The sequence below is a fragment of the Pseudomonas sp. URMO17WK12:I7 genome, from assembly GCF_003269045.1.
Lineage (GTDB): Bacteria > Pseudomonadota > Gammaproteobacteria > Pseudomonadales > Pseudomonadaceae > Aquipseudomonas > Aquipseudomonas putida_J.
The window spans coordinates 114212-165468 of the sequence record NZ_QLTL01000001.1; the positions used below are offsets into that span (position 1 = coordinate 114212).

General features: G+C 60.1%; 77 protein-coding genes and 1 pseudogene (2 of these 78 running past the window's edge). 25 read left to right on the forward strand and 53 right to left on the reverse strand.

Translation table 11 applies throughout. The features are described 5' to 3' along the window. Together H040_RS00550 and H040_RS27595 are read right to left on the reverse strand one after the other, a co-directional pair. Nucleotides 1–326 carry the 5' portion of a hypothetical protein gene (locus tag H040_RS00550; RefSeq protein ID WP_081784317.1) on the reverse strand. 4 nt of this gene lie to the left of the window's left edge, so only the first 326 of its 330 coding nucleotides appear in the window; its start codon is at nucleotides 324–326; its stop codon lies beyond the left edge, outside the window. A 107-nt stretch (nucleotides 327–433) separates the two neighbouring features. Next, nucleotides 434–733 (reverse strand): hypothetical protein, encoded by a 300-nt coding sequence (locus H040_RS27595; protein ID WP_027919825.1) that lies wholly within the window; start codon nucleotides 731–733, stop codon nucleotides 434–436. A 174-nt stretch (nucleotides 734–907) separates the two neighbouring features. Here H040_RS27595 and H040_RS00560 point away from each other — a divergent pair. Next, nucleotides 908–1628 (forward strand): annotated as a pseudogene (locus H040_RS00560) (integrase); the annotation flags it as partial. Nucleotides 1629–1997: 369 nt separating this feature from the next. Continuing rightward, nucleotides 1998–2444: a hypothetical protein gene (locus tag H040_RS00565; RefSeq protein ID WP_050437244.1), complete on the forward strand. Its 447-nt coding sequence runs from the start codon at nucleotides 1998–2000 to the stop codon at nucleotides 2442–2444. Nucleotides 2445–2596: 152 nt separating this feature from the next. Here H040_RS00565 and H040_RS00570 read toward each other — a convergent pair whose 3' ends face one another. The 5 genes from H040_RS00570 to H040_RS00590 all read right to left on the reverse strand — a co-directional run bounded on the left by H040_RS00570 (nucleotide 2597) and on the right by H040_RS00590 (nucleotide 4442). Next, nucleotides 2597–2902, reverse strand: a complete 306-nt coding sequence (locus tag H040_RS00570; RefSeq protein WP_027919823.1) for a hypothetical protein — start codon at nucleotides 2900–2902, stop codon at nucleotides 2597–2599. Then, the gene (locus H040_RS00575) at nucleotides 2899–3192 is read right to left on the reverse strand and encodes a hypothetical protein (protein WP_027919822.1); all 294 of its coding nucleotides are present in this window, start codon (nucleotides 3190–3192) and stop codon (nucleotides 2899–2901) included. Before H040_RS00575 ends, H040_RS00570 begins: the two co-directional genes overlap by 4 nt. A gap of 75 nt (nucleotides 3193–3267) precedes the next feature. Then, entirely contained in the window at nucleotides 3268–3492 is a 225-nt protein-coding gene (locus H040_RS00580) for a hypothetical protein (protein WP_027919821.1), read from the reverse strand. A gap of 12 nt (nucleotides 3493–3504) precedes the next feature. After that, on the reverse strand, nucleotides 3505–4002 hold the full coding sequence (locus H040_RS00585; RefSeq protein WP_027919820.1) for a DUF2514 domain-containing protein: 498 nt from the start codon (nucleotides 4000–4002) through the stop codon (nucleotides 3505–3507). Further along, nucleotides 3999–4442, reverse strand: coding sequence for a structural protein P5 (locus H040_RS00590; protein WP_027919819.1), 444 nt, complete (start codon nucleotides 4440–4442; stop codon nucleotides 3999–4001). The genes H040_RS00585 and H040_RS00590 overlap by 4 nt, the downstream gene beginning before the upstream one ends. Before the next feature lie 233 nt (nucleotides 4443–4675). Here H040_RS00590 and H040_RS27190 point away from each other — a divergent pair, with 233 nt between their 5' ends. After that, on the forward strand, nucleotides 4676–5326 hold the full coding sequence (locus tag H040_RS27190) for a hypothetical protein (protein WP_143512498.1): 651 nt from the start codon (nucleotides 4676–4678) through the stop codon (nucleotides 5324–5326). A 144-nt stretch (nucleotides 5327–5470) separates the two neighbouring features. On the opposite strand, the gene H040_RS00595 is transcribed toward H040_RS27190, so the two are convergent. From H040_RS00595 to H040_RS00720, 26 genes are all read right to left on the reverse strand, one after another. Then, entirely contained in the window at nucleotides 5471–6013 is a 543-nt protein-coding gene (locus tag H040_RS00595) for a tail fiber assembly protein (protein WP_027919818.1), read from the reverse strand. A 2-nt stretch (nucleotides 6014–6015) separates the two neighbouring features. Continuing rightward, entirely contained in the window at nucleotides 6016–6498 is a 483-nt protein-coding gene (locus H040_RS00600) for a hypothetical protein (RefSeq protein WP_027919817.1), read from the reverse strand. Between the two features lie 8 nt (nucleotides 6499–6506). After that, on the reverse strand, nucleotides 6507–7565 hold the full coding sequence (locus H040_RS00605) for a hypothetical protein (RefSeq protein WP_027919816.1): 1059 nt from the start codon (nucleotides 7563–7565) through the stop codon (nucleotides 6507–6509). Beyond that, nucleotides 7562–10663 carry a phage tail protein gene (locus H040_RS00610; protein WP_027919815.1) on the reverse strand — a complete coding sequence of 1034 codons (3102 nt, stop codon included), beginning with the start codon at nucleotides 10661–10663 and terminating at the stop codon, nucleotides 7562–7564. Before H040_RS00610 ends, H040_RS00605 begins: the two co-directional genes overlap by 4 nt. Continuing rightward, on the reverse strand, nucleotides 10663–11061 hold the full coding sequence (locus H040_RS00615; RefSeq protein WP_027919814.1) for a DUF6950 family protein: 399 nt from the start codon (nucleotides 11059–11061) through the stop codon (nucleotides 10663–10665). The genes H040_RS00610 and H040_RS00615 overlap by 1 nt, the downstream gene beginning before the upstream one ends. 2 nt (nucleotides 11062–11063) lie before the next feature. After that, entirely contained in the window at nucleotides 11064–11666 is a 603-nt protein-coding gene (locus H040_RS00620; protein WP_027919813.1) for a hypothetical protein, read from the reverse strand. Further along, the gene (locus tag H040_RS00625; protein WP_027919812.1) at nucleotides 11666–12250 is read right to left on the reverse strand and encodes a hypothetical protein; all 585 of its coding nucleotides are present in this window, start codon (nucleotides 12248–12250) and stop codon (nucleotides 11666–11668) included. The genes H040_RS00620 and H040_RS00625 overlap by 1 nt, the downstream gene beginning before the upstream one ends. Nucleotides 12251–12266: 16 nt before the next feature. Next, nucleotides 12267–15053 carry a phage tail tape measure protein gene (locus tag H040_RS00630; protein ID WP_050437243.1) on the reverse strand — a complete coding sequence of 929 codons (2787 nt, stop codon included), beginning with the start codon at nucleotides 15051–15053 and terminating at the stop codon, nucleotides 12267–12269. A 57-nt stretch (nucleotides 15054–15110) separates the two neighbouring features. Further along, nucleotides 15111–15410, reverse strand: coding sequence for a hypothetical protein (locus H040_RS00635; RefSeq protein WP_027919811.1), 300 nt, complete (start codon nucleotides 15408–15410; stop codon nucleotides 15111–15113). Between the two features lie 61 nt (nucleotides 15411–15471). Further along, entirely contained in the window at nucleotides 15472–15657 is a 186-nt protein-coding gene (locus H040_RS00640; protein WP_256208101.1) for a hypothetical protein, read from the reverse strand. Nucleotides 15658–15827: 170 nt separating this feature from the next. Further along, entirely contained in the window at nucleotides 15828–16268 is a 441-nt protein-coding gene (locus H040_RS00645) for a hypothetical protein (protein WP_027919810.1), read from the reverse strand. A 57-nt stretch (nucleotides 16269–16325) separates the two neighbouring features. Further along, complete coding sequence (locus tag H040_RS00650; protein ID WP_027919809.1) at nucleotides 16326–17495, reverse strand: phage tail tube protein; 1170 nt, start codon at nucleotides 17493–17495, stop codon at nucleotides 16326–16328. Between the two features lie 74 nt (nucleotides 17496–17569). Next, nucleotides 17570–18037, reverse strand: coding sequence for a hypothetical protein (locus tag H040_RS00655; protein ID WP_027919808.1), 468 nt, complete (start codon nucleotides 18035–18037; stop codon nucleotides 17570–17572). Between the two features lie 17 nt (nucleotides 18038–18054). Then, nucleotides 18055–18462, reverse strand: coding sequence for a phage tail terminator-like protein (locus H040_RS00660; protein WP_027919807.1), 408 nt, complete (start codon nucleotides 18460–18462; stop codon nucleotides 18055–18057). Next, nucleotides 18459–18848, reverse strand: a complete 390-nt coding sequence (locus H040_RS00665; RefSeq protein ID WP_027919806.1) for an HK97 gp10 family phage protein — start codon at nucleotides 18846–18848, stop codon at nucleotides 18459–18461. The genes H040_RS00660 and H040_RS00665 overlap by 4 nt, the downstream gene beginning before the upstream one ends. A 2-nt stretch (nucleotides 18849–18850) precedes the next feature. Then, nucleotides 18851–19231: a hypothetical protein gene (locus tag H040_RS00670; protein ID WP_027919805.1), complete on the reverse strand. Its 381-nt coding sequence runs from the start codon at nucleotides 19229–19231 to the stop codon at nucleotides 18851–18853. A gap of 2 nt (nucleotides 19232–19233) precedes the next feature. Next, nucleotides 19234–19626 (reverse strand): hypothetical protein, encoded by a 393-nt coding sequence (locus H040_RS00675; protein WP_027919804.1) that lies wholly within the window; start codon nucleotides 19624–19626, stop codon nucleotides 19234–19236. Nucleotides 19627–19665: 39 nt separating this feature from the next. Further along, a complete protein-coding gene (locus tag H040_RS00680) occupies nucleotides 19666–20244 on the reverse strand; it encodes a hypothetical protein (protein ID WP_027919803.1) in 579 nt (192 codons plus the stop codon). Between the two features lie 49 nt (nucleotides 20245–20293). Then, nucleotides 20294–21262, reverse strand: coding sequence for a major capsid protein (locus tag H040_RS00685; RefSeq protein ID WP_016487763.1), 969 nt, complete (start codon nucleotides 21260–21262; stop codon nucleotides 20294–20296). Nucleotides 21263–21274: 12 nt separating this feature from the next. Beyond that, on the reverse strand, nucleotides 21275–21985 hold the full coding sequence (locus H040_RS00690) for a hypothetical protein (RefSeq protein WP_027919802.1): 711 nt from the start codon (nucleotides 21983–21985) through the stop codon (nucleotides 21275–21277). Between the two features lie 85 nt (nucleotides 21986–22070). Continuing rightward, the gene (locus tag H040_RS00695; RefSeq protein ID WP_027919801.1) at nucleotides 22071–22478 is read right to left on the reverse strand and encodes a hypothetical protein; all 408 of its coding nucleotides are present in this window, start codon (nucleotides 22476–22478) and stop codon (nucleotides 22071–22073) included. Nucleotides 22479–22535: 57 nt separating this feature from the next. Further along, nucleotides 22536–23582, reverse strand: a complete 1047-nt coding sequence (locus H040_RS00700; RefSeq protein WP_027919800.1) for a head morphogenesis protein — start codon at nucleotides 23580–23582, stop codon at nucleotides 22536–22538. Next, the gene (locus H040_RS00705) at nucleotides 23572–24996 is read right to left on the reverse strand and encodes a DUF4055 domain-containing protein (protein ID WP_027919799.1); all 1425 of its coding nucleotides are present in this window, start codon (nucleotides 24994–24996) and stop codon (nucleotides 23572–23574) included. Before H040_RS00705 ends, H040_RS00700 begins: the two co-directional genes overlap by 11 nt. A gap of 8 nt (nucleotides 24997–25004) precedes the next feature. Further along, a complete protein-coding gene (locus tag H040_RS00710) occupies nucleotides 25005–26306 on the reverse strand; it encodes a terminase large subunit domain-containing protein (RefSeq protein ID WP_027919798.1) in 1302 nt (433 codons plus the stop codon). Further along, a complete protein-coding gene (locus tag H040_RS00715; RefSeq protein ID WP_027919797.1) occupies nucleotides 26293–26754 on the reverse strand; it encodes a DUF2280 domain-containing protein in 462 nt (153 codons plus the stop codon). Before H040_RS00715 ends, H040_RS00710 begins: the two co-directional genes overlap by 14 nt. 31 nt (nucleotides 26755–26785) lie before the next feature. Then, a complete protein-coding gene (locus H040_RS00720) occupies nucleotides 26786–27394 on the reverse strand; it encodes a putative metallopeptidase (RefSeq protein WP_027919796.1) in 609 nt (202 codons plus the stop codon). Between the two features lie 71 nt (nucleotides 27395–27465). Between H040_RS00720 and H040_RS00725 the strand changes: the two genes are divergently transcribed. Further along, nucleotides 27466–27726, forward strand: a complete 261-nt coding sequence (locus H040_RS00725; RefSeq protein ID WP_027919795.1) for a hypothetical protein — start codon at nucleotides 27466–27468, stop codon at nucleotides 27724–27726. A gap of 79 nt (nucleotides 27727–27805) precedes the next feature. Next, on the forward strand, nucleotides 27806–28294 hold the full coding sequence (locus H040_RS00730; protein WP_050437241.1) for a DUF6530 family protein: 489 nt from the start codon (nucleotides 27806–27808) through the stop codon (nucleotides 28292–28294). A gap of 15 nt (nucleotides 28295–28309) precedes the next feature. On the opposite strand, the gene H040_RS00735 is transcribed toward H040_RS00730, so the two are convergent. The 17 genes from H040_RS00735 to H040_RS00815 all read right to left on the reverse strand — a co-directional run bounded on the left by H040_RS00735 (nucleotide 28310) and on the right by H040_RS00815 (nucleotide 36461). After that, a complete protein-coding gene (locus H040_RS00735) occupies nucleotides 28310–28501 on the reverse strand; it encodes a hypothetical protein (protein WP_027919794.1) in 192 nt (63 codons plus the stop codon). A gap of 25 nt (nucleotides 28502–28526) precedes the next feature. Further along, a complete protein-coding gene (locus H040_RS00740; RefSeq protein WP_015269843.1) occupies nucleotides 28527–28757 on the reverse strand; it encodes an Acb2/Tad1 domain-containing protein in 231 nt (76 codons plus the stop codon). A 56-nt stretch (nucleotides 28758–28813) separates the two neighbouring features. Continuing rightward, complete coding sequence (locus tag H040_RS00745) at nucleotides 28814–29131, reverse strand: hypothetical protein (RefSeq protein ID WP_027919793.1); 318 nt, start codon at nucleotides 29129–29131, stop codon at nucleotides 28814–28816. Beyond that, on the reverse strand, nucleotides 29131–29502 hold the full coding sequence (locus H040_RS00750; protein ID WP_027919792.1) for a hypothetical protein: 372 nt from the start codon (nucleotides 29500–29502) through the stop codon (nucleotides 29131–29133). The genes H040_RS00745 and H040_RS00750 overlap by 1 nt, the downstream gene beginning before the upstream one ends. A gap of 62 nt (nucleotides 29503–29564) precedes the next feature. Continuing rightward, the gene (locus H040_RS00755) at nucleotides 29565–30074 is read right to left on the reverse strand and encodes an acyloxyacyl hydrolase (protein ID WP_027919791.1); all 510 of its coding nucleotides are present in this window, start codon (nucleotides 30072–30074) and stop codon (nucleotides 29565–29567) included. A gap of 231 nt (nucleotides 30075–30305) precedes the next feature. After that, complete coding sequence (locus H040_RS00760) at nucleotides 30306–30896, reverse strand: hypothetical protein (RefSeq protein WP_027919790.1); 591 nt, start codon at nucleotides 30894–30896, stop codon at nucleotides 30306–30308. After that, nucleotides 30887–31018 carry a hypothetical protein gene (locus H040_RS27600; RefSeq protein ID WP_256208100.1) on the reverse strand — a complete coding sequence of 44 codons (132 nt, stop codon included), beginning with the start codon at nucleotides 31016–31018 and terminating at the stop codon, nucleotides 30887–30889. Before H040_RS27600 ends, H040_RS00760 begins: the two co-directional genes overlap by 10 nt. Further along, entirely contained in the window at nucleotides 31015–31617 is a 603-nt protein-coding gene (locus H040_RS00765; RefSeq protein WP_027919789.1) for a recombination protein NinG, read from the reverse strand. Before H040_RS00765 ends, H040_RS27600 begins: the two co-directional genes overlap by 4 nt. Beyond that, complete coding sequence (locus tag H040_RS00770) at nucleotides 31617–32015, reverse strand: recombination protein NinB (protein WP_027919788.1); 399 nt, start codon at nucleotides 32013–32015, stop codon at nucleotides 31617–31619. Before H040_RS00770 ends, H040_RS00765 begins: the two co-directional genes overlap by 1 nt. Then, complete coding sequence (locus tag H040_RS00775) at nucleotides 32008–32607, reverse strand: hypothetical protein (RefSeq protein WP_027919787.1); 600 nt, start codon at nucleotides 32605–32607, stop codon at nucleotides 32008–32010. The genes H040_RS00770 and H040_RS00775 overlap by 8 nt, the downstream gene beginning before the upstream one ends. Nucleotides 32608–32836: 229 nt before the next feature. After that, the gene (locus tag H040_RS00780) at nucleotides 32837–33598 is read right to left on the reverse strand and encodes a replication protein P (protein ID WP_027919786.1); all 762 of its coding nucleotides are present in this window, start codon (nucleotides 33596–33598) and stop codon (nucleotides 32837–32839) included. Next, nucleotides 33595–34374: a hypothetical protein gene (locus tag H040_RS00785; protein ID WP_027919785.1), complete on the reverse strand. Its 780-nt coding sequence runs from the start codon at nucleotides 34372–34374 to the stop codon at nucleotides 33595–33597. Before H040_RS00785 ends, H040_RS00780 begins: the two co-directional genes overlap by 4 nt. Then, complete coding sequence (locus H040_RS00790) at nucleotides 34374–35183, reverse strand: Rha family transcriptional regulator (RefSeq protein WP_027919784.1); 810 nt, start codon at nucleotides 35181–35183, stop codon at nucleotides 34374–34376. Before H040_RS00790 ends, H040_RS00785 begins: the two co-directional genes overlap by 1 nt. Before the next feature lie 121 nt (nucleotides 35184–35304). Further along, on the reverse strand, nucleotides 35305–35517 hold the full coding sequence (locus tag H040_RS00795; protein WP_027919783.1) for a hypothetical protein: 213 nt from the start codon (nucleotides 35515–35517) through the stop codon (nucleotides 35305–35307). A 20-nt stretch (nucleotides 35518–35537) separates the two neighbouring features. After that, a complete protein-coding gene (locus tag H040_RS00800) occupies nucleotides 35538–35744 on the reverse strand; it encodes a hypothetical protein (protein ID WP_027919782.1) in 207 nt (68 codons plus the stop codon). Nucleotides 35745–36004: 260 nt separating this feature from the next. Beyond that, nucleotides 36005–36193 carry a hypothetical protein gene (locus tag H040_RS00810; protein ID WP_027919780.1) on the reverse strand — a complete coding sequence of 63 codons (189 nt, stop codon included), beginning with the start codon at nucleotides 36191–36193 and terminating at the stop codon, nucleotides 36005–36007. Nucleotides 36194–36224: 31 nt separating this feature from the next. After that, a complete protein-coding gene (locus H040_RS00815) occupies nucleotides 36225–36461 on the reverse strand; it encodes a hypothetical protein (protein ID WP_027919779.1) in 237 nt (78 codons plus the stop codon). 113 nt (nucleotides 36462–36574) lie between these two features. Between H040_RS00815 and H040_RS00820 the strand changes: the two genes are divergently transcribed. From H040_RS00820 to H040_RS00830, 3 genes are all read left to right on the forward strand, one after another. Then, nucleotides 36575–37417, forward strand: a complete 843-nt coding sequence (locus H040_RS00820; RefSeq protein WP_027919778.1) for a S24 family peptidase — start codon at nucleotides 36575–36577, stop codon at nucleotides 37415–37417. A gap of 163 nt (nucleotides 37418–37580) precedes the next feature. Then, complete coding sequence (locus H040_RS00825) at nucleotides 37581–38714, forward strand: XRE family transcriptional regulator (protein WP_027919777.1); 1134 nt, start codon at nucleotides 37581–37583, stop codon at nucleotides 38712–38714. Then, nucleotides 38711–39208: a DUF4411 family protein gene (locus H040_RS00830; RefSeq protein ID WP_027919776.1), complete on the forward strand. Its 498-nt coding sequence runs from the start codon at nucleotides 38711–38713 to the stop codon at nucleotides 39206–39208. The genes H040_RS00825 and H040_RS00830 overlap by 4 nt, the downstream gene beginning before the upstream one ends. Before the next feature lie 60 nt (nucleotides 39209–39268). Here the strand turns inward: H040_RS00830 and H040_RS00835 are convergent, their stop codons facing one another. Both H040_RS00835 and H040_RS00840 read right to left on the reverse strand, forming a co-directional pair. Further along, a complete protein-coding gene (locus H040_RS00835) occupies nucleotides 39269–39592 on the reverse strand; it encodes a DUF1654 domain-containing protein (RefSeq protein WP_027919775.1) in 324 nt (107 codons plus the stop codon). A 442-nt stretch (nucleotides 39593–40034) separates the two neighbouring features. After that, nucleotides 40035–40298, reverse strand: a complete 264-nt coding sequence (locus tag H040_RS00840) for a hypothetical protein (RefSeq protein ID WP_027919774.1) — start codon at nucleotides 40296–40298, stop codon at nucleotides 40035–40037. A gap of 182 nt (nucleotides 40299–40480) precedes the next feature. On the opposite strand from H040_RS00840, the gene H040_RS00845 reads away from it, so the two are divergent. The 10 genes from H040_RS00845 (at nucleotide 40481) to H040_RS00890 (ending at nucleotide 45534) form a co-directional block, all read left to right on the forward strand. Beyond that, nucleotides 40481–40666 carry a hypothetical protein gene (locus H040_RS00845; RefSeq protein WP_027919773.1) on the forward strand — a complete coding sequence of 62 codons (186 nt, stop codon included), beginning with the start codon at nucleotides 40481–40483 and terminating at the stop codon, nucleotides 40664–40666. A gap of 79 nt (nucleotides 40667–40745) precedes the next feature. After that, entirely contained in the window at nucleotides 40746–41000 is a 255-nt protein-coding gene (locus H040_RS00850) for a hypothetical protein (RefSeq protein ID WP_177326713.1), read from the forward strand. A 593-nt stretch (nucleotides 41001–41593) separates the two neighbouring features. After that, nucleotides 41594–42013: a hypothetical protein gene (locus tag H040_RS00855; protein WP_027919772.1), complete on the forward strand. Its 420-nt coding sequence runs from the start codon at nucleotides 41594–41596 to the stop codon at nucleotides 42011–42013. Then, nucleotides 42010–42201 (forward strand): hypothetical protein, encoded by a 192-nt coding sequence (locus tag H040_RS00860; RefSeq protein WP_027919771.1) that lies wholly within the window; start codon nucleotides 42010–42012, stop codon nucleotides 42199–42201. The genes H040_RS00855 and H040_RS00860 overlap by 4 nt, the downstream gene beginning before the upstream one ends. Beyond that, on the forward strand, nucleotides 42198–42413 hold the full coding sequence (locus H040_RS00865) for a hypothetical protein (protein WP_027919770.1): 216 nt from the start codon (nucleotides 42198–42200) through the stop codon (nucleotides 42411–42413). The genes H040_RS00860 and H040_RS00865 overlap by 4 nt, the downstream gene beginning before the upstream one ends. A gap of 288 nt (nucleotides 42414–42701) precedes the next feature. Continuing rightward, nucleotides 42702–43433: a hypothetical protein gene (locus H040_RS00870; protein WP_027919769.1), complete on the forward strand. Its 732-nt coding sequence runs from the start codon at nucleotides 42702–42704 to the stop codon at nucleotides 43431–43433. After that, nucleotides 43430–43993, forward strand: a complete 564-nt coding sequence (locus H040_RS00875) for a siphovirus Gp157 family protein (protein ID WP_027919768.1) — start codon at nucleotides 43430–43432, stop codon at nucleotides 43991–43993. Before H040_RS00870 ends, H040_RS00875 begins: the two co-directional genes overlap by 4 nt. A 7-nt stretch (nucleotides 43994–44000) precedes the next feature. Beyond that, nucleotides 44001–44543 carry a hypothetical protein gene (locus H040_RS00880; protein WP_027919767.1) on the forward strand — a complete coding sequence of 181 codons (543 nt, stop codon included), beginning with the start codon at nucleotides 44001–44003 and terminating at the stop codon, nucleotides 44541–44543. Between the two features lie 81 nt (nucleotides 44544–44624). After that, a complete protein-coding gene (locus H040_RS00885) occupies nucleotides 44625–44990 on the forward strand; it encodes a DUF7740 domain-containing protein (RefSeq protein ID WP_027919766.1) in 366 nt (121 codons plus the stop codon). Further along, a complete protein-coding gene (locus H040_RS00890; RefSeq protein WP_050437239.1) occupies nucleotides 44965–45534 on the forward strand; it encodes a hypothetical protein in 570 nt (189 codons plus the stop codon). The genes H040_RS00885 and H040_RS00890 overlap by 26 nt, the downstream gene beginning before the upstream one ends. On the opposite strand, the gene H040_RS27200 is transcribed toward H040_RS00890, so the two are convergent. Further along, the gene (locus tag H040_RS27200; RefSeq protein WP_027919765.1) at nucleotides 45483–45923 is read right to left on the reverse strand and encodes a hypothetical protein; all 441 of its coding nucleotides are present in this window, start codon (nucleotides 45921–45923) and stop codon (nucleotides 45483–45485) included. The genes H040_RS00890 and H040_RS27200 overlap by 52 nt on opposite strands. 111 nt (nucleotides 45924–46034) lie before the next feature. Between H040_RS27200 and H040_RS00895 the strand changes: the two genes are divergently transcribed. The 7 genes from H040_RS00895 to H040_RS27425 form a co-directional block, all read left to right on the forward strand. Then, nucleotides 46035–46673 carry a polysaccharide lyase family 7 protein gene (locus H040_RS00895; RefSeq protein WP_027919764.1) on the forward strand — a complete coding sequence of 213 codons (639 nt, stop codon included), beginning with the start codon at nucleotides 46035–46037 and terminating at the stop codon, nucleotides 46671–46673. A gap of 327 nt (nucleotides 46674–47000) precedes the next feature. Continuing rightward, a complete protein-coding gene (locus H040_RS00900) occupies nucleotides 47001–48164 on the forward strand; it encodes a DNA-methyltransferase (RefSeq protein ID WP_027919763.1) in 1164 nt (387 codons plus the stop codon). A 481-nt stretch (nucleotides 48165–48645) separates the two neighbouring features. Further along, nucleotides 48646–49569, forward strand: a complete 924-nt coding sequence (locus H040_RS00910; RefSeq protein WP_027919762.1) for a DNA cytosine methyltransferase — start codon at nucleotides 48646–48648, stop codon at nucleotides 49567–49569. Between the two features lie 360 nt (nucleotides 49570–49929). Next, nucleotides 49930–50487 carry a hypothetical protein gene (locus tag H040_RS00920; protein ID WP_050437237.1) on the forward strand — a complete coding sequence of 186 codons (558 nt, stop codon included), beginning with the start codon at nucleotides 49930–49932 and terminating at the stop codon, nucleotides 50485–50487. Then, the gene (locus H040_RS00925; RefSeq protein WP_027919760.1) at nucleotides 50484–50708 is read left to right on the forward strand and encodes a hypothetical protein; all 225 of its coding nucleotides are present in this window, start codon (nucleotides 50484–50486) and stop codon (nucleotides 50706–50708) included. Before H040_RS00920 ends, H040_RS00925 begins: the two co-directional genes overlap by 4 nt. 87 nt (nucleotides 50709–50795) lie before the next feature. Further along, a complete protein-coding gene (locus tag H040_RS00930) occupies nucleotides 50796–51206 on the forward strand; it encodes a hypothetical protein (RefSeq protein ID WP_027919759.1) in 411 nt (136 codons plus the stop codon). Then, nucleotides 51203–51257, forward strand: the 5' end (the start) of a protein-coding gene (locus H040_RS27425) for a hypothetical protein (protein ID WP_177326712.1). 119 nt of this gene lie beyond the right edge of the window; only the first 55 of its 174 coding nucleotides appear in the window; its start codon is at nucleotides 51203–51205; its stop codon lies off the right edge, out of view. Before H040_RS00930 ends, H040_RS27425 begins: the two co-directional genes overlap by 4 nt.

Genomic DNA, 51257 nt, shown 5'->3' on the forward strand with positions numbered 1-51257 from the left:
TTATGAAGGCGTGAGCCTTTGCGTGGAAGCGGTTCTGGCCCTGGGATAGTTGGGGCTGGAAACCTCACGGCGACCCAATCGACTGCACGCTCGAGCGCCCAAGCCATGGCCACAGACAATTTCTGTCCACGGCAATCTGGATGATGCTCTTCAAGCAACGGCACACCCTTATCCCCGTAGATGCCTATGAAAAGTTGCGTGACGTTCTCTAAAGAAAGACGCGCTTGGATGTTGATCAGAGTGCCGCAGGGCAAGCGCTCATCGTAGTTGCGAAAATGCAACTCCGGGTTGGCCCACTCCCAATAAACGGTGCCGCGATTACGCATGGAACGAACCCTTCACTTTCAAATCTTGACCAGAGAGGCAGCATACACAGCTGCCCCGCTGAATCTACTGCAGAACGTGAGCGTTACATTTTTTTACATCTAAAGGGTCACTTCGCAGCTGCGCTTGTTCCACGAGTACCAATACTCTCTACTGCGATCCACCGTGCGCGCCCCACGCCCCACGCCAGAGCCTTGGTCATCGACTCACCAGGCCGAGAATCAAAGGCCTCCTCGTGGACGGGCATGCCACCGGGTGCATATACCCCGATGAACAGCTGCGTGTTGCCTGTCCGCGACAGTCGCACCTGAACATCGATGTAGGTTCCATCGGCGAGCGTCTCGTCGTGAGTGCGATGGTGCAACGTGGGGTCTGCCCAATCCCAAAACACATCACCGCGAATTCTCATGCCGCTCTCCTACGACTTTAGTTGTAGTTAGGTGGTTAATTGCCACCATAGCGAACGCCCGATTTTCCGCAAATCCGCCGAGCAGATCTGTGAGCTGAATCGGACAATCGGCAATTCCCTCTCCCCTCTATTCACTGCCGCGATATGGCGGCCAAGCAATCCCTGTGCCTGCAGGAGCTGATTACACCTCAAGTACTTGGCCAGTATCGAGATAGACGGACAGGCAAGGTCAGGGCGAATCGAGAGATCGCCCTTCTCTCTCACATATTCAACATGGCAAGGGAGTGGGGCATTACTGACCGCCCAAACCCCGCGACCGGTATCCGCAAAAACAAGGAGACACCTAGGGACTTCTATGCAGGGCCGGCGATCTGGGCTGCTGTCCACGAGCAAGCCGCTTCCGAGCTGCGCGATGCCATGGATTTGGGCTATCTGACCCGTCAACGTCCAGCGGATGCACGGGCCACCCGGGCGACAGACGTGGTTGATGACTTTCTGCACTTCGCTCAGGGAAAAACGACAAAAAAGGAGGATAAGTCTTGAGTCGGAAATAGAGACCTGCCAGCTGGGGATACTGGTGCAGCGCCTTCTGAACCAACGCAAGCCGAGGGGTTCGCAACCCGTACCTCATAGTGACAGAGGACGGCCGCAACGTGATGCCAGCGATGCTACGCCTTCGCGTTGATGATGCTAGATCCAAGGCCGCCGCCAAAGCGATGGAGGACCTTGATAGCGTCCTGGCCGACAGCATTCGTCAATTCCAGTTTCGCGATATCCGCCCTAAAGCAGCGAGCGACATTGAAGACCTGGCGCACGCGAGTAGGCTACTAGGGCACACGGATAAGCGGATCACGCAGACCGTTTACCGCCGCGTCGGGAGATCGTGAAACCAACCGATGAAACCTTTTTTACGGAAGAGTTGCGGAACACCATCGAAAAGTTGCGGAACACTTGGCCTTTTAAGCGTCAAGTTTCCGCCCTCCAGAAACGCAAAAAGCCCTGAATAATCAGGGCTTTGAATATGGCGGAAGCGTAGAGATTCGAACTCTAGGATAGTTGCCCATCGACGGTTTTCAAGACCGTGGTACAAACCCCCAATACATGTGGTGTCAGGGTCGAAATCGATTCCAAAACAAAGACGAAACGGCACGGCTACAGGCCGCATACCGCAAGGGTCGCCGCTTCAGTTTTGGAATCGATTTTCCTATCAGGTCAACCTCAAAACGGTAAGATCCGTTATCGATCCACTGACGGAGTGAAGGGCGTGGCATGGGATACAGAAGAGGTAGCGCGACATGACAAGCACCAGAAGGCGACTATTGGTTATGCCCTTGAAGTCATCAAGCTTCTATTTGTAATTAGCGGCGGCGCGCTGGCCACCTGCTCGGCATTTTTCTCTGAGAAAATTGGTCTCCCGGCTACCATTCTGTCTTCTGCTAGGTGGGCATGGGTGAGCCTAACGATCGCGATCCTTCTTTTTTCAGCTGCGTTGCTGTTGGTTCTAGCTCGGGACTATGTAACGGGCGAGCGTTGGCGAGAGATGATCGAGAAGGACAAAGATTGGGAAATTTCGGCTTGGTGGGACAGGTGCGCATGGGCTTCTGGCCTAATAGGACTGGTCGCTTTCTGGGTAGGAATGATTTCCTTCGCTGTTGCAGCTTGGGATTACCTAGGTCAGGCGTCAATTCTACTGGCGCCCTCCTTGCCGTAGGCTACCTTCCAGTACTGCAGCAGTAGTGTGGCAAATCGACCTCAGGCCGCGCCAAAAGCGGCCTATGCGTCCATCCTGTCTAATATGCATTGGCGAGTTTGGGCGAGTTTCGCCCAGTAAAACCGAGAAGCTTTCGAGCGGTTTTAGACAGCCTATGCGCCCCACCCCGGCGTTCTGCCGATCACGATCCATCCTGGCTCGTCACCTTCCCAGCTTTTCAAATTCTCGTAACTGAACAGACCGATGTGGTACGCCTCCTCGATCTCCAGCAATCCCCAGGCTCTGGCAGCTTCGGACAGCTCCAGCATGTCGACCAGGTCCTCGGCGCTCACCTCTCGTCGACGATGGGCCGCATAGGCCATCTCATCTAGCACGGCAGCACGCCCGTCTGGATCGGTGACCAGGGCGAATTGGTCGTTCAGTTCATCCAGCCATGCTTGCGGTATCCCGGCCATCATTCCGCCCTGCACCACCACGACTGCGCATACAGCACGCCGTCGATGTCCTCGACCCCGTTGATGTTCATGCCGAGCTGGGCCATGCCGTTGACCTTCGCGTCGTGCAGCCGAGGGATGACGTCTGGTCCTGGCGTCGGGTTGAACACCCAGGCTTGGGTGGCGACCCTGCCCAGCGGTTCGCTGTGGTGGTCGCCGATGTGGATGTCGGCGCGTAGAGGCTGGATCTTCCTGAGCTGATCAGAGGGGATGGCCAGGCCATTCACACGGCGGCGGACGAGAAGGAAGTACATAGGGCACCAATACTGTATATCGATACAGTATCGTATAGCCCGGATCGCACCGACAGCAATAGCCGGTCGGCGGCCTCAGTGGAGAGGCGGCAGTTCCTTGCCGCGCGCTTTGGCCACAACCCGCAGTTGGTAATCGCAGACCACTTGGAATAGGGACTCGGCCAGCAGGTGCAGCCGCTCGATTTCCTCAGCGGGCTTCCCTTCATCCTGCGCCTGGTGATACGCCCGCATGGCATCCAGAGCCTCCTTCAACAAGGGTTCTCCCGCCTCAATCATCCCGATGAAGGTGCGCTTCTCCATTACCTGCTCCGATCAGTTGATCAACCCATTATAGGACCTCTCGCAGAGCTGGCCCGCTATTCGGGCTTGGTCATAAGCTTTCGCCAGCTCTCCCGCTCGAGCATCAGCCCGTGCGAGCAGTTCGGAGAGCACCATGGCGGCGCGGGTGGCTGCCTGGCCTCTGGCGATAGCGGCGGTATCCGTGCCGGGGCAACTGACGGAGGCGGCGAGCTTGGCGCCTTCGTCGCGCAGCCGCTGACCAGCAGCATCGGCGTCAGCAGCACCAGCATCAGCAATCGTACGTTCTTCCTGAGCATGGACTCTCGCCTCCTCCTGCGCCGTGGCGCGTCGTTGTTCTTCGTTGCGGGCGCTGCGCTCGCCGATCACTTCGGCCAGTCGATCCCCGCTATCGCGTTTTGCAGCTTCGGTAGCGGCCTCGGCCCGCTCCACCGATCGTCCGTGCTGGTAGGCGCCCCAGTACGAAGCCAGCAGCGCCAGCAGAACTGCCACTCTGATGGCCAAAGACTTCATGCCAGCGCCCTCCGCACACCTTCGTCGATAATCGCCGGCGCATAAGGGTTGCCGCCGTTCTCGTGCACGATGATGCCGAGCACCATCCCCTTAAGCGTGGGCGGGTGTCGGATGTCGATCGGGTCGGTGGTGCGCACGCCAATGCGCTTGGCCACAGCAGTTGCATAGGCCTGGGTGTCGTTCTCGTTGCTCGGCGCCCAGCGGTTGATGGTCTCCAGCACTGTGTCGATGCCCTTCCCGCCCACGCCGGGCATGCCGTCCTTACCCCGGTAGTTGATGAGCAGCTTGCCCAGGGCGCGGATGCCGTTCTCGGGCGTGTCGAAGATGGCGAAGCGGCCACCAGGCTCCTTGCCGATCTGACCCTGCCAGTCGTTGCGCGAGTTGTAGTCGATGTTGCCGGGATTCCGATTACGGATCCCCCGGGGCTGAGATTGCGTCATAGGTTTTCTCCAGACAAAAAAATACCGCCAGGCGGCGGTAAGTGGCGTGAGGGTCAGGCCGGGGGCATGGGCTCTCGATTTCGGTGATATAGCTTTCCAGATCGTGTTCAGATATGCCCCAAAAGGGGCTGTAAAGAAGCGAGAAACTACAGCACTTGCCACGCGAGAGTAGTCCCTGTGCCTCTGGCAGATGCTAATATCCACCCACCTCAACCTTCGCCGGTGCTTATACTATGTGGCCATTTTCGGCAGAAACGACGCAAAGCATTTATACATACGCTTCCATTGTTACAATAATTGCCGCTTTGGCAACCGCCGTTTGCGGCGCTTTAGTTTACATATCTTCTACATTCATCGGCAAAGAGACCGAGATGAAGATTGAGAATGCGCGAGCAGTTGGCGCCCTGGCAAATGAATCCGCACAAAGCGCCAACCTAAAAGCCGAAATACTTCGATCAGAGAATCTGCAATTATCTATCGCTCTAGAAAAAGAAACTCAAAGCAGAATGAAATTAGAAGCCAGGCTAGGGCAAAGAACACTGTCACCCGTTCAGATTATGGAAATAAAAGAACTGAACACTAAGAAATCGATAACAGGAAAAGTCCTGATTAAAGCCATGCTTCCTCAACCTGAAATAATTCAATACGCAAATATTCTTTCCGAAACACTTTCAAGCTCAGGAATACAAACTGAGGTCGTTCAGCCGGGAAATATGAACTGGGGCATGCACGGAGTCAGCGTAGCTATAAAGCCGTCCCAAGAAAAAGCTATTCTTACCACCATTTTCGAGAAAATCGGCGCAGCAATTGACAGCGAGGAACTCCCTGACAACTATGAATATAGCGCCGTAGTATACGTTCACCTTAAACAACCACACTTATAGCTTCCAAGGATAGCAATCTCTTTCGCTGAACCTTAGTAAAACATTCACTTGCTGTAAACTGTATCCGCTAGTCCAGCTGGTAAATTGGCATATGCTCCACCATGTAAGTCCTACCGCCATGCAGTGGATGATGGGTTGCGGAAGTCACAAAGGTGGGTTTGGCCATTCAATATTGGCTGGATAGCCCGATTGCTCAGGCAGGCGGTTCAGCGCTACCCGGAAGCGCTTCCACTCCTTCAGCAGCGCGATTTCTGCCTCGGTCGCCTCCTCCAGATCGACAGCATCCTGTAGCGGCGCAATGGCGGCGTCGGCAATCGACCGCAGCCTGGCCAATTCCTCCTGCGCCTGCTGCAGCGGATCGGCCGGTAACGGCTCGGGCGGCAACGGCACCGGCAGCTCCTCCACCGACACGTGCAGCGTGATGCTGTGCAGCAGGTCCGCCGGCTCGCCGTCCTTGGCCACGCTCACCAGGAGCACGTCATCGGCAAAGCTGGTGGCCACCGATGCGCCTGCGTCCATCTGATTAATCACGTAGCCCCAGCCTTCCGGCGGAGGGCACATGCCCAGCGTGCCGGACACCAGGTACTGGCCGGGGCCGGGGTGTTCGACGATGATATCGGCCTTGCCGAGCGACGTGATGTCGAGGATGGAGCCGTCGCCCTTGATGTTGATTGCTGCTCTTGCCATGGTCAGATCGCCTTCAGCGTGCCGTCAGCGGCGCGGGTTGTGTTGTTGGAGTGGTAGATCGTCGACCAAGCAGTGGCCGCCGACTGATCAATAGCCACGGTCTTGAACGCCAGCCGATAGCCGTTGATCTCTTGGGCCAGGACCGTGGTCCACCGGGAGTCCACGCCCGCCCGAATATGCATTAGGTTGTAGTAACCATCCCCTCCAGGCGGCGAGTTCGATGCAACTGCAGAACTGCGGAACTCGGTATTGAATACGTTGTGCAGGTTCGTGATTGAAGGAGCGGCGCCGAGCAAGCCGCCGGCGCCAACCCCCATGACCTGCCCGGCGCTGGTTCCCACGTTCTTAGTGGATGCATCGCCGAGATTGCCGAGTAACTGATACACCTCGTCAAAGTTCTGGTTGACCTTGGTGTTTGCGCTTCGCGGTGTATCACCGCCCACGCCCGTCGGAGCAGTACCGAGGTTGATCGTCTGTTTAGCCATTTGAGGTCCTATAGGGGTTTCATTGGGCGAGAGGCGAAAAGAGTTCGGCCATTGACGCTCACAGCGTTTATCCCATCGAAATTTTCGCAGTACATCTGCAGCACGCTTCTGTTTCCCGAGAGAAACCCACCGAAGTTTGCACGGACAGGTTGTGTCGTTTGCCCAACGTTGGTGCTGGAGAAAAGTGCGTTGCCCAGCACGTAATCATCGAAGCTTCCCGTCCAGGCCATCTGGGCAGGGGATGCGTAGTAGCCGGTCCCAGTGATCGGCGTACCGGCAGTAGCGAAAGAGTTTGTCGCTGGCTGGCTGTTGAGCAGAGACAGATTTGCCGATGTCATGAACAGGCGATTGCCGGAGGCATCTTTCACCGAAGCTCCATATTCACCGACAGGCGTATTTGGCGTCATGTAACTCGCGCAGAACCATTTAATAGCCATCGGGTACAGGGCTATGTCGCCATGTGCGGGCCTCGACGGAAACGCCTTGATACGAAAACCCGTCCAGTTCCCTGGCGATCCTCTGACGTAGAAGTTCCCGATCATCATGTAGTCAGCAGCGTTAAAGAACACCAAGGGTCGCTCATAGGTAGTTATCGGTGCGGGGAATGTCACCTCACCCCACTGGATGAACGAACCCGAACCAGGCCCCTGCTGGCCTAAGTTCAACCCGCCGTTATAGCGAACCGTCAAAATTCTATTAACTGCGTCAATCTGGGTCTTTACGTTATTGTTGTTAGCCCGAATTCCGTAGCTGCCCGGCGCTGCGAAAGGCTCTCCGCCCTGAGACAGAATCATCACCTGCCACTGCCTAGTCATGGGGCGACGAAGTTGCAGCTGACCCATTGAGTACCAGGCCTGAGGGCTGTAAGAGCCGCTATCTCCCCCATCAAACAGCGAGTCAACTACCACGAACGAGGCGGCCTGTATCTCAGGTATCGCGATGTACTGGTCCAGCGCGTTGTTACCGGTGACCTGCATCATCTTCAGCGAACGGATCGGGGTAATGGTGGTGTCCAGGGTGATGGCCCCGGACGCATCTCGCGTCCGCAGGCCGTACACGTCCGTCATGTCGTCATCCTCCCCACCGCCGTACGCTCGATGTTGTTGGCGTCGTAGACGTAGACCCCGCCGTTATTGATCAGCAGGCTGCCGCTTGCATCCTGGCCGCGAAGGGTAAACGTGCCGTTGACCATATTCAGCTCGATCAGCGGTCGCCCCTGTGAATCCACGGCTTGCGATCGCAAGGTCATCCCAAGAATGATCTGCTGGATAAACGCCTGGTTGATCAGCGCGGTGTTGATGAACACCTGGCCGTTCTGCACCACCAGCGGTGCCACGACCTGCCCGCCAACCTCATCCACCACTGCAAAGCGCTGGGCGAAGGCAAGGAACTCAGAAGTTTCTCCGTTGCTCCCAAGCGCGAGGCCGGAAGTCACCTTCCGACCACCGGCAATGGTTTGAGCCTTGATGGTCACCTGGGCGCTCACCTTCCCATCCAGGCCGACGACGGCTTGACTCACTTGCTGTACCGCAGCGTTTGTTTGGCCCTGCTGTACCTGCACGGTGTCGATGCGCTTGGCCGTGGCGATGCCGTCCTCGATCCTGGCCGATTGCTCCGACCACACGCCGACGTAGGTCTGTTCGGAGCCCGCAAAGCCTTCGGTGCTGCCGGCCATGTCCGGGTTCACCTGGGCATAGACGCCATCCAGCTTCTCGGATGCTGCCGTGACCTTGCCGTCGATGGTCTCGACGGTGCTCTTCATGGTGCTGAGGCCGTTGGCCGTAGCGTTCAACCCCGTTACTGGATCATCCACCTCCGCGCGCACAGCGGATATCTGCTCTGCGTTGGCCGCGATGCGCCCATCCTGCTCCTCGATGCTCGCGGTGTTCCGCTCGACTTGCGCGGCGAGGCCGTTGGCAGATTCCACCACCTGGCCAATATCAATCCAGTAGGTCGGATTCGGCGGCGCATTCTCGCCACCAGGCGCTGCCGGAACGGCCTGAATGGCCTGATACAGGCGCTGACCACCGCGAACAGCATCGCCTTCGAGATAGGACCTTTTTGGGTCATAAGCCAGCGCATCTACCAGATTGTCGATCTCGTCGCGTAGCTCACCAATGCGCTCGTTGACCGATCCCGGGCCATTTCCATCGATCAGATCGATGCGCTCTTGTAGCGCTGGCCAAAGCTGGCCCTCTTGGATTTTGCCTTCCAGAGACGCAATCATCGTGCTGACATCCGTGGAGGTGGAAGCAGCAATCTTCAGGAAAGCGCTGACGCCGTAGGCATTTCGCGACCGGATGAAATAGTAGTAGTTGGTGAAGAAGGCCAGGTCAGTGTGCGTCAGGCTCAGTCCCTGGCCGAGGTACGTCGCCTGGTCTGCGGTGACCTGCGGGTCCAGGCTGAAGAAATACTCGTAGGTGCCGCCGTTCAATCCGTGCTGCACGTTGCTCGGGAACAGTGTGATGGTGTCAATGGTGGACCTCACAGTGCACGCCTCCGGGATCGGAGGTCCGTCGATGTTCACTGTGATGCTGGCCTCGCCGGAGCGGGTCAGCGGGCCGAGGGCAGCCACGCTCATCGTGTAGTTGCCCGATGGCAGCCCGGCGATCGGCAGCTGCAGCGTTGTGGCGGGAACCTGCTGTGCCTGCACCGCGTTGGCGCCTTGGCGTACGGTGACAGCGTATGCGGTCACAATGCCGGCCGGCTGCACCCAGCTTAAAACGCCTTGGGTAACCTCTGCCGACTCGTCAACCGTCCAGGTGAGCCCGGTCGGACTACCCAGACCGCCTGCCGGGAGACTGATGAAGCCGATGGGGTTGTACGGCTGGCCCACGGCATCGTCGAACTGTGCGGCATCGTACTGCTGCAGCTGGGCCGTGCACCCTTGGTCAGCGCCCATGCTCCAGTTGGTGACGATGAACTCGCCGAGCATGTTCAGCGACGGCAGGTTCACGCGAACGGCGCGGCCCGGCCGGCAGTTGTAGCCCAGGAAGTTCATCGGAATGCTGATGGTGCCGCCAGCGCGCCGGCGGCGCAGCTCGATGTTCGCCAGGCGCTGGGCTTGGTAGGCGTCACTGACATAGGAAAAAGACAGCGTTTCCGCAGCCTCGCCGCCGTCTTCGACCACCCATGCAGCGACGGAGACCTCGGGATAGTCAGTCTCTGTCCAAGATTGCGAGGTGTCGATGAAAGTGCCGCGCACCGTGTTGATCGCCGCGTCATTGGTCGGCTCTGTGCTGCCGGTGATAGTGCCGATCACCATGTCCTCGGTGATCTCGAAGTCGTACGGGCCGTAGTAGGCCCCGGCCTGAAACATCCAGCGGCCACCGACACGGATGGTCCGGCCGCCGCAGGCAGCCTCGAGTTTCTGCAGCACGTTTGTGCGCTGCTCGTCGGCTCCGATAACGCAGCTGCTGCGATAGCGCGGACTGGTGGTGTTGTCAGGGTTAGCGACCGATTCGTCGCAGACGTTGGCACCGCTGGCGAACGTTTCGAACACGATCTCATCGTCCGGCACGCAGCAGCGGTTACGCAGGAACCAGAGTATTTGGAGCGCAGTGTTCTCGGTGTAGATGGACATCCCAGTGCGCGGGTCGTAGATGTCGTTGCGGCCACGGACGATGAATCGGGCGTCAGGGACGCCAGAGAACTTCTCGGCACTGTATTTGAGCGACAGGCGCACAAACGACAACCCGCGGCCGATCTGCTCGTCCTTCCAGTCGGGGCAGTTGGCCTTGAGGAAGGCATTCACCTGAGTCGGATTGACGACCAGCTCATAGGACGCCAATTCTCCATAGGTGGAGATCTCCTCCTCGTTCAAATAGATGTTTTCCAAGGCGTCGACCGGTCCTTCACAGAGGACGTACACCAGGTGCAGCCACTCGCCATCGGTTTGGTCACCGACCTGCTCCTGCGCCCACACCAGCACTCCACCGGTGCTTACACGGCCAAGGATGAAGCGCGCAGGCGCCTTGGAGGAGCGGACGGTCTGGGCCGACGGCTCGTTGTCACGGATCGGCGACTTGGTGTTCAGCTTCTCCTGCTGCTCGGCCATGTAGAAGGCCATGCCAGCACCAATGACGGCGCCCACCGGGCCGCCTTGAACGAAGCCAATGGCCGCGCCGACGGCGACCTGAGCAATCTTCCTGACGCCACCGGACATTATTCGACTCTCCAGACTGCAAGCGGGTCGCACACCACGCGGGCCACCCCGTCGTCAGTGGTCGCCCAGAATTCGTTTGCCCAGTACACGGCCATGGACCTGCCGCCGGGCGCTTCGTACATTGCAATGTCGCCGCGCTGGATGAATGCTGGCGCCACCCTGGCGAAGCAGGCATCCCAAGCCGCCTCGAGGCTGCCGTGCCGCTTCTTCAGCGCCCGCTTCGCCCCTGCCTCGGTCTTGTAGGTGCCGCGGTACGCCTCGGCCGGGTCGGTACCGCACACCGCTACCGCGCAGTCCGCAGCGAACAGGCAGCAGTCGAATTCGCCCCATGAAAAAGGCCGCTCTAAGGCGGCCTTGATCACTTCGCTGAGGCGTGTGGTCCAGTCTCGGTAGCGCATGGCTATTTCTCGTAGGTGAACGTCGGGGCGTCCTTCTTGGATCCCCAGTAGATGGGCCATTCGGACATCTGGGCGATGGCGTAGAAGAACCGGTCGCCCTGGTGGCGGGCCCGGTGGTTTTCGTCGGTGAACCGCTCGGTGCCAGTGCGGCTCCACTCGGCCATGCGGTCAACGATCGGGACGGTGATCCTGTTGCCGTCCTCACCGTTGCCGGCGTAGGAAAAGGTGGCGGCGTCCATGCGACCGGAAAACAGGATGTCGGCGGCGTAATTGCCCTGCTCGTCGAACACCACAAACATGAGCTTGCCTGAACGCCCGCGGCAGCCCCGGATGTTCGTCTCGGTGATGATGTAGCTGTCCAGGCCGGTCAGGGCCAGGTCGACGGACATGGGCGAGTTCGAGTTGTCGCTCTCCTGCGACTGCCCGACCTCGCCGAACTGACCTACCCCCAGATACGTGATGCCACCGATCACCAGGTCACCGGTACCCGTGTGGGCGTATACCGGGCCGTCCTCGAAGTCGAGCTGGCAGGCGTACACGCTGAGGAATTTGCCGGTGGCGATGATATCGACCACGCTCTGGCTGAATGGGAACGTCGAGGGCATCAGAAAGCCTCCCTGAACTGGTAGCTGCCGCTGGCCACCACCGGCCGCACCGTCATGTTCCACGTGTCCTGGGTCATGCGGCATTCGGCGTAGGGGTTGAGGTATTCGACCGGCGTCCCGGCGACCAGCGATTTGCGGATGCGCTTGTTGACCGACACGATGGCCTGGCCTTGGGCGTTGGAGGCAGCAGGCTCCACCACTTCGAACATCTCCCCGGCCACCGTGAGGTAATCCCCCACGGCGAAAACCGGAGTGTTAGCGGCGGCACCGGCTACGGTGATGGCCCTGGCCTGGGCCACGCCTGACACGACGGCGAGGCTTCCCACGCTCACCTTCCGGGTTCGGGTGAACGCCGGGAGGTTGAACGTGCCGAAAAGCCCGTCCAGGCGCCCGAGGAACGCCGACAGCTCGCGCTCCTGCTGCCGGGTAAGCAGACCGAACGTCAGGGTGCACTGCCAGTACGCCCCCGGCTGCCCTACGATCTGCTGGGCGTTCGAGAGCGTCGACGTAAAGGCGCGGCTGTTGTTGACTAAGCCCCACGTCATTTCAGACGGGCGCAGCGATGCCGGCCATTGGATAGCCATGCAGTACTCCTTCTTGCTATCGGTTGCGGGCGATCAGCTGCCGCGCCGGCCCGTTCATCTTGAAATCGCGCAGGACCAGGTTGTAGCCATCCTGCGCGCCCTTCTGAGCCGCCTGCTGAATGCGGGCCAGGGTCGCTTCGTCTGCGGTGCCTTGCACGCTGATGTGCTGAATGATGGATGGCATGGCGCCAGCAGAAGGTACTGCCGGAACCGATGCAGCCGCAACCGCAGGGCTCATCCCGACGAAACCGCCACTGGCGTAGCCTTTGGCGTTCAAGCGATCCAGATAATCGCGAGCCCCGGGCTGACTAACCACCTCTTTGCGGATGACGTATTCGCCACCGTGTACCACACCCTTCGGCTCGAACTTGCCACCGTCACCGGTGTAGCCGCCAGTCGAGAAGCCAGGCCGCGAGATCGTCTCACTGAACCCGGTCATGGTGCCGCTGCCAGCTGCCGCAGCGCCCCCTCCTCCGCCTAGAAACCCAAGAGCGGTACCGAGGAAGCCAGCGGCCGCTTGGCGCACTTGAATGCGGATGAGATCGGCCACCACCTGGTCAGCGAAGTCCTTGAACGACAGCTTGCCGGTCTTCACGAAGTTGACCACGGCGTCTTCCATGTTGCCGAAGGCGTTGCTGAACAAGTCGCGAGTCTGCCCTGCCACATCACTGGCGCTGTCCATGTAGTCTTGGAGAGCGCCGCGGGCACCGTTGCTCCAGTCTGCCTGGGCCTGATCGATCTGGGCCCAGCCATCGCGCTGTGCAGCAACCCGTTTCTGCAGGAACTCGCGCTCGATATCGATCTGGGCTTGCAGGTCCTGGCGCTGTTTCTCACCTTGGGCGTTGGCCAGCTCAGTCTGCAGCTGCAGGATGCGGTTGTTCGTCTCCTGCTCGATCCGCAGGCGCTCCTGCATGCGATAGGCGTCCTTCTGGCCCATGCCTACAGCGTCCGCCTGGGCGGCGTACTCCATGCGCTGGGTGGCCAGCTGCCGCTCCATCTGCGCGCGGTACTGCTCGGCCTGGGTCAGGCCCTGGGCGCCTTTGATAGCGGCGGCATAGTTCGTGGAAGCCTGGGCCAGCGCTTTGCCGTACTCCTCCTGGCTGATCTTGCCCTTCTGGAAGACCAGGTCAAGCTGCTGCTGTTCCTTGGTCAGGGCGCGGGCTGCCTGGGCTGCAGGATCGTACTGGTTGTACAGGCGGGCGAACGTCGTTTCCGCCTCGGATACGTCCTTGTTGGCCCCCTTCGGCGTGTTCTTCTTCGCCTCGCGCTCTTTGATGTCGGCGATTTCTTTCTCGATGTTCTTGCGGGACTGGGCGTACTTCGCCTCCTCCGATGCGGTGAACACTCCAGCAGCTACTGCCTTGGCCCGGGCCTTGTCGAGATCGGTCAGCTCCCTGTTCAGGCGCTGGGTCTGCGTCAGCGAGCTTTTGTAGGTGGTGTCCAGTGCATCCAGGCCCTTTCGCCCCTCCTCCTGAATGCGTCGACGCTTCTCTTCCTCTTCCAAGGTTTTTGCATTGGTTTGCTGGATCTCCTGGCGCTGCTTGAGTTCAGCCTGCAGGCTTGCGATCCGGTCGCGGGCGTCGTTGTCCTCGTAGGCCGTGTTCAACGTGCTCTGCAGGTAGGCGATTTTCTGCTGTAGCTGGGTGATCACCTTGCCTTCGCTTTCGACGCTCTTGCGGCCGATGCTGGCAAAAGCATCAAGGACCTCATTGGTGGCATCCTTAATGTTGAGCCAGCCGCGCTCGATCAGCCCTAGGTTCTCGCGGATCTTGCTGGTTCGCTGACCCATCGCTTCGGCGTATGTGCGCTCAGCCAGGTCAGCGGCAGCCACAGCATTTCCCTGATCCGACAGAGCCTTGATCTGGGCATACACCGATGCGGTCAGGAACTTGTATTTCTCGTCTAGCTCAACGATTCCGGCGACCGGATCCTTGCCGAGCTTGATGAACTCGGCGACCGTCTCCTCTACAGCCTTTCCGGTTACGCGCTGCATCTCGACAGCGGTAGTGGTGATCAGCTTCAGGTTGCCGGTGGTGTTCTCTCCGGCGGCAGTCAATTGCGCCAGAGCTCCAGCTGCCTGGCCGAACGTACCGGTCACCTGGTCTGCCGAATCGGCCAGGGCGATCAGCTGTGCTTCGGATGCCTTCGAGTAGTTTCCGGTCAGGATCAGGCTATTACGCAGAGCGTCCGATTGCTCGGACCCCTTGTAATAAGCCACTGCCAGCGCGCCAGCAGCTGCAGCGGCGACAGTGAACGGGTTGACCAGGCCGAGGATGTAGCCGCCAAGGGCCTTTGCCGCAGGCGCAATCCCGCCGAACATGTCCTTGAGCTGGCCGCCCTGCTGCAGGAAGACGGTCAGCGGAGCCTGGCCACCCTGTAGGCTGACCGCAATGTCGGTGAACTGGGCCGGCACGCCCCGCAGCGCAGCCTGGTAGGCCTTGGCCGACATCCCCGCCTTGTTCATGCCTTCAGCTGATTCGCCGATACCTTCGCGCAGCGCGTTGATGCGCTGGTTGTACTCTGCGAAGGTGTCAGAGTCGAGGAACTTGGTGCCCTTGAACTTGGCCAGCTTCTCCTGCATGTCATCCAGGCGGCCGAGCGCGGCAACCGTCGGGTTGATCTGGCCAAGTAGCTGCGAAAGCTCCTTGCGCTGATCGTCAAGGCTGGACGACAGGCCGTCCGTGCTCGATGTTGCCCCTTCACCGGCGCGCTCCATACGCTCCAGGGATCCTGTCAGATCATCCGCATTGCGCTTGGCGCCCCGCGAGTCGATCGTTACCGCCAGGCGGGATTCCTGCGCCATGTCATTCTCCGGGTATAAAAAAACCCGCTCTAGGCGGGTTCTTTGTTGGTTCTTTGTTCAGTTGTGAGCGTCGTAGCACTCTCGGTACGCGGCGTTCTGGAATTCGGAGATAGCAGTCGCCCGCTCCTTCGAATCTTCGAACACACGAACCTGGTAGGCTTTCATGACTATCTCTTCAGAGAACCTGCTGCCGTCGCCAACGGATTTAGTGGCGTCCTTTAGCAGTTCGCCGTCCTGTCGCGCCTTCATGGCTTCGGCGGCAAGGTCGGAGATCTTCTCGCACTGGTCCGGCGCCTTGGCGAGCGCGGCGCCGGCTGGAAGCAGTGCAAGAGCGGCAATCAGCAGCAGTCGATTCATGGGTTCCTCCACAAAGATGGACAGAATCTAACACAACCGTGCTGCACGCATATCACCGCTTCTAGGGCCGGTTCTTCGAGTCGGCTTTACCCTGCGCCTTTTCGTACTGCTCGTCCCAGTTCTTCCGGTATTGGTCGTCCAGGGCGAAGATGGCGGCATCAAGCTCTTCGCGGCATATCGCCGAGGGGTAGCGGTCGAGGTATTCGGCGATCGATGCCGGTGGTAGAGGCGCTGGAGCGCCAACCATGCCGACATACTGCCGGGACCTGCTGACATAGGCGTAAGCCTCCAAGATCTCGGCCGTCACCCCGTCGATTTCTGGAGGCGCCGGCATGTCCAGGCCAAAGCGCTCATGCTTCCAGCGCTTTTTCTCGTTCTCGTCGCCGGCCCACTCGCGCCCCCACAGGTATGCCGCTACTACTTTTCCACGGTGGCCTGGGTCTTCTCCTCGATCCGGCGGGCGATGTCGTTGCCGGTGCGCAGGGCAAGGAAATAGACGCTGTTCATCTGCTTGATCAGCTGGACGCACAGTTCTGGGCTGTATGGGGCTGGCTCGCCCGGATTTTCCTCGATGTCGACCCCCTTCCAACCCTTGATCAGGTGCTTGGCTGCCAGTTCGATGAACAGGTCATCATCGGTCTCAAGCTCGACATCAGGGATATCGGAAAGGCTGAACTCTGGGGTTCCTACGCGTGCCTGCTGGTTGATCAGGGCCAGGTGGCGGTTGATCAGCGCCTGATGCGATTTGTAGAGCGGGTTGGCGATCGAGCCTACGAGGATCTCGGCGCCCGGGGCGAACTCGACCCAGCGCTCGCCGTTGATATCCAGTTCAGGCTTCTTTGCAATGGTGATGCCCATGGTATTCCTCTGCGGAAAAAGGCCCGACGTACACCGCAGGGCGCGCCGGGCAAAGGTTTAGGCGGAGACGGTGACAGCGCAGGTGTCGGTCTTGGTGCCGTCTGCGGCGCTGGTCGCGGTGATGGTGGCGCTGCCGGAAGCCAGGCCAGTGACAAGACCGGTGGCACTCACGCTGGCGATGGCCGGGGCGGAGGAGGTCCAGGTTACCAGCTGACTTGCGCCAACCGGAGTTACGACAGCTTCGAGATCGCCGGTTTCGTCAACTTCCAGGTCCAGAGTGGCCGGGGTTACGGCTACCGCAGCGATAGCAATTGGCGCCGGCAGGCGGGTGATGGTCGGCGGCACGCGGCGGGCGGTGTATTCCAATTCGACCTGGATGATGTCGGTGGCACCACCGTCCGGCCAGTCGCCGCTCACTTCCATCTCAGGGATGAAGAAGGTGTAGCCGCCGTCGGCATTGTTCAGGGTGAACTCGAAGCTCAGCGAGTCGCCGGTCTGTTGGGCCTTCCAGTACTGGTAGGCGGTCTTCGACCAGCTCATGGTGATCGAGCCAGACGGCGTGAAGGTGGTCGGGATGATGTTGCCCGGGAACGGGTTGCCGTTGCCGATGCAGCGCTGGGTCTGGACGGCGTTGTCGAACTGCAGGTTGAAGCTGTCAACGCAGGCGTTGTCTTCGCCCAGCTGGACGCCGTTGATCTTCAGGCCGGTGACGTCCTTGAACCCGTAGCGGCGCTGGTGCGCCTCGGCAATCGGGTTGAGGATGAACGAGGTGTTGTCGGCCTTGTCGGACCAGTCGATGGCCGCGAAGGTGGTGGTTACCGTGATTTCGTTGTCGTTAGGGACTTCGAAGTTCATGGTCGCGACCTGGGCGCCGCGGGCAACGGCCGCGATACCGACGTCGCTTGCGTACGATCCGATGGAGAACGAAATGCGGTCGTTACCCATGGTCAGCACGTTGCCGGCCCAGTCCTTGCCGAAGCAAGAGGCCATGAACTCGTCCAATGCCCCGTAGCGCAGCTTGGTTTCGATATCGCCACCAACATCCACGGTGGTCTGGGCTGTGCCCTGGGCCATGCGGTCGGCGCCGATCTCGTTGTTCTCTTCCGTATTGTAGGTCGGCACCAGGCCGAAGCTGACGCGGGTCAGCACGTTCCAATCGCCTGGCGGGGTGATGCCCGGCGTGACCTCGCGTTTCCAGGCGGTTGATACCTTGGCACCACTGGACATGGGGTGTTTCTCCTATCTATAGGCGTAAAAAAACCGCCATGTGGCGGGCTTTGAATTGGTGAACTCGGCATGGATCAGGAGGAGCGCTTACCGAATTCCTTGAGAACCGCTTGATAGCCGGCGCGAGCGCCATTTACTACCGCCTCCTTGACAGCCTCCATAAGCTCGATCTTTTCCTTCAGAGGGCCAGCCAGCCTGGAATCAGCGATGATGATGTTCAGCTCCTGAAGAACCTGATCAACTCCCAATCCCACACCAGCAGCAAAGTACCGCCCGCTTTCATCGCGACTTCGACGTATTGCCCAGCGCTCCGAACCGAAGATCACTTGACCGGCCATGCCCTGGTGGCATTGGTCATCGCCTTCTACCCTGCTCCGCAAGGTGATCGAACCGCTGGACAAATCCAGCTCTACCACAGGGCGCCCGGCCTCATCCGTAGCCCTGGATCTGAGTTTCACGCTCAAAGCTGAGTCACTAATCATGGCCTCGTTGATGTAGGTGACGCCGTCGACCACGATGAATGGCTTGCTGTTGCTCTGCATGGACTCTCCCGCTGACCTCAGTAGGCCCGGTATGTAATGGACAGGTTGACCTGGTACCAGCCGTGGCCGTCATCGCCGATGGTGCTAGCCGAGGCCGTATAGCACTCAAACGGCCCGGTCTGGTCGCTGTAGAACTCGAAGTGCTGTACCAGCGCGTCGGCGGCTTTGGTGATGGCCAGGGTGCCCTTGTAGCTGGGCACGAACAGCTGAATCATGATGATGCCGGTACGGCGCACGCACGGGCCGATGCCGACCTCTGGCGCGCTGGACAGTCCTGGCACATCCGCCAGCCTGGCCCAGATCGGCTTGCCGGCCGGGTCGAAGGGTCCCCTGGGGTTGTTCGGGTAGTCCACAGCGTCAGCGGGAATCCCCGCCCACTGCGTCATGCGGCCCGTGACGATGGCCCGGATCTGTTCGAAGGTCATGTCCTGTAGGCCTCGGCGACGCCGTTGAACGACACCGCGTAAATGCCGGCCGGAGCCTGCTGGGAATGGCCATCCTCAAGCGGACCCGCATACGGCAAGTTGTTCTGGATGAAGACCTGCGTATATGGCTCCAGGCCGGTAACCGCCCTGGCGCCGCTCTGGATGGTTTCAGCGCCAGTTGGGTCAACGTTCGCGGTGCTGGTGTACACCGGCGCGCCCACACTGACGATGTTGTTGCCACGGAAGCGCCCGGTATCTACCGGAGACCGCAGGACGATCTCGTTGAGCAGCGACATGGCAATGACACGCACGCGCTGGCTGAGTTGCTCCTCAACCACTCCAGCGAACAGACTTGGCGGCGTGCTCCAGCCTCTGTTCTTGGCCATGGTCACTTCCTCAGCTGGATTTCGTAGTGCGCCTTGGCCGGATCGATGCCCGGGCTGACGATGCGGTACGTGGCTTGCTGCCCGGTGAGCAGGTCGTCGACCGTGATCTGGTGCCCAACCGCCGGCCTATCCGTGACCTCATTGGCCAGGCAGATCAGCAGAACGTCGCCCACCAGGATGTTCAGGCCGTCGATGCGGCGGCTGTCGTAGCTGTCGAACACGCCGCGCCCGGTGTAGGTCACCGGCTGGGCCGTGCTGGTCTCGCTCACAGGATCCCAATCGCCTGGCCCCATGTAGGAGCCAGTGAAGGTGAGCACGGCATCGGCAAGGTCATCATCAAACGCCGCAGCCAGATCTGACTGCACTTCGTCTCGCAAGCCCATGGCTACCCCCTGTCCACAGCAAAGGTGAACGGGTTGCAGCGCCATGGCGAAATCAGGGCAAGGGCGAACTGCACTCCTTCAGGTTGCGCGCCTGCGCTGCTGCGATCTAGCGCGGCATAGCTGCGGCTGGTCGATACCGATCCGGCCTTCACGCTCTTGGCCTCAAGCGATCCCTCGGTCTGCTGCTGGTACAGCTGGCCGGTGGATGCGACCAGAGCCAGCTGGGCCCCGGCCTGCTTCACCTCCTCAGGCACGGCATTCATGTCGATGCCGCACAGACGGAGCGAGGTGAGGTATGCGTTGGCCTGCGCTACCGCCATGGCCTTCTTTTCGTCAGGCGCCCAGGTCGAACCCAGAATGGCGTCGACGTCCGCGACGGTGATGTAGGTAGCCATCAGGCCTCCGCTGAAATGAATGGGGCCGAAGCCCCGGTGTTACTTGGGTAGGTCGTCTACCAGCTTCTGCAGCGACTCTTTCGAGGCGTTGGCGCGGTAAGTGACGCCAGCCTTCTCCAGCGCAGACTTGAGCGCCTCTACCTCAGGATCGGCAGCCGCAGCCTTCAAGGATTCGATCTGCTTGAGCAGTTCAGCCTTATCCTGCCCCAGGTCGATTACCTTTTTCGCTTCGCCGTCGCGCTCGCGCTGCAGGCTGGCAATTCCGGCATTGACGGCTTCCAGCACCTGGAATAGGCGGCCTGCGGTTTCGCCCAGTTCGCCTTGCGGACGCTTCAGGGCCTGCTCAGCGAACGACTCAACGATCACGTCGATGGACGCCAGCTCAGCCGTCAGCTGATCAACTACGTCCTGGCTCAGCCCGTCAGCCTCGACCACCACGGCCAAGGCCTTCAGTTCAGGCCGAATGCTGACCTCTGGCACTTCCTTAGCCTCGTTCTTGCGATTCGGAGCTACGTTTGCGTCGACGATGACCAGGCCGGCTTCCTTGGCCAGCGCTTTCACGTCTTCCTGGTACTGGTGAAACGGGCCTGGTAAGTACCAGATGTTGTTCTTGCTCATGAGCTCGTCCTCAGTAGGCCGGGCCATATGCCCAGCCCACCGTCAGGGGTTACTTGGAAGCGTCACCGATCAGAGCAACACCAGCGGTGTGCTTGATGCTGGTGGCGGTCTTGTCCCAGTTGGTACCGGTGGCCAGTTCGGCATCGGTCGGAGACTTGCCGCCGGCGGTCACATCCCAGGTGTAGCCCTTAAGGCCAAGGCCGAAGGTGTAGTCGGTCTGCAGCGTGGTCTCGATCCGCTCTTTGCCGTTGGTGGTCTGGACGTTGCTGATGATGTCGCGACCGTCGTGCACCAGTGCAGCACCCTGGACCAGAGACAGGATGATCTCCTTGTCCGGGGTGCCGTCCTGCATCAGAGCCGGGGCATCGGTCACAACCGAGACCTTGCCCAGGATGTCAATTACACGGACGTTACCGGCCTGGAACAGTTGCTGCTGGTTGGCTAGGTTCTGACCCACCAGCTTGTGGTAGGTGGTGCCCTGCATCACCTGGGTTACCAGGTTCTGGCTCGCATCACCGAACTTCGCGTGGGCGTTGTTCAGGCCGGCATAGGTGATGCCGGCGGTGGCCGACACGTCATTGACGGCAGCGGCCTGGGCAGTGATCGCGGCGACCAGGGCGGCGATGGCGGTGTTCAGCTGGTCCTTCAGCAGGATCTCGGCGAACGCGCGGGACGCGACCTCGATGCCTTGGGCGGTCGGGCGCTCCAGCCAGGTCATCTGCGAAGGTTCGTAGCGGATCGGACCGAAGCCACCAGCGACTTTGACCGAGGTATTTTTCAGTTCGGTCAGGTCGGTGATCGGCGCAGCGCCGTTAGCGGCGTAGCGGTCCACCCGGCGCTGGGCAGCGGCCAGGGTCTGGAAGAATGACTCTTGCAGGAAGTCGCCGGTGAAACCGTCCGGGGACAGCACGATGGCGCCGCGGCTGGCGGCGTTGAACGCAACGAGCATCTGATCCAGCGTCTCGATGGTCGCCGGCATGATGTATTCGTTGAAAACCTGCATTTGCGACAGGGACATGGGTGTATTTCCTTATTTCAATGGAAGGTCTGGGAACCGGCTGGCCAGTGCCGCCGTGCGTTCCTCTTTGGTGCCGCCGATGTTGCCTCTTGCGGCCCCGCCGCCTTTTCCAGCACCCCCGGCCCCGCCGCCGGATGCCTTGCTACCAGCGATCAGCGGGCCGAAGGCCGGATCGTTGGTGAATTCTGCTTTCAGCTCGTCCAGCGTTGCCGCCGAGAGCTTGCCAGCCGCGTCCAGCACGACAACGGTGGGTTTACCGTCGCGCTGCTCGACGCTCAGTCTGCGCTCGATGTGGGGAAGCAATGCCTTGGCGCTGCCAGGGACAGCCAGGGTGGTCGCGATCTCGGTGGCGGTGCGGCCCACAGTCAGATCCCGGATCTGGCCCTGCAGGGTGCTGTTGGTGCTTTCGAGCTGGGAGGTCAGTTCGGCTTCCCGGCGGGCGTACTTCTCGGACCAGGACTTCTCCAGGCCTTCAACGTCGCCAGCCTTGCGGGCGGCCTCCTCTGCCTCGGTGCGTGCCTTCTCTTCGGCCTCGCGACGGGCTTTCTCGGCTGCCTTCTTCTCGCCGAGCAGTTCTTCCACCTTGGCCTTCAAGCCGGTGACGTCTTCCTGCTGTGGCAGCCCGTCGATACCGAGGACGAATTTGCCGTCCTTCTCGACGTAAAGGGCTGCTACCGATTCATCTACGCCTTCAAGACTGTCCAGTTGGAATTTCAAGGTCATTGCTGTCTCCCAGAGACGTTGAGCAGGCCCTGCCTGCGGGCATAAAAAAGCCCCGCACAAGGCGGGGCTGTTTGTAAGGGCTGATTCAGCTGAGTTTTAGAAGTGATAGCGGCTCAAATTTGGCGATAGCCTTGCTAAGGCTTAAGGCTCCCCGCTCAACAAAGTAGAGTTCAAGACCAATGATTCCCTCACCCTCAAAAGCGATCATGAAGCCATATTTTTCAGCGATATCACGCGCGACTGCAGGATGTTGCTCCAGCGCACCAGGGAGAGGAAGGCCGTAAACCTGTACGTGCGGGCCAATTCTAGACGGCCTTCCCTTCGCCCCCAGTACGGTAATAGCCGCTTTCACAAAATAACCGCTCCAGGCGTCAGCCATGGCATCTCGCAGAGATGCGCTCTCATCTGGAGTGAACCACCGATCTTTAATTAGGCAATACGGCCGAACAGTGTTGATCAGCTGATCCCCAATCACCTTTTTCTCTTCAGTCATTTGTGGCTCCCATGATTAAAGAGCCATACATATCCCCTACAGCCAAGGGGCGCAATATCACTGTGCCAATAGTCGCTCGAATGCCATCGGCTCGCGCTCGCGCAACCGCTTGAGGGTCAGGGTACGGCCGTCGTCATCTACAAACCGGTCGATGGTGAGCTGGCCCTTGCTGAACAGCTTGTATCGGGTCGGGCCCAGCACATCCTCTTGGAACTCTGCCGGCTGCCTGGCCAGCCACTCGCCGTAGCTGGTCTTGCTGCTCACCTGTTCAACGCCATCAGGCCCGACTGAAGGCCGGGTTGATTCCGGGATCTCCCGGACGAACTCGTCTTTTAGCACGGGGATGAGCGTGGTCCGGCACCTCCAGTGGTACGGCGGCTTTGGCCCATCCAGAGGGATGATCGTCTGGTCGATGCTCATGCAGAACAGCGTGGTCCGGCTGTCCAGGGTGGCGATCCGGCGCATCCCCTTGAGGATGTCGTCGTTGTCCTTGAGCACTTCCACGCGTGCGGTGGTGGCGATGTGGTTGGTCATGGTGTTGACCAAGGCCTGTGCCTGGTCACGCTGCTGGACGCCCAGCGACGTCAGCCGGCGACTAATCTGCCCGGACGTCTCGCCCAGGGCCGACCCCATGCGGATCTCGCTGATGATCTCAGCGCTCTTCTTGGTGCCGTACTGGTCGAGCGCGCCGTTGATGCTGATGCGCTGGCGCCCCTTGCCGACCTCGAGGTCGAGCGGATCGGCCAGAGCTGCTGCGGCGACCTGCTCAATGCTCGGCCTGTTCAGCTGAACGACCGTCTTCACGACCTTGCCCAGCAGCGTCATGTTGAACTCAGCCTCATAGCCGCCGAATTCGGCAAGGTCCAGCACGGCCTGCTGCTTCATCTCGCCGTACACGCCCGCCAGCTCACCCTGCAGCTCTTGGATCTGCTTCTCGTACCGCTGGGTGCCGTACCGACTCAATCCTTCTGATACGCGAGATTTGGCGGTGCCAATGGCCTTGGTGATGAACTTGGCCAGCCGCTTCAGACTTCCGCCGGCATAGCGCTGCACGTGCACCTGGTGGCGAGTCGCTGCGTCGGACAGGTAGCCGTCACTGTTCATCGCCGCCATCTCCAGTGTCGTTGCCGGTCACCGGCGGCTGCTGGGCGATCTCTTCGTCGATCTTCTCGTCGCTGCGGTCTGCCTCGAGCACGCCACCCTGGCGCAGGTTGGTGCGCAAGTCGGACTTGGCGATCAGGCCCTGCTGCCAGAGCTGAACCTGGGCCAGGATGTCCTGGGCGGTCATCGTCTCGTCGAAGAACGATTGGTTGAGCCAGAATACCGTGCCGTCATCGTCCGGCTCGCCGATCATGAAGCGCTCAGCGTCGAGGATGGCCCGCTTCAGGGCCTCAGACACGTTGCCGGCGATGGTGCCCAGCACGCTGTTGTCCGAGCTGTAGCGGATGCGCACCGCCTCAGCCGTCTCGGCGCCGCCCGCTTTCTGCACAATGCGCGCGCCGATCATGAGCATCTGCTCTTCTTTGTCCTTCAGCAGCGTGCGGGCCAGCTGGCTCTCGGTTGCTTGGACCAGGGTCGCGGTACCGCTCTTGCCGAGGTTGTAACCGCGGGTCGAGCCAATGTGCATGCCGTTCGGGTTCAGCTTGGCAAAGTCGTCGGCGGTGATGTCCGTGGTGATGAACAGCGTGGGCTGACTGCTGATAAACCCACTCTCCTCCACCGTGGCGCTGTTGCCGTAGTGCAGGATGTTCACGTCGGCCAGGTCTTCCAGCGGCGACTTGTCGATGCTGGCGTCGTTGTTCTGGGCGCCGTAGAAGCTGAACAGGATGTGGTCAAAGGGGCGGCCATTTTTGTCGAGCGGCGCGACCTCGCTGTAGCTGTTGCCGTCTTCGGCGTAGACGCGCTGCACATAGCGGCCATCAACCAGCAGCAATACGCGGTATTGAGTGCTCGTTGTGCGCTCCAGGCTATCCGCACTGAACTCGGACACGCATTCCAACAGGCAGACATAGACCAGGCGCTTCACGCCCTCGATCACCTGCTCGTCCCAGTCGATGATCGCTTCAGCCCCGTAGTGGTGGATCAGCGCACGCCGGCCCTGCAGGTCGGCCATCGATGACACTCCCTCAACAGCTGGGAAATCCACCAGGAAGCCGCCGCGCCCTGCATCCAAGCACTCCCCTACCGAGTCCTTCGAAAGCTGCTCCAGGCTCGTGCCGTCGCCGCTCGCGTTCTCTTTCAGGTACTCGACGCCGGTTGGCAGCTGCAGTTCGGCAGTCTTGCGGAACACCGCGCCCAGCAGACCGGTGCGAGTACGTCCTGTGATGTTCAGGAACATCGCCCGCTTCTTGTACTGTTTGTACCGCGCGAGGTTCTCGGGAGACCTGTTCTCTGGGTCCGGCATTGGCAGGTAGATATCGTGCTTGCGCACCTCTCGAGCACCAGCCACGCAACGCTTTACCAGCAGCCAGCCGGGCAAGGCCTCCGAGTACTCTGCCCGGGGAGTGAAATTCGGCATGGGTGGCCTCAGAAAGTGAAGGTGATAGGTACGTGGGTTACCGGCCTGCTGATTGGGTAGTCGTGATGGATGAAGTAGCCGCCAGCGTCGTTCGCGTGGTCCACACCAGACTTCTTGTCAGGCTCCCCGTTGGGTGCCCACACCTGCTGCTCCAGACCGTCCGCATAGGTCGGGCAGCGTAGCGGGTTGATCAGGTAGCGTCGCTCGCCATTCGCGTTGCAGAACATCGCGTTCATGGCGTTGATGCGGTCTTTTACCGGCGGGTTGGCATCAGGCGCGATGACGCTGAATCCGGCCTGGCGCAGGATGGCGATGTCCGTCTCGCTGGCGTTCACCGACTTGCGCGACCCGCCAGAGGCGTCGGGGTAGATCCTGATCTCGCAGGTCTTCTCGTAGTCGCGGCCGTTGTGCCTCCAGTAGCGTTCCTTGATGCGCCGGATCATGTCCGGGGTATCGAAGCCGTCGATCAGCTCATCCACCGCCCTGGGCTTGCCGTCTGCGCGCTTGACGTGCGTGATGGCGGCCATCTTGCCGACGTTGAAGTCCATGCCGATGAACAGCGGCTCTCCAGGCTCTACGGTGTCGAAGCAGGAATTCAGCTTGCGGTCGTAGGCGTGGTAGATCGAGCCGGCATTGAGGTTGACGAACTGGCCATTCAGGTAGGCCAGGATCAGCTGGGCCGGGTACGACTCCATCAGCGATGGGATGTAGTCCGGGGGCAAGTTCAGTTCGTTGTCGAAAGTACTGGCCTGCACCAGGCCGTACATGCCCTGCAGGGCCGGCTTCTCGCGCAGCTGCTTCACGAACTGCTGATAGACGAACTTGAACCCCTCAGGGGTGGTCGTCACGTCTACGCCGTTCTTCAGCCCGGGCACGTTGTAGCGCATCCGGGCAATGATCTTGCGCCAGGCATGCTCGGCCTTCAGCGCGGGCAGAACGTCGAGTTCATCGACTAGGGCGTGCCCGATCTTGAAGCCGACGATGGTCTGCGGCTTCTCCATTGAGCGGCAGATGGTCGTGCTGCGGTACTGGCCGCCGCTGTAGAACTCGACCTCCTTGTCGCTCTCCTTCGTCTTGACCTTCAGGCCCCAGTCGAATGCGACCTCCTCGATGGTCGGGAAGAAAATGTCGCGGATCTGCGGGTAGGTCGGCGCGAAGTAGCCGGAATCGATCCGAGGCCACTCCCAGACGTGCTTGCACAGCGCTGCGCAACCCACCCAGGTCTTGCCGGAGCCGAACCCGGCCACGAAGCCGCGGAACTTCTGCTCCATGCGCAGGAAGCTGGCCTGGGGCACATTAAGTGACGGCATCCGGCTTCCTCGCATCCACCACGTCGACCTGCACACGGGTAGGCGGCACGTTGTCGTGGGGATTCTCGTTCTTGGTCTGGCGGTTCACGTAGACGTCGCCGACCTCTTTGGCCGCCTGCTCCAGTAACTGGGCAGTGAGCGCCATGTTCTTCATGGACTCGGCCTTCTCGGCCATCCTTCCCAGTGCACGGAGCCGGAATGCCCGGTTGGCGATAGGGATCTCGGATGTCTCTTCACGGAATCGCTTGCGCGTGTCCTCGAACAGGGTCCGCCAGCGCTTGGCCAGATCTCGGCCTGCGCTCTTGGTAGGGTCATGTGATTCGCACTGCTGGCGACTCACCTCTATGCCGAATTCCTCTCGGACAGAGGCCGCCACCTGTGCGGGGGTATCGAAACAGGCCAGGGCCTGAACGATAAAGGCTTTCACCTCGTTGCTCAGGGCCGCCATAGGTTCAATTCCGTCTTAGGTCTGTCAAAGGTCAGGCAGACTTGAGCAGACAGGTTCCGCAGGCCCTCGAAATGTTGATCTTGGCCACCTCAGGCGGCCGGCTTGCAGCGTCGATCAGCTGCTGTACGTCTTCGCTGGCACCGTAGCGCCTGACCACGCCGACGAACTCTTCGACGTCATGGCCGCGCAGGTAGAGCTTGGGCAGCCCGTCCTGGGTGAACTTGGGTGCGCCGTACTCATCGGTTGCCTGGGCGATGTGGTACAGCTCGTGTTCGACCAGGGCGCAGAACTCAGCGTCGGAGCACTCAGCGCAGTAGTCGGCAGCCAGAGTGATGAGGTAGGTCGGCTCCTCGCCGAACCACTGGCGCATCTGCTGCTCTTGCCGGGCTTTCTGCCATCCGCCAGCACGGAACATAAGCTGTTCGGCCTGGCCGAGAACTACCCGCCCCTGTTTGGCGAACCCAGTCGATGCCCAGAGCACGCCGATGTTGGCGTCAATCAGATGGGCATGCTCAGGGTTATGGATGCTTCCGGTGTCGGCAAGGATCTCGCTCTGTATCCAATCCCACACACCTGCAGCCGGGCGCAGCGTGAGCAACAAGGATTCGAGCAGGTCAGCCGGGGGCATCGGTCTGCTCATGGGTCAACTGCTCCTTGAAATGATGGCGCGTTGCCGGTATTGCTAACAGTCAACTACCTGGAGGCGAAACGATGCTGAAACTCACCGAAGGCGAAAAACACTATCTTCTGGAGATCCGTGCACTCTCAACGAACGCGGAAGGCCACGATGTGTTCGTAGGGCTGAACAGCAACGAGTCGGAGCGCTATCACTTCCTGAGCAATCCACTGAAGAGCTTGGAACATTCAGAACGGGAAGAGTATCTGGCGCTTCATGAGAAGCATGAATTGGCTCGCTTGCTCGTCTTAGATGCAGAAAACACGTTGCGGGTTGAGCAGCCGTCCCGTCACTGAAATCCCTGACTGCCAAGATAGAGCCGTTTGACACCAGCCCCCACCATGCTTCTCATCGAAAGCAAAGGATCACCTTTCCATGCCTATTCAAGAGTTCGGCGCCAAGAAAAACTACAGCGTGTCTCAGCCCCTCCCGCGAAATTTAGAGCATCGTCCTATTTACGCGATGCCCTACCAGCCATTTGATGGCAAGTACATTGGCGACACAGATGCTCGCTACCTGTCGATCGGCATTGCCCAATGGAGCCGCGAAGATGTCTCGCTCAAAATTATGCGTTACGCCACCCAGTGGTCACGCCAGGCCGAAGAGCTCCCTCTGCATCGAGTCGTGGACACCTCGATATTTTTAGCGAAGGTGCTTTTTGACGAGGCAGATCACGCCGTAGAGATCGAGCGTGGGCTTTTTGAAAACCAGCCCGCAGGATTTCGAGTAGAGCGTGAGGCCTGCGATGACAACGATGCGGCGTGCTTCGACGCATTTCTGAATAAACATGAGCCTGCTTTGCGTGACCGCTTCAACAAGCTCCACCAACTACTCAGCAATTTGAAAGCTCAAGGCAAGCTCTAAACTATTCACCAAAACTCACTTGGCGACCATCTCGTGCGTCTCGGCGTGGGCATGCCCGTGCAGGATGGCGACGATCAACCCCTGAGGCAGCCCTGCTTCCTTGGCTGCATCGATCGCCTTGATCAGCGCCGTGTCGAGCGCATTGGTAGCGACCACCACATCGGACGGTAGCGGCAGGACGTGGCGAAGTCGGGTCACGTTGCTCATACAGGCCTCGTTCAGGGCAGAGCTATCAGGCGAAGGGATCGGCTGGCTTGGCGATCGAGCGCACAAACCACATGAAGCCCTGCTGCAGGTTGGTCTTGGCCAGGGCCAGGGTGCGCTGATCCACTCCTTCGATCTGGCCAATCTGCTTGAACAGTTCGCCGGCGTCTGCCTCAAGGGCCTTGATCGAGTTCATGCCGTCGATCTCGCTCTGGGTGAGGTCGCGATAGCCGGTGATCTTCTTGTGTTGATTGTCCATGGGGAATCCTCAGGTGTTCGCGCCACGAAACGGCGCACGCTGGAAATGTGGCGCGACTACGGCGATACCCGATTGAGGGCCTCATCAGCCTTGTCGGCGGCCTGGGTAGCAGTGGTCGCAGCCTTCGACGCTTTGGTCGCGGCGCTCTCGGCCTTGCTGGTCAGCTCATCCAGGCGCTTGTCGCGCTCGGCCATGGCGGCATCGTAGGCGGCCCGGATCTCGGCCACCTGGCTGGCCTGGGTCGTGGCCATCGACCAGAACGCCGACTGCCAGCCCAGGACCGCTCCGCCGGTGACCAGCAGTGCCGCGATGATCCAGACCTCTGCCCGGCGCCACCAGCGGCGGGCGATGAATTCAAGTGCGCATCTGTCCATCAGGAAGCACCTCCCAGCTTTCCGCGTAGTCGGGCGATTTCATCGCTCTGCGCGGCTACGCGCTCATTGAGCTGGCCGACCTGGCTGGTCAGGGCTTCGATCTTGCCCTCCAGGCGCCCTACCGTGGCTACCAGGTCGTTTCGCTCCTTGGCGAACTGATCGGCGCGGGCCTCGGCTTCTTTCCGGGCCTCACGCTCGATGTCGAGCAGTTCATTCAAGCGCCGGACGACGCCGATGTCGGCGGTGTCCATCGCGCGGTCAGTCGCGTCCCTCGACAGCCACTTGCGCAGCCAGAGAAAGCCGCCCAGCAATACAGTGCCCGTTCCGCCCAGCCAGGTGGCTGTGCCTGGGCCGAGGTCGGTCGGGTCCATCCAAGATCTCCAGAAATGAAAAAGCCCGCACAAGGCGGGCAAGGGGAGCTACGCAGAAAATGTTAAATCTGGTGGCTGTAGAAGAGGGAGTACGACTCGATGCCGTCGTTCGGCTGTTTGATACCAGCGTTGGAGTAGTGAACAGCTCGGATACCGACCTTCTGCGTCTCGCCGATCTTCAAGCCTGCGCCGATGCGGTCTTCGAAGTTGAAGGCCGAACCAAAGTCCTGGTCACCTGCGGATGTACCAGAGAAGACAGCAAGGCCGATGCCAGCCTCAACGAATGGCTTCACGTTACCGCTGCCGAACTCGTAAACGAAAACTGGAGCAAAGGAGAGCGAATGAGCGCCGCCAGACGCATCACCTGCTTCCCAGTAGGTGTAACCGGCATCCCAGTACCCGGTGAGGCGACCAGTGCTGCTTTCCAACCAGCTCTTGTCCCAGTCAAAACCGATTCCAACGCGCGCGGTCAGGCCACCCTGACTGGTCGCTCCAACGCCTCCAGACAATTCAGCGGCCTGAGCACCGACAGCAAAAAAAGAGAGCACCGCTGCGGCGATGATATTTTTCATAATCACGGAATTCCTGATGAATTTTTCTTAGCAAGCTATGTGAATCAGATTGCCATCAATTCGTTCCGTGGGTTCTGAAAAATTCTGAAAATAAGCGAAACGCAGGCAGAGGGCCTATTGAGGGCCTCTTCGGGCAACAAAAAACCCGGCACTTGGCCGGGTTTAGAGTGATTTTTGCCACAGGCAAAATTATCAGGATGGCGAAATAGTGCCATCAGCCGGACAATTCCGTCAAGCGGCAGATTTCATGATTTTTATAACCGAGGAGACGGGCACCAGTGCAGCCTTGTCCAGGTCGTTGCAGGCGTCGAAGCATGCCTGTATGAACCCCTCCCATTCTCGAGTCCATTGCTCGGACGACAGCTCCAGGCCAAGCATGTGCAACAGCCACGCGCGGAACCCTTCCGGCGTTGGGCACGGATCGATGCCCTCGCTCTGCCCGCCCTGGTGCATGCGGCGGTACCGGTGCAGCACCCCCAGCGCGACCATGCGGGCCTTCTCGAACTTCTTGGCGTACATCCGTGGGCCAGCGGCATAGGCTACGCGGAACATCGCTTCGTGCGCCTCCTCTGCGTCGTCGGCGGTGGCCATCGGGCTGTACATGTGGTTGCCGAACGCCTTGAGGTGGGCCGGCAGCGTGTCGATCGCCCGCTGGATGTGGGCGGCGACTGCCTGGTGCACCTGGTGGCTGGCCTTACGCTGCTTGTCCGTCTTCTGGATCATGCGGCCGAGCAGCCCCATTTCCTGCATCACGGCGCCCTGGCTGTCCCGTGGGATGTACAGAGCGTCGTGCCACGCCTTCCTTGCGCTGCTCAGTTGCATGGGCCGCCCTCCTCGCGCTTGCGCCGGGCCTTGATGGCGATGCCGCGCCCGATGGTGTAAGCGCCGATGATCATCAGCCCCAGGAGCAGCAGCTGGCCGCTGTCAGTGGGTGTCCAATTCATGCTGCTGCCCTCCGTAGGTCTTTGAGTTTTTGCCTGTACAGGGCCTTGATGGCCTGCAGGTCTTCAATGGTCAGGCGCTGGGGCTTATGAGGCCCTTCGAGCCAGTCGACTCGGTCGGCGCCGATGCGCTTCACCAGGCGGATGCGGTACTCGACGGCATTCCCCGACAGGTTGCGGTTGCACTTCACGCACTGACGGTGGACGTTCAGCGGCTCGAAGCGCAGCTCCGGGCAGGCTCCTACCGACCGGTAATGCCCGGCGTCCCAGCGACTTCCGGTGATGAGGTCGTGATCGCTCGGCAGCGAGTCGCAGCTGATGCACGGCAGGCTGGCGTCACGCTCGCGGATGTAGGCGTTGAACGAGGTCTGGGCCTCGGCCATATGCTCGCGGCGGGTCTTCAGCTTCTCCCGGCGCTCCTGCAGGTCTTCGCGGGCCTGCTTGGCAATCGCCTTGGCTGCGATCTTCTGCAGCTTCGGATCCTTCGCCATGGCTCGGGCGCAGGCCATGCTGCAAACCGACTGAGTGGACATGGCCGGCTTAAAGCGCTGGCCACAGCCAGGCGCCTTGCACTTCTTCGGCTTGATCTCCTTGGCAAGCATCAGTACCGCCCTCCCCACCGATCCGGCTCAGTCCAGCGCACGCCATGCTCGGCGCCGAAGGCGTGCATCACTTCGAACAGGTCGCTGAACCACTTCTGCGACTGCTTGCGGGTCGAGACGCCCAGGACGACAAAGCCGCCGTCGATGCCCGGTACCGCGTCCTGCTTCTGCACCGCGGCGCTGAAGATGTGCTTCCAGTCCTCGTCGGTGAGCTTGCGGCCGTACCAATCCACCTGCTGGGAGACGTCGCGGAGCATTGCCCACAACTTCCGGTTGCAGACGTCGGGGCGCTTCTCGTCCTTGATGACCACCACCTTCGGCTTGGTCAGGTCGATGGCGTGCAGGGCGCCATACAGGCGGTTGAGGTCTTGGCTGCTGCGGATGGCGAACTCAGCCATGGGATGCCTCCTTCGCCATGAATTCGTCGACGACCGCGTCCGCCATGCTGCTGAACAAGGGCATCTTCCCCTCATTCCAGATAGCCAGCGGGGAGCTGGTGCCTATCGGGTTGCGCACGAAGCGGTAGCGCTCTGCATCCTTGCGCAGGGCCTCGTTCTCGGCCTTGAGCTGGTCGCGCTCTCGATTGGCGTTGATCAGCTGGGCTGAGAGGCAATCGCACTCGCCTCGCCACTCGCCGGTTATGTCGTGCACGTCGCCGGCGTCACCGCAGGTCCAGCAGAATGGTCCGCGGTGCCAGACCTCAAGCTCTTGCTCAAGCTCTCGCTCTTTTTTGCTGCGGCTGGTCGCCAACCGATTGAGCTCCGCGAGCAGGGCCAGGACAGTGGCCGGCGTGCAAGCCAAGGCGAAGTCCGCGTAGTCCTTGTTCTGCGCCATCAGGTCAGGGAATGACCGGTTCTGATGCACATCAAAGACAATCCCGTTGTCGTTGCGAATGTAGAGGGCGCCGTGGCTGCGCATGAAGCGAAGCGACTGATGCGATAGGCAGGTTTCGGCCAGCGCTTTCAGGTCACGCATCTTGTTGATGTCCATCAGTGCTTCTCCTGCAGAGGCGGTCGGTCGGTGAGCGTTTCGTGCCAGTGCCGGTAGCACGGCGTTTTCCGTGCCCAATTGCAGCGGCCCTCAACCCGACGCCAGAATCCAAGCTTGCTCCGGCAGCTGCCTGCCACTGGCTCGGCTTCAAACCAGTGCCAGTCACCTTCTTCGTCCTGAGCCAGCCAATTCGCCCAGCTGGGTGCGTCATCCCAATGCGGAGTGGCCATCACACACCCTCCCCGGCCGGCTGCCCGGCGCGCTTGATGTTCAACTTGGCCAGCAGGTGGGCACGACATGCGGCGGCGCTGGTTGGGATCTGCTGAATCTCCAGCAGGCGGACCTGCTTCTGGCTGGCGTACTCGTCGGCCAGCTGGGCGGCGCTCTTCTGGCTGTCGTGGCCGATGCCCGTGGCGATGTCGCCCAGGGGTTCGCCGGCGACCAGCATGCGGATGGTGATGTCGTAGGCCCGGGCGAATACCTTCTCGGCCCGCTCCACCTCCATCGAACCAAGGTTCTGCGCCTCGCACTGCAGGGCCGCGTGGCGCACCGCTGCGTGCGACCAGGTTCGGGAACCTGCCCTGCTGGGGTGGAAGTTCTCCAGCGCCTCTGCCAGGGCCCGCACAAGCGGCGGAATGCCCATCTCTTCCGGCGTCGGCTGACACAGCCTGATGAACTTGCCGCTGCTCGGGGCGAAGTCGGTACCCAGAACCCGGCACTTCTGGATGCCGAAGCGGATCTGCTCGAGCGTGTTGATACCCGCGGCGACGAAGGACTTAATCCAGCTGCGCTTGGCAGCCTTCAGGGCCTCGTCATCCGGCCACGCCTGCTTCCACGCAGGGAAGATTGCCTGCAGCTCCTTGAACAGGGCGTTGACCACTTCGGTGGTGCCTGGGTCCAGCTGCTTGGCTAGGGCCTGGACCTCGGCTGGCAGGTTGCGGGCCGTGGCCATGATCTGGGTGACGCTCTTGGGCTTGGCGGGCGTGCTCATAGCACCCCCAAGTCATCAGCCCAGCTGGTGTCGTCGAAGTCAGGACCATTACCTTGGCGGCGCGGAGGGAACTGGTGGACGTTGCCGGCCTGGGGTAGCTCGTCGTCCCAGCGCTTGCCGTTCAGCCAAGTGGCCGGATGCGGGATGAACTGGCCGCCATCCTTAGTCCAGTCAGCAGACACAGCCCAGGCGGCCAGTGCGGCGGCCATGCGGTCGAACAGGTCGGCGTCGACCTTGAGTTTTTCCCAAGCCTTCTCGGCGTTTGCCTTGCCCACCTTGCGCGGGTAGAGCTTCCAGAATCGAGCGAACAGTTCGGCGTCATCGCCAGATGACGAAATCTTTTGATCTTGTTCTTTATCTTCTCTTCTCTTCTCTTCTCTGGTCCGCGTTTTGTCCGCATCACCTGCGGACGAATTGCGGACAGAATTCGCTTTGCGCGACTCGCGCTTGCGCTCGCTATCATTTGCACGACGCTTGGCGCTGGCTCCGTTGTGCTCGTCAAAGCGAGGCATGACAAGGCTTCCAGCCTCATCGATATCCGCCCATTCGACATCAACCATGGCCTGGGTGAAGCCCGGCCAGCCGATCACCGCATCCATCGCGTCCGTGGTGTAGCCGTGCAGCACGCCGTCAGCAGAATGGGTGTCAAAGATGCTCCAGGCGACATGCAGTCCGCCAATCACCCGCAACCTGTCCGCACGCAATGCGGACACCATGCGGAAAACTTTCGGATGGGTCTGAAGATCCACACGCATTTTGATCCAGTCTCCGGCCATTACGTACGTCCTACGCCGACCAGGCCGGCGAGCTCAGGGAAGCGATCCACGTACCAGTGAGGCTGCGTCTCGCGCGGGGATTGAGGGCTGGTCAGGTTCTTGCCGAAGCGCAGCCCTTTGTCGGTGATTGCCCAGAAGGTCACCATTTCCTGCTTGGAGTTCTTGCGCTGCATGACCTTGATCAGGCCGGCCTGCTGCAGGGCCTTGTTGAACGATGCTGGGGACATGCGGATGCCGTTGTCCTTCAGCAGCGAGGTCAGCGCTTTGGTAGGCAGCGAACTCCCTCCTGCTGCGTCAAGGGGCGCATCCACGGCATAGTCGGGCAGGAATTTCGGGTCGAGGCCATTATTCACGGCGATCTTTGTCAGCATCTGCATCTGGCACGACGCAGCAGGCTTCAGCAGGCGCGTGAAGCACTCCATAATGGCGATTTCGCCTATGACCTTGGTGCCGTTGGCCATCACCGCCTGGCGAGCCTCGGACTGTCCTTCCAGCTCTCGCCAGCGCCGGATCACCCTCATGCGCAGCGCCGGGCTGTAGCCGGTCAGCAGGCAGTCGGTGTGCTCGCGATCGAGCTGGTACTGCACCTGCTCGCGGTTCCGACCATCCAGGTAGATGTCCTCAAAACTGAGGGGATCGACCTTCAGGTCCTTGAGCATGGCAACGACATCTCGTTTCACGTTGTCGTGCCGCTTGCCGGTGAGGTTGGCGATCTCGCGGGATGACATCGTGCGCGCCACAGAATCGTGGGTTGCGTTTTGTGGCGCGCCCCTGGGGAGGGCCTGTACACTTTGGGTCTGCATATGCATAATTCCCCTTCAGAGTTTTGTATTGCAGAGAGCCGGGCCGCGAACCCGGCTTTTTTGTCTCTGCGATTTGATGTCCCTCATGAGGGACTGGCGCCCGGGTCCCTAATTAGGGATCAGACGGTTACCTTGGCGCCACGAATGGCACCACGTTGCTGCTCTTGGGCGTGCCCCGCTGGCCGAGGAAGTGCGTGGTCCTTTTCAGGATCTGCGCGGCCAGCTCGTCGGTGCTGACACCGACCTCCTCCGCCCAGGCTTCCAGGTCCGCAAAGTCATCCCTGCGGAAGCGGGCGACCTCCACGTCGTGCTGCTGGACTGCTTCGTTTGCAGGCGACATCTGTCCTCCCAATGCCCTATTCAGGCCCTGGCCTTCCTCTCGTTGATCAGCGGCAGGTGGCCGTGCTCTTTCTTGAACGCCAGCGCGGCTAGGATGATTTCCCGGGCCAGCACGCTGTGCTGGGCCTTGAGCTCCTGGGCGTACCCCTTCAGCTCGTTGAAGTCCTCGTCATCCAAGCGGACCTTGACCTGGTGGTCGTGGCGGTGAGCTTTGTCGTCGTAGGCCATCGGGTGATCCCCTGCGCGCTGTTCAAGTCGTTCGGGCTTATTAGTTACGGGTCAGGGCCTATTCAGGCCTTCCGGTGAAACGGCGTTACTGCTCCCCGCGGGCTGCGGGGCTTCGTTCGGTTGGCCAGCTCACGACGGATCAGCTCGGACGCGAGAGCTTCGGGACTTACGCCCCGCCTCATCGCCTCTCGCTCCAGCTGCTCCATCAGTCCCTGGTCCAATCCGATCTCTTCAATCGGCATGGGGCCTCCTACGGGCCTTCAGGCCACGTGCTGATCGCCGGTATTCTCCGAAGCCAGGGCGGCCAGCTGAGCCTCAAGCAGCTCACGGCAGAGCACAGCGCGCTGAGTACGATGAAACTTGGCCAGCGCCTGAATCAGTTCGAACGTGTCCTCATCGACCCGGACCTTGATCTCGCGGTCATGCAGGTGCTTGGGATTGGCGTACATGCGGGGATTGCTCCTTGCTATGGAAATTGAGTTACGCGGCGCCCTTCAGCGCTTTGCGTGCAAAGGGGATAAGGTCCGGGCGCAGGCCAGCGATCGTGATTTCGCCGTCCGATGCGTCTTGCAAGCGCTCAGCAAGATCGACGGAAGCCTTCCGATGACCACCTGCGAGCTGCCAGAGATGGCCGACAGTGGTCTTCGCTGCGGCTGCTACATCCCGCCGGCGCTCATTGGTGGCGGTAGCCAACCATTCACGGAGGTGATCATTCATGTGGGTTCTCCTTACACATATGGCGAAATTTAGCTCATGGCTAATGTTCGAGCAAGGAGAATTTAGCCTTGCGCACATTTAGCACAGGGCTAAACACTGGCATTCTTCGCGCTATGGATATCTACGAAATTCGCAAGCACAACCTGGTCAAGCTGATCGGCAGCCAGAGAAAAGGGTCCTGCGCGGAGCGATGGGGGATGGCTCCTGCGCACCTGAGCCAGATCCTCTCCGACAAGACGGCGAAGAACCTGGGCGACGACGTAGCGCGCCGGATCGAGGAAGTTGAGGGGCTGCCGCGAGGCTGGTTCGACTCGATCCCCTCGGGCGACGACGGGCAGCCACTGGCTGAAGTCGTGGACAGCAAGCTGTCGGCTGCAGATCTGGTAAAGCAGATGCTCGCGAAGAGCGGGAGAGGTATTCCTGAAGAAACTCGCCAGAGGCTACTGGCTGCGGCCGAGGAGCCAGCTCCTGCGGTCGCTCCAGCCGATAGCGGAGTAGTCAAGGCAGACTTCAACCGCCCAGGCCTGGTCGGCGATGAGGTGTGGATCGCCCACTATGACGTGCGTGGAGCCATGGGCGGCGGCGAGCAAACCCATGACTTCCCAGAAATGCTGCAGGACGTGCGCGTCAGCCCCAGGCACCTACGCGAACTGGGCGTTGAGTTCAAAGAGCACTACCACCTGAAGCTCGTCACCGGCTGGGGTCAGTCAATGGCGCCGACTATCAAGAACCGCGACCCGCTGATAGTCGACGTCAGCATCCGCGAGTTCGCTGGCGACGGCATCTACTATTTCTCCTGGGGTGGTCACGAGTACATCAAGCGGCTGCAGATCGCGGATGAGGAGCATTTCGAGATGATTTCGGACAACCCTAAGCACAAGGATCGCTTGATACGGCGGGAAGAAACCTACATCCAGGCGCGGGTGCTGTTGGTTTGGAACGCGCACTTGGTCTAGAGCGCTTGTCCAGTTGCTGTAAATGGCCGCTGACGGCCCGCCTTGCGTCGATCAGATAGACGGGGCTTGCGCGGGCATACTTTTTCACTATGTTGACGCCACATTGGCGCTATGCCGATCTAGATGCTAGGTAGTGATGTATGGGCAATTTAAGGTTACGCACATGGAAGCGCTGATTAATCCGGACATTCTTCGCTGGGCACGCTCGCGCGCCCGGCTGAGCACGGGATCTCTCGCCAAGAGCCTGGGCACGTCGGAGGACAATCTCATCGCTTGGGAGGAAGGTGCTAAGCGCCCGACCTTTAAACAGGCTATGAGCTATGCGCATCACACGCATGTCCCATTCGGCTACCTCTACCTATCGTCTCCGCCAGAGGAAACGTTACCGCTGCCTGATCTCAGGACAATAAACGGTAGAGAGCCGAGCTATAGCCTTGCGTTAAAAGACACAATCCGCTGGGCCATGGAGCGCCAGGAGTGGTATCGGGATTGGCTTAAGCTGCAGGGCTACACAGAGAATAAACTTGTCGGGCGATTCGCTATACAGGATGGGGTAGGATCGGTCGTTGGCGACATCAGGAAATCGCTACAAATTCCTGAAATACCGAAGCGCGGTAGTTTTGATGAATATTTCTCGAGCTTAGTTACTAGAATCGAAGCGGCCGGAATATTAGTGATGCGGAACAGCATCGTCAACAACAACACAAGCAGACCCTTATCTGTTGACGAATTCCGCGGCTTTGCTATTAGCGATGCGTTAGCGCCCGTTATCTTTATCAATACAGCAGATTGCCCTGAGGCCAGGCTATTCACGCTCGGCCACGAACTCGCTCATATCTGGATAGGCGAGTCCGGAGTATCTGACGCAGAACCATCTAACCGACGTCAAGAGGAGGTATTCTGCAATGCAGTCGCTGCTGAACTACTTACTCCCGAGAAAGAGTTTCGAGTGCTCTGGCAGAAATATGAATCTTGGACTGATAACTTGCCCACGCTTACCAAAGCATTCCATGTTAGCGAGTGGGTCGTGGCGCGGCGCGCCCTGACTCTCGAATATATTAGTCAAGAACAATACAGTCAGTTCATCGCCAAGAAAATCGCTGCTCATAAGGCTCGCAACAAAGACGGCGCCCCGCCTTACTCTAGGCTTCAGACAGGACGAGTCAGCAAAAAGTTAGCTACTGCAGTGGCGAGTGAAGCTCTCAGCGGGCGTTTGCTGTTTAGAGATGCTGCTCGGCTTATTGGAATTAAGCCACACAAGATCTCTGAATATTCTAAGAAGGAACTTGGATTTTGAGCTACCTACTCGACGCCAATTCTTATATACAAGCGAAAAACTTTCATTACCGCATGAAATTTTGCCCAGGTTTTTGGGACTGGCTTGACTCGTCTGCACAGCACGGCAAGCTGTGTAGTATCTCCATGGTGTATAAAGAGCTTTCCGACTTCGGGGACGAACTATCAGACTGGGTAAAGAAACGGCAAGATCATTTTGAAGGGATAGACGATAGCGATACCCAATCCGTTTTCGGGGCAATAGCCCAGCACGTCATGGATTTGAAACTCCCACCTGACGCTGAGGAAATTCGTTTCCTAGATGGCGCCGACCCTTGGCTTATCGCTAAAGCGTGTACTACCGGCAAGACGATTGTAACCCACGAAGTTATCGCGCCAGACAATAGCAGAAAAATCAAAATCCCTAATATTTGCAAAGACTTCGGGGTCAGTTACATTAACTCCTTCGATTTACTTGATACGCTTCAGGCTCGTTTTGTAATGGAGCGTACTTAGGAAAATAGCGGGCGTGCTCTCATGGGACCAAGCCCGCGTCGGCGGGCTTATTAGCGCCCATCAGAAAGGAGCCTCCTTCTCCACCTCGACCTCACTGTCCTCCTCGATGATGAAGTCGTCCCGCTCCTGAAGCGCGCTTCGTTCCCACCTCACGGTCACCGTGCCATCGTCATTGAACGTCAGATCCAGCTCGGGCACTTCAGCGATCAGCCCGATCACCTCCTCCCATTCTGCCTCTCCGTCCGTGTCCAGGCGATGGATCGTCACCCAGCGCTGCGTCTGTGCGATCGGATGATTGATCATTGACGATACTCGCAGGCTTAGCCGCTCTAGCCCGGTCATCTCCTGGCGCTGCTTCGGCGCCGCTCTGTTTTGATTGGACATAGTTCCATCTCCGAAAACTGTATATTTGTACAGTGATTGCAGAATCATAGCGCAGTGCTAAATCTCAGGTAAAGGCCCTGCGCAAGAAGTCCAGCCGTGGAGGAACTTTGTCGCTCAGCGAAAATAATTTAGCTTCTAGCTATTGACGATTCTTTAGCCCCTGGCTAAATTTCACCTCAAGCAGTCACCAACAAGGGACTGCCGAGGCCCTCACCGGCCGCCGCTCTTTAGCGACACACCTTGCCGGATCGACACCGGCCCAGATTCAAAGGCAGCGATGGACAGGCCTCAACGGTCCAGAGGGGTGGCAACTGCCCCGGGCGTGCAGCGTAAAGCGCCGAGTTCAGTTATCCAGCGGGAGAACAAGCCGAAAGGCCCGCGGCTGGAGGAACAACGAGAAATGCGGCCGAGCCGACGCCAGCAGCGGGCGCGGCCGATGAGGTCACTTACGGCGCCCGCCACCAGGCGAGCCGCCGCGAAAGACCTGAGTTTCGAGATAGAGAGTGTCGCCCTCTCCGGGCTTGTACGGGGTCTTCCGCTCGATTCGGCAGCCCTTGCACATGATCGGCACCGGCTTCCAGCTGTGGTGATACCGGAAATGCGATTTGCAGAACCTGCAGGTTGTCTCTGGCCACTCTCGATCCCTTCTCTCCTCAGTAAGCGAGGTCTTCAGTTGTCGCAGCAGTTCGAGGCTTTTTGCATCCATGTGAAAGCTCCTGGGGTTTCCCTGGATCGTATCAGCCTGCCCACGCGCAGCCCACTGCGACGGCGGACGAGGTGTTGACCGAACTGAGTGAATGACCTGGTAAGCGGGTGCGGAGAAAAACAGAACGATTCACTGATGTCGCTTCGATGAGGCGGCATTGGGAATCCACTGGAGGAATGACGATGAACAAATTCACCCGCGACGCCAGCGTCCTGAACTTGCAGCACGCTCTGGCTGATGCCAAAGCCGAAACTCGGCGGGCTACTGATTCTGGCTGCTCTGAAGAGCTGATCTGCGAGCTGATGGATGCCGAAGACGCCATCGTCTCTCAGCTTCTTCGTATGGGCTGCCACCGCCGTGACTGCTGAGCGATTTGACTGGCTGGCCTTGGCGACAGGGCCAGACGGGAAATCAACCGCCCTGGAGGGCAACGTGATGCGACCAGTTATGACCATGAAGGCCCTGCACGATAATCGCAGGCGCCGGACAGGGATTGAAGACGCAGCCGAAGGCAAGTTCCACGGCTGGGGCGTCGAGTACGAAGAGTTCGAGAATGGTCCCGGCAACTACACGGTTGCCATCGTTGAGATGGCGGATGGCACAGTCCAAACGCTGATGCCTTGGGCGATCCGCTTCTTGGATGGTGAGGACTCCAAGCAGCAGGCTATGAATGACTTCCTCGCCCGGCCAGCAATTGGCTGAATGATTCCCTGACAGCCGGAAAGACGGCCCGATGCCCTGCTCCCCTTCGCAGGCTGCATCGGAGTGTGAGCTGAATCCTGCCGCCAAGAAGCAAAGCTTCTAGCGAGATCTGGAGGAACGAACACCGGTCGATGCAGAGATTGGCTCCTGCCAGTTCACACCCCGATGCAACTTCGAAGCAGTCAAAAAAATTGAATCAGCGAGCTGCCTGCTCGGTCAGGAATTATGAACGCAGTAAATCTGACGAGGTAACAGCAATGACTATCCAGGCAGAGACACTCGCTCAACTGACCAAAGCTCTCCAAGAGCGCGGCATGAATCTCGTAACAGACGTTGCATTTACCAGAGCGCCATATCGGAAAAACCACCGCTGGATCTGCATCGTCGAGTAGCAATTCTATTTGCCGGCGGCTCGGGCTAAGACCCCACCGCCGGCCCCGCGCACTTAGCGTCAACCCCCGCAATACCTAGATCAACACCCCTTCCCTTCACATCGACCGCATTGGCAGGCGCCAGGCCACCTTTCACGGTGGGTTTGGTCACCCGCGCCTGGCTCCTGGCCAATGCGGTTGCACAACCACCAGGAGGACGCCATGGGCGCACTTCGAGCAGCACAATGGCGGTACGACCATGCTGAGCCGGAAGACGACTCGGCGTATCAGGAAGCGGCGCAAAACTGGATCGAGAGTAAGGCCGAGGAGCTGGTCGGCGGCTGCGATGTTCTGATCCCGCAGCGCTTTGGCGGACCGGTTGGCGTCCGCCAGGACCAGTTCGTAGCCAAGCTGGCCGAGCATCTCCGCGCTCTGCAAGAAGCTGAGAAGGACGATCTCAACGCCCTGGCCCTTCTCCTGCTCCAGGCGCAGGCCGGTGGCCCGGTGAAGAGCATAGTCCCTGACATCCTCGGCCCTAGCGACCACGTCGGCGGAAAGCTCTTCGAGATCGCCGAGTCGATGCTCGAAGGCTATGCCGAGCAAGGCGTTCAGCACGACGCCGATCAGGCCAATGAGCCATGAGCCCGCACGTCCTGCTCGACAACGAACTAGATGCCCTGGCCGACCCATCAACCCCGGTCAGCTGGTCCGTGATGATCCAGAAGCAGCTCACCGAAATGATGGCCGATCAGCGCATCACCATCGATGAGTTCAACCACTACTGCGGGCGCCTCAACAAGATCGTTGACGGGCGCAAGGAGGTTGCATGACTACGCCGCTTTTCCCGTCGATCATCGATGACCAGGTAGCCGAGGTCGCCCAGGCCGTGCCCGACGACCGCATCCTGCTGGTGTTCAAGGGCCTGACAATGGCGGACGCCATGAATCAGGCGCGCCTGGCTCACATCGAGAACCCGGCTGCCTGGTCTGGCCGTGCTTACCTTTGCGGTATGTGCACGCTGGCCTATGAGGTCCGGACGTGACTGGCTCCCAACGCGCCCGCCGCTTCGCCACCTGGCGCGGCTCCTTTATCACCCTCTTCTTCTGCACTGCCTGGATGCTCGCAAGCGCCTGGGCAGGCTGCATTACCTCCTGACGCAACACCCCGAGTGCGGCGGGCCCTTCGTGGATAACCGTGCCCGCAAGGGAGCGTAAGCCGGCAAGAGCGCGCAACCATCACCGGCAGCCAGGGCGTCTGGCCTACATCACGGGCGTGACCTGGCATTTCCCCTATTCCAACTGACGGCGCCGGCCCGGCGCGAGGTGTATCAATGTCCACTACCAACATGAGCATCTGGGAGAAGGTCCAGACGACCGACACCCGATTCACCAAGGACGCCAAGGTCGGCGGCCAGCAGATCACCAGCCTGAACGGCACCGCCATGGTCATGAAGGCCACAGAGCTGTTTGGCCCGGTCGGCATCGGCTGGGGCTGGAAGATAATCGAAGAGCGTTTCGATGACGGCCACGAGATCTACGCCGGTGAAGGCGACAAGCGCACCTGCATCGGTCGCGAGATCGGCCACACCGTCAAGATCTGTCTCTGGTTCATGCAGGACGGCCAGCGCGGCGAGATTGAGCAGTACGGCTGCACGCGTTACCAGTACAAGACGAACTACGGCATGACCACCGACGGCGAGGCTCCGAAGAAGTCGCTGACCGACGCCATCAAGAAGGCCCTGTCCATGCTGGGCTTCAGCGCCGACGTGTTCCTGGGCATGTTCGACGACGTGAACTACGTCCAGCAGCTTCAGGCCGAGCAGGCTATCGAGCAGGCCGAGGACCGGCAGGCTGAGATCGACCGGCAGCAGCAGGAGCGCCTGGACTTTATCAAGGACACGATCACGACCATGCAGAAGGCCGTCACGCCGCATGAGCGCAAGAAGATCCACGACCACGCCGTGCGCAAGCTCATCGGCCGCAAGGACGAGAAAGGCGCCGCGCGCATCTCGCTCGAGCTGAAGAACCTTGAGTCGGGCAAACCTCAGGAGGCAGCAGCATGACCCAGCTCTACGCACTCACCGGCCAAATGGCCGAACTAGCCGCCATGTGCGACACCGACGACGAAGGCCTGAAACAAGCAATTCAGGACACCATGGCCGGCATCCAGGGCGAGTTCGAGGTGAAGGCCGACAACATCGTGATGCTGCGTCGGAACATCGAGGGTGATATCGGCGCCATCGACGCCGAGATTGACCGCCTGAACGAGCTCAAACGCATCAAGGCCAACAGCGTCACGGCGATTACCGACTACCTGCGTCGGAACATGGATGCGGCCAACATCAAATCGATCAAACGTCCCCTCTTCACCATCAGCCTGGTCACCGGCAAGGAAAAGGTGATCGTCGACAACGAGCAGGCAGTACCGGATGAGCTGACGTCGGTGGTGACCAAGATTGCGCCGGACAAGAACGCCATCGCCGCCAAGCTCAAAGCCTTGCGCGAGCACAACGAAGCCGTCCGCAAGCGCGTCGCCGCGGGCGAAGACTGCGAGCACGAACTGATCCCCGAGCCGGCCTGGGCACACCTGGAGCGCGGCGAGAGCTCGATCCGCATCAAGTGAGGTAGGCATGAACCAATCCATCGACCTGGAGGCCGCCAAAGCGGCCTTCTTCGCGTCTGGCGGCCAGCTGGTTGTGCTGGAGGGATTCACCTACCGGCCATTGCCGCCCCGCAAAGGGCCTGAAGTGCAGCCGGCGCCGGCTACCAAGGCGCCTGCCAAAAAGGCCGCGCCATCGCCCCGCAAGGAAAAAATGAAAGCCCGCGCCGACCAGGTGGCCGAGATGGCCAAGACCATGACGTGCCAGCAGGTTCATGAGGCTACTGGCATTTCCAAGCAGGCCCTATTCCGGGCCTCGCGGGAAGGTAACTTCGTGTTCCGGCGCGCAGAGCGGAAGAAGTCGGCCAACAGTAAGCGAGATGTCCAGCGCATGATCCAGCGAAACCTGAAACGGATCGAGGAGCTGAAGGTGGTCCAGCAAATCTGCGCCCTGCGCGACACCGGCCTGCACCGGGCCCAGGTAGCCGAGCAGTTGGGCCTGAATTACGGAACGCTGGTGAACATCATCGAGCGCAACGACATCAACTTCCCGCGGGTGCGCGTCAGGAAATGAAGCGCATCAACAACCTGGTCCGCCAGCGCCGGCGGCAAGAACAGTTCCACCTGCCGCCCAGCGGCCTCACGGAGCACCGAAATGCAGAAAGCACCCTCTGGAGTAGTGACCCTGCCCGCCTGGATGAATCGTCCGGTGAAGAAGCTGTACATCACCCGCAGCGGTGGCCAATACCGGCCTGATGATGTGGCCATGGCTTTCGCGCTGAGCCTGCGCTTTCACGACAGCGCCGACCACCTACGCAGGCTGGCCCGTCGCCTGGTCGACAAGGTCTGCCTGGAGCACCAGCCGAACATGAAGCGCCTGGCCCGTGAGCCGGACGACGCCAAGGTGTTCGACGCAGCGCTCAAGATCATCAACCGGGTGTGCGACCTGCTCGAGTACGCCCCGGGCACCGCGTTCGTGCGCAATGGAGGCGATGATGGCTCTGACGCAGAAGCAGCGTGACGATCGGCGCCGCGAGAAGGCCGAACGCCTGCAGGAAGAAGACCTGCGCTTGAAGGTTCGACTAGGGACTAAACAGGCCCTGCTGGAGCTGATGGAGTGGGCCGGGATCGAGGAACAGGGCGAAGCGATGACGCTGATGATTCATCACATCGAGGCGCTCGGGCATCACGCACTGTTCCGGATCGCGCGCCACGAAATCGAAGCTCACCGAGATGTGGCGCGGACTGAGCCGCTGCGACTGTCAGCCAGGAAGCGAACCGGCCAACACCTGCGCGCCATCTGCGGCTGGGCTAACGCAACCTACAGCCAGATGATCGAGGCGCTGATTCACGGTATCCACGCACTGGGCAGGCTGCACGCGGCGAAGTTTCTCACCCCACCGCGGCATGAGATCAGCATATCGCCGCGCCTGGCCCTGGCCTTCGACCGGAAGAGCCTGCTGATGATTCAGCAGGATCCTGGGGATGAAGTCTTCTTGCCAGCTTCTAAAAATCAAGAAGAAGCGTTGAGTACACGTCTGATAATGGAGACGAAGGTCAGATAGCTAACCTGGGGATGATCTTGGGTGACAAGCTGTTCGCCGGTTGGAGATAGAATTGCGCCGTTCTGACTAACCAAGAATCGGGCAACCTCAATTGGCTCATCTGTAACCAAAGACTTGGTGCAGACAACAGCCTCAACCATGCCGAAACCAGTTCTCCAATCTCCTTGGCACTGGACTGAGAACTTCTTGCCCATGACCTCCCCATCTAGGCGGCTCTCGCCCGAGTCCGGCAACGTCAGCACTGCACCGTCTAGGTAAATACTGCCCAGTTCACGCCAATGCCGAAACATGTCGAGCAGCTTTCCCTTTGCCAATTTGGCAGCGAAGTCAGCCGATGCGATCTCTCCACGAAATAGGTCGGCGTTGTACTCAAAATCGCTCTTTTTCATCTTCTTTTCCTATCCCGGCTCCATGCCGGTCACCCGTAATACCCCATCCCAAACCAAATTGCCACCATGCCGCATCCGGCCACGGAGGGCGGCGCATGCATGGAGAAAGCCATGAAGACCTTCGGCAACATCACCGCTAACGGCAAGGTCTATCTGTATCCAGACGAGGCGCCAGCAGATCGGCTCTGGATGGACCAGAACGGGCACACCAACTACTGGTGTTCAGTCCAAGACCGCACCACTGGAAGCTCCAAGTACCCGCGCACCGAGGGCCGACAGACGCTGCCTGGCTCCTCTGCATCGTTCAACTGGGTGCCGGGGAGCGCAAAGCACTCCATGGCAGGCCGGGTACGAGTTGAAGCCGTACCATCAAGCGGCAAGGTCATCATCGGACAGATTCATGCGGTCAACTCGCCTAACCCATTCCTCATGGTGACCTGGTGGAGCGGATCGGTGCGAATCGAGTCGCGCAATGTGCCGCTCGGGAACGCTCGAACGCTGATTGAAAAAGCGGTCCCGCTGGGCCAGACCTTCGACTACAGCGTGCAGGTCGACGAGCTCGGGGAGCTGAGTGTTTCTCTCGACGAGCTGCGCAGCGTTTCAGCAGTGAGCTCGACGTGGAAAAAACTGCCGTTTTACTTCAAGGCCGGGGCCTACGTAATCGACAACAAAGGCGCGGCAACTGAGGGCGGCTTGGTAGTGTACGAAACCTTCGACGTGCTCAACGGTGCGGTGCAGGTTGGAAGTTGAATTTATCCAACCCACGCCAAGCTACCTGACCCTCCGGCGCTGCCCGCCAGCGCCTCAGCACAAACCGCAATGCAAGGCCATTTGCGCTAGTTCGTTCGTGAGATGCAGCAGGTTCAGCACCAGTAATACGACCAGGTTGAGCTCTTTCAGCTTGTTCATTTTTTGCGGTTCTCCAAGAGGTTGCGTCCCGGTATGTCGCTTCATCCTGAGCGACACGTAATGCCGCTTCCTCTTGGGTTTTTTCCAAGCGCTGCCCGCCAGCGCCTTCCCCTATTCAACGATAACGCCTCCCCGGCGAGGGCGGCGCCTGCAAGCCTGGAGCCTGCCATGACGTACACGCTTCACCTTGGCGACTGTATCGAGGCGATGCGAGCCATGCCCGAAAACTCGATCGATAGCATTGTCACCGACCCTCCCTACGGCCTGAGCTTCATGGGCAAACGCTGGGACTATGACGTGCCCAGCGTTGATATCTGGGTGGAATGCCTGCGAGTGCTCAAGCCTGGTGGCCACCTGCTGGCGTTCGCCGGTACCCGAACCCAGCATCGAATGGCTGTCCGAATCGAGGACGCTGGCTTCGAGATTCGCGACATGATCGCCTGGGTTTATGGCTCAGGCTTCCCCAAGTCGCACAATTTGACCGGGGAGCATGATGGCTGGGGCACCGCGCTTAAACCGGCGCTTGAGCCCGTCACCGTGGCGCGCAAGCCACTAATCGGCACCGTGGCGACGAACGTTCTTGAACACGGCACCGGAGCGATCCACATAGATGCCTGCCGCATCGGGGCGACCGACGCCGCTTACGCCCGCAACTGCTCCGGTGATCGTGGGCACGGCGGCACTCGATCGATCGAGAGTCGCGGCGCTACCGACATGCGCCAGGGCGGAGGGTCGGCGGCGTCCGGCCGCTGGCCAGCCAACCTAATCCACGATGGAAGTGCCGAGGTAGTGGCGCTCTTCCCTGCCGAGGCCGGTGCGAGTGCGCCGGTCAAGGGGTCCGAGCCAACGGCCAACGGTTTCAGCGGGCCGGTGAAGTACTCCGGCATGCGCGAACGCGTGGCCGGCGCCTTCCACGCCGACGCCGGAAGCGCAGCCAGGTTTTTCTACTGTGCAAAAACCAACCGCAAGGACCGCAACGAAGGCCTGCCCATTGGCGACCAGAAAGCCGTCAGCACCAACGCCACCATGCGCCAGGTCGAGGGCGCCGACTGGTCTGCCCGCAACGGCAACCACCACCCAACGGTAAAGCCGACCGACCTGATGGCCTACCTGCTCCGCCTGGTCACGCCGATCGGCGGCATCGTCCTGGATCCGTTCATGGGCAGCGGCAGCACTGGCAAAGCAGCCATGCGCGAGGGCTTCCAGTTCATCGGATGCGAGCTAGACCCGGGTTACCTGGCTATCGCCAAGGCGCGTATTGAGTATGAGCAAAAAAAAGCCATGGCCCTGCTTGACCCAAACCCGGAACAACAGCTGAGTCTCTTCATATGACTCATGGTGGTCAAAAAAAAGCGCCCCAAAGGGCGCTAGAAAATACTTATCCAAGCCTTAGTCGAGATAACGCCCCCGAGCATTACTCGCCTTCATATTGCCGTGAGGGTTGCTGTTGCCATCCCCAAGTACGAGAGAGTAGGGAACCTCAGCCCCAAGCGTCTTCGAAAGACGGTTTTCCTTAAGGTCATTGAGTGTAGCGCTAGCCTGAATCCTACGCTCGTAAGGGTACGCAGGCACCAAAGTGTCAGGCGCGCAGCGCAGAATCACCCGGATCCCCTCGCGATCAAAAACCTGCTCCTCGAACTCCCGAGCCGAAACCTTTTCTTCCATATCCATCCCCCCCCCCAAAAAAATCGGCGCCAAAAAATAGCCCCAGACAGCGCCTTAATCTGGGGTTATCAGGAGCTTATATCGATCTTATATGGCTTTCAACCCCTGACCAGCAATACCACCTTACTGAACTAGCACAGGGCACAAGATGACCACAGCAATCGACCTGTTCGCCGGCCTCGGCGGATGGAGCACCGGCGCGCGCGCCGCAGGCGCCCGGGTTCTCTGGGCGGCAAACCACTGGCCTGAGGCCGTGAAGTGGCACGCAGCGAACCACAAGGAAACCGAGCACGTCTGCCAGGACCTGCAGCAAGCCAATTGGGCCAAGGTCCCGCGCTCAGATATCGGCATCGCCTCACCATGCTGCCAAGGCTTCACCAACGCCCGGGGCAAGAAAAGCGGAAACCCCGAGCATGACGCATCGCGCTCTACAGCCTGGGCCGTGCCCTCTGCTGCTGAAGTGCTGGACCAGGATGCTTGGGTGGTCGAAAACGTACCCGAGTTTGTGAACTGGGTGCTGTACCCCAGCTGGGTGGATGCGATGCAGCGCCTGGGCTACCAGGTCGCGCCGCACATTGTCGATTGTGCCGACCTGGGCGTACCGCAGCACCGGGTGCGCCTGTTCCTGATCTGCACCAAGAGTAAAGCGCCGATTCAGCTGCAGTTGCAGCAATGCGAGCACGTGCCGGCCAGCAGCTTCCTAGACTTCGACGCCGGTCGATGGTCGCCCATCGAGAAGCCGGGCCGGGCCCAGGCCACGCTCGACCGAGTGCACAACGGGCGCAAGCGGTTCGGAGACCGGTTCATCATGCCCTACTACGGCAAGGGCTCTGGCACCACCGGCCGCGACATCAACCGGCCGATCGGCACCATCACAACTCTTGATCGCTGGGCCCTGGTCGACGGCGACCGGATGCGGATGCTCAGCGCCAGCGAGGCCCTGGCAGCGATGTCATTCCCAGCCGACACACTGCGCCCGGACAACCACAGGCTGACCATGCACATGGCGGGCAACGCGGTGCCGCCTCTTGCTGGTCAGCGAGTGATCGAGGCGTTGCTAGCTGCGGCGTGACTCAAACCTGGATATTGAGCCGGTCACTTAGTTGGAAGGCTCGGGTCCTTGTAGATCTCGATAATCCTGTCCTTATCATCCACAAGAATCGTAATCCTACCTGGCACGATATCTTCTGTGACGCGGTCGCTTAAATGGACCAGTCTGCATTTGCTACCAATTAAATCACTGAGGACAGCCGGACCTAAGGCCTTAGAAATTGGCCATGGGGTGTAGTCCGTTTCCCTCGCGAATGGCCATGGATGAGTATCGTCCCCGGGCCCCTTCACCTGCGTCATGTCATGCCCCTCACGGTCTGCACGTTGATCTTCAACGTTTAACCAATAGCCGAGCCTCGGCCTTAGTGCCAGCGAGATCCCCATGCCCACAGAAAACCGATCCAGCAACACCGAACTGATCAGCCAGGCCGCAGCGGCCATCGAGGACCTGCTGGCAAACGGCACAGGCGCGATTGCGGCCGGGTCCTGGGCCAGCCTGCCCGCCGAGCTGCGCAAGCTCACTGCCCCGGCAGCCCCCCAGCCCAACCCCGAGCCTATAGCCTGGATGGTTGGTACTGCCTTCTGGTGGACCAAAGAAGAGGCAGAGAGGGATGCGGCGGAGACTGGGCTGCCGATCGTTGGCTTAGGACCGATGAACGATGTCGGAGAGGCCGCTCGCCTTCGCGTAGAGCTGGGCCATATGCGGGAGGAGCGCGACGACCTAAGCGCCAAGCTGGACCGCTTCTATTCGCGCACCCACGGCATCAAAAACCTGGCCGTCATCGAGGAGCTGAGCGACAAGCTTGCCGAACGGGATGCGCTGCTACGCGATTTCCTCGAAGTTGCAACCGGTGGCTTCTCCGATAGCGATCACGTACTGCGCGTGCGACGCCACCTCGAAACATTCCTGTCCGCCAGCGCAGAGCCGGAGGCAACGTGAAGACACACTTCGCACCATTCACCGACTTGGAAGACATTGAGCAGGCACCTTGCGGAACCTGGCTAGGTGAGGCCAGCGAGCTATCAGGCGACTGGTCCGAAGTCGATTGCCTGCTCTGCCAGAAACACAAGGAAAAGCTCATCGCTGCCGCAGCTGATGAAGAGCGCTTCATCGTCGAGCAGATGGGCGACATGGCTGCATTCATGCGCGCACAAGGCTAGGCCGCCACGGAGCACATTTGTACTCCTCCCTGCTGTAACCCCTCTCCCCTCTATTCACTGCCGCGATATGGCGGCCAAGGAATACCTGTGTCCGAGAAAATTGAGTTGGACCTCGACGCGATCGAGGCAGCGGCCAAGGATGCAACGCCGCAAGACTTCGTCAGCGCCCAAGTCGGCGGGGCCGAAGAAGGCTGGATGGAATGCCCTGGGTGTGGCGGTGAAGGCTCCGTCGAGCTGACGGCCGACTACCTGAACTACGACGGCGTGGCCTTGGGCGTGCAGTTCTACGGGATCGGCGAGCCGCACGTCCATGCAGAGGCCCACTACCGGGAAGCTCGTCCTGCTGTCGTGGTCGCGATGGTCGAAGAGATCCGCAATCTGCGCCGCGCCCTCGGCGGCATGCTGTTCGCCTTCGACGACGGCGTAGGCGAAGACTGGTCGCATAGCGTGCTCGATTACGCCCGTCAGGTCACCCCGGCAGTCGAGTTCAAGCCATGACCCGCCTCGCCCTCTGCCTCCTGCTGCTGGCCACCGGCGCCAGCGCAATCG

Coding starts and splice junctions, on each gene's coding strand:
- H040_RS27595 (WP_027919825.1), bottom strand. CDS start 733: ATGAGAATTCGCGGTGATGTGTTTTGGGATTGGGCAGACCCCACGTTG.
- H040_RS00570 (WP_027919823.1), bottom strand. CDS start 2,902: ATGATGGCCGGGATACCGCAAGCATGGCTGGATGAACTGAACGACCAA.
- H040_RS00575 (WP_027919822.1), bottom strand. CDS start 3,192: ATGTACTTCCTTCTCGTCCGCCGCCGTGTGAATGGCCTGGCCATCCCC.
- H040_RS00580 (WP_027919821.1), bottom strand. CDS start 3,492: ATGGAGAAGCGCACCTTCATCGGGATGATTGAGGCGGGAGAACCCTTG.
- H040_RS00585 (WP_027919820.1), bottom strand. CDS start 4,002: ATGAAGTCTTTGGCCATCAGAGTGGCAGTTCTGCTGGCGCTGCTGGCT.
- H040_RS00590 (WP_027919819.1), bottom strand. CDS start 4,442: ATGACGCAATCTCAGCCCCGGGGGATCCGTAATCGGAATCCCGGCAAC.
- H040_RS27190 (WP_143512498.1), top strand. CDS start 4,676: ATGTGGCCATTTTCGGCAGAAACGACGCAAAGCATTTATACATACGCT.
- H040_RS00595 (WP_027919818.1), bottom strand. CDS start 6,013: ATGGCAAGAGCAGCAATCAACATCAAGGGCGACGGCTCCATCCTCGAC.
- H040_RS00600 (WP_027919817.1), bottom strand. CDS start 6,498: ATGGCTAAACAGACGATCAACCTCGGTACTGCTCCGACGGGCGTGGGC.
- H040_RS00605 (WP_027919816.1), bottom strand. CDS start 7,565: ATGACGGACGTGTACGGCCTGCGGACGCGAGATGCGTCCGGGGCCATC.
- H040_RS00610 (WP_027919815.1), bottom strand. CDS start 10,663: ATGTCCGGTGGCGTCAGGAAGATTGCTCAGGTCGCCGTCGGCGCGGCC.
- H040_RS00615 (WP_027919814.1), bottom strand. CDS start 11,061: ATGCGCTACCGAGACTGGACCACACGCCTCAGCGAAGTGATCAAGGCC.
- H040_RS00620 (WP_027919813.1), bottom strand. CDS start 11,666: ATGCCCTCGACGTTCCCATTCAGCCAGAGCGTGGTCGATATCATCGCC.
- H040_RS00625 (WP_027919812.1), bottom strand. CDS start 12,250: ATGGCTATCCAATGGCCGGCATCGCTGCGCCCGTCTGAAATGACGTGG.
- H040_RS00630 (WP_050437243.1), bottom strand. CDS start 15,053: ATGGCGCAGGAATCCCGCCTGGCGGTAACGATCGACTCGCGGGGCGCC.
- H040_RS00635 (WP_027919811.1), bottom strand. CDS start 15,410: ATGAATCGACTGCTGCTGATTGCCGCTCTTGCACTGCTTCCAGCCGGC.
- H040_RS00640 (WP_256208101.1), bottom strand. CDS start 15,657: ATGGTTGGCGCTCCAGCGCCTCTACCACCGGCATCGATCGCCGAATAC.
- H040_RS00645 (WP_027919810.1), bottom strand. CDS start 16,268: ATGGGCATCACCATTGCAAAGAAGCCTGAACTGGATATCAACGGCGAG.
- H040_RS00650 (WP_027919809.1), bottom strand. CDS start 17,495: ATGTCCAGTGGTGCCAAGGTATCAACCGCCTGGAAACGCGAGGTCACG.
- H040_RS00655 (WP_027919808.1), bottom strand. CDS start 18,037: ATGCAGAGCAACAGCAAGCCATTCATCGTGGTCGACGGCGTCACCTAC.
- H040_RS00660 (WP_027919807.1), bottom strand. CDS start 18,462: ATGACCTTCGAACAGATCCGGGCCATCGTCACGGGCCGCATGACGCAG.
- H040_RS00665 (WP_027919806.1), bottom strand. CDS start 18,848: ATGGCCAAGAACAGAGGCTGGAGCACGCCGCCAAGTCTGTTCGCTGGA.
- H040_RS00670 (WP_027919805.1), bottom strand. CDS start 19,231: ATGGGCTTGCGAGACGAAGTGCAGTCAGATCTGGCTGCGGCGTTTGAT.
- H040_RS00675 (WP_027919804.1), bottom strand. CDS start 19,626: ATGGCTACCTACATCACCGTCGCGGACGTCGACGCCATTCTGGGTTCG.
- H040_RS00680 (WP_027919803.1), bottom strand. CDS start 20,244: ATGAGCAAGAACAACATCTGGTACTTACCAGGCCCGTTTCACCAGTAC.
- H040_RS00685 (WP_016487763.1), bottom strand. CDS start 21,262: ATGTCCCTGTCGCAAATGCAGGTTTTCAACGAATACATCATGCCGGCG.
- H040_RS00690 (WP_027919802.1), bottom strand. CDS start 21,985: ATGACCTTGAAATTCCAACTGGACAGTCTTGAAGGCGTAGATGAATCG.
- H040_RS00695 (WP_027919801.1), bottom strand. CDS start 22,478: ATGACTGAAGAGAAAAAGGTGATTGGGGATCAGCTGATCAACACTGTT.
- H040_RS00700 (WP_027919800.1), bottom strand. CDS start 23,582: ATGAACAGTGACGGCTACCTGTCCGACGCAGCGACTCGCCACCAGGTG.
- H040_RS00705 (WP_027919799.1), bottom strand. CDS start 24,996: ATGCCGAATTTCACTCCCCGGGCAGAGTACTCGGAGGCCTTGCCCGGC.
- H040_RS00710 (WP_027919798.1), bottom strand. CDS start 26,306: ATGCCGTCACTTAATGTGCCCCAGGCCAGCTTCCTGCGCATGGAGCAG.
- H040_RS00715 (WP_027919797.1), bottom strand. CDS start 26,754: ATGGCGGCCCTGAGCAACGAGGTGAAAGCCTTTATCGTTCAGGCCCTG.
- H040_RS00720 (WP_027919796.1), bottom strand. CDS start 27,394: ATGAGCAGACCGATGCCCCCGGCTGACCTGCTCGAATCCTTGTTGCTC.
- H040_RS00725 (WP_027919795.1), top strand. CDS start 27,466: ATGCTGAAACTCACCGAAGGCGAAAAACACTATCTTCTGGAGATCCGT.
- H040_RS00730 (WP_050437241.1), top strand. CDS start 27,806: ATGCCTATTCAAGAGTTCGGCGCCAAGAAAAACTACAGCGTGTCTCAG.
- H040_RS00735 (WP_027919794.1), bottom strand. CDS start 28,501: ATGAGCAACGTGACCCGACTTCGCCACGTCCTGCCGCTACCGTCCGAT.
- H040_RS00740 (WP_015269843.1), bottom strand. CDS start 28,757: ATGGACAATCAACACAAGAAGATCACCGGCTATCGCGACCTCACCCAG.
- H040_RS00745 (WP_027919793.1), bottom strand. CDS start 29,131: ATGGACAGATGCGCACTTGAATTCATCGCCCGCCGCTGGTGGCGCCGG.
- H040_RS00750 (WP_027919792.1), bottom strand. CDS start 29,502: ATGGACCCGACCGACCTCGGCCCAGGCACAGCCACCTGGCTGGGCGGA.
- H040_RS00755 (WP_027919791.1), bottom strand. CDS start 30,074: ATGAAAAATATCATCGCCGCAGCGGTGCTCTCTTTTTTTGCTGTCGGT.
- H040_RS00760 (WP_027919790.1), bottom strand. CDS start 30,896: ATGCAACTGAGCAGCGCAAGGAAGGCGTGGCACGACGCTCTGTACATC.
- H040_RS27600 (WP_256208100.1), bottom strand. CDS start 31,018: ATGAATTGGACACCCACTGACAGCGGCCAGCTGCTGCTCCTGGGGCTG.
- H040_RS00765 (WP_027919789.1), bottom strand. CDS start 31,617: ATGCTTGCCAAGGAGATCAAGCCGAAGAAGTGCAAGGCGCCTGGCTGT.
- H040_RS00770 (WP_027919788.1), bottom strand. CDS start 32,015: ATGGCTGAGTTCGCCATCCGCAGCAGCCAAGACCTCAACCGCCTGTAT.
- H040_RS00775 (WP_027919787.1), bottom strand. CDS start 32,607: ATGGACATCAACAAGATGCGTGACCTGAAAGCGCTGGCCGAAACCTGC.
- H040_RS00780 (WP_027919786.1), bottom strand. CDS start 33,598: ATGAGCACGCCCGCCAAGCCCAAGAGCGTCACCCAGATCATGGCCACG.
- H040_RS00785 (WP_027919785.1), bottom strand. CDS start 34,374: ATGGCCGGAGACTGGATCAAAATGCGTGTGGATCTTCAGACCCATCCG.
- H040_RS00790 (WP_027919784.1), bottom strand. CDS start 35,183: ATGCATATGCAGACCCAAAGTGTACAGGCCCTCCCCAGGGGCGCGCCA.
- H040_RS00795 (WP_027919783.1), bottom strand. CDS start 35,517: ATGTCGCCTGCAAACGAAGCAGTCCAGCAGCACGACGTGGAGGTCGCC.
- H040_RS00800 (WP_027919782.1), bottom strand. CDS start 35,744: ATGGCCTACGACGACAAAGCTCACCGCCACGACCACCAGGTCAAGGTC.
- H040_RS00810 (WP_027919780.1), bottom strand. CDS start 36,193: ATGTACGCCAATCCCAAGCACCTGCATGACCGCGAGATCAAGGTCCGG.
- H040_RS00815 (WP_027919779.1), bottom strand. CDS start 36,461: ATGAATGATCACCTCCGTGAATGGTTGGCTACCGCCACCAATGAGCGC.
- H040_RS00820 (WP_027919778.1), top strand. CDS start 36,575: ATGGATATCTACGAAATTCGCAAGCACAACCTGGTCAAGCTGATCGGC.
- H040_RS00825 (WP_027919777.1), top strand. CDS start 37,581: ATGGAAGCGCTGATTAATCCGGACATTCTTCGCTGGGCACGCTCGCGC.
- H040_RS00835 (WP_027919775.1), bottom strand. CDS start 39,592: ATGTCCAATCAAAACAGAGCGGCGCCGAAGCAGCGCCAGGAGATGACC.
- H040_RS00840 (WP_027919774.1), bottom strand. CDS start 40,298: ATGGATGCAAAAAGCCTCGAACTGCTGCGACAACTGAAGACCTCGCTT.
- H040_RS00845 (WP_027919773.1), top strand. CDS start 40,481: ATGAACAAATTCACCCGCGACGCCAGCGTCCTGAACTTGCAGCACGCT.
- H040_RS00850 (WP_177326713.1), top strand. CDS start 40,746: ATGACCATGAAGGCCCTGCACGATAATCGCAGGCGCCGGACAGGGATT.
- H040_RS00855 (WP_027919772.1), top strand. CDS start 41,594: ATGGGCGCACTTCGAGCAGCACAATGGCGGTACGACCATGCTGAGCCG.
- H040_RS00860 (WP_027919771.1), top strand. CDS start 42,010: ATGAGCCCGCACGTCCTGCTCGACAACGAACTAGATGCCCTGGCCGAC.
- H040_RS00865 (WP_027919770.1), top strand. CDS start 42,198: ATGACTACGCCGCTTTTCCCGTCGATCATCGATGACCAGGTAGCCGAG.
- H040_RS00870 (WP_027919769.1), top strand. CDS start 42,702: ATGTCCACTACCAACATGAGCATCTGGGAGAAGGTCCAGACGACCGAC.
- H040_RS00875 (WP_027919768.1), top strand. CDS start 43,430: ATGACCCAGCTCTACGCACTCACCGGCCAAATGGCCGAACTAGCCGCC.
- H040_RS00880 (WP_027919767.1), top strand. CDS start 44,001: ATGAACCAATCCATCGACCTGGAGGCCGCCAAAGCGGCCTTCTTCGCG.
- H040_RS00885 (WP_027919766.1), top strand. CDS start 44,625: ATGCAGAAAGCACCCTCTGGAGTAGTGACCCTGCCCGCCTGGATGAAT.
- H040_RS00890 (WP_050437239.1), top strand. CDS start 44,965: ATGGCTCTGACGCAGAAGCAGCGTGACGATCGGCGCCGCGAGAAGGCC.
- H040_RS27200 (WP_027919765.1), bottom strand. CDS start 45,923: ATGAAAAAGAGCGATTTTGAGTACAACGCCGACCTATTTCGTGGAGAG.
- H040_RS00895 (WP_027919764.1), top strand. CDS start 46,035: ATGAAGACCTTCGGCAACATCACCGCTAACGGCAAGGTCTATCTGTAT.
- H040_RS00900 (WP_027919763.1), top strand. CDS start 47,001: ATGACGTACACGCTTCACCTTGGCGACTGTATCGAGGCGATGCGAGCC.
- H040_RS00910 (WP_027919762.1), top strand. CDS start 48,646: ATGACCACAGCAATCGACCTGTTCGCCGGCCTCGGCGGATGGAGCACC.
- H040_RS00920 (WP_050437237.1), top strand. CDS start 49,930: ATGCCCACAGAAAACCGATCCAGCAACACCGAACTGATCAGCCAGGCC.